Below are 48,220 nucleotides of genomic sequence, written 5' to 3'. Positions count from 1 at the left end.
GCGCAAGCCCCCCGACCCTGCCCCCCCAAAAAAACGCGGGGCGCCCTCCGCGACGAAGGGCGCCCCACATCTGTCGGTCAGACCAGTGCGACGACTACGCGTCGTAGTCCTGGTTGAACCGGTCGCGCATCTCCTGCTCCGTGTCGTCCATGTCCTGGCGACCACGGTCACGCGTCTGCTGGCCGTGCTGCTGAGCCTGGTGGCCGCGCTCCTGCGTCTGCTGGCCGCGCTGCTTGGCCTGGTCCTGGGCCTCGCGGATCTTCTGCTTGCCCTGGTCCTGCATCTTGCCGGCCTTGTCCTTCATACCCATGTGGGTTCACTCCTGTGGGAGGTGAGGGGATCGGCCCTCGGTGGGGCCTCGACCAGGTTCACACGGGCCGACTCCGCGCGCATTTCGATCAGTTACGGTGTGTAGCGCGCGCCTCCTCGTCGGCCGCCCCACCTGCGCCGACGAGCCCGGTGCGCATGCCCTGCAAGCGGGGTGCGAACCGCTTCATCTCGCGCTGCCCGACCGTCCCGATCAGCGCCGGCAGATATCCGCGCACGCCCTGCATCCCGCGCAGCCACCACTGCCCGTACACGTGCGCCGAGCGCCGTTCGATCCCGGCCACCATCCGGTCCACCGCCGGGCCCAGCGGGTACGTCTTGTTCGACGGCCACGGCAGCCGCTGCCGCAACTCCCGCATCACGTCGTCCTGGTCGGCGCCGCGCACCATGTCGGTGTCCGTCCAGGACAGGTACGCGACACCGACGCGCACGCCCCGGTGGCCGACCTCGGCGCGCAGACTGTGCGCGTACGCCTCCACCCCGGACTTGGACGCGCAGTACGCCGTCATCATCGGCGCCGGTGTGATCGCCGCCAGCGAGGCGACCTGGAGCAGGTAGCCGCGGCTCTCGGTGAGCACCGGCAGGAACGCCCGCGCCGTCACCGCCGAGCCGATCAGGTTGACCTCGATCACCCGCCGCCAGGCCACCGGATCCGAGTCGGCGAACGGACCGCCGTTCGCCACCCCGGCGTTGGCCACCACGATGTCGACCTTGCCGAACCGCTCCTTGACCTCGGCCGCGACCCGGCTCATCGCCTCGTGGTCGGTGACGTCGGCGTACCAGTGGGCGCTTTCGGTGTGCAGCCGCCCCGAGACCTCCTTGAGCGCGTCCTCCTCGAGGCCGACCAGCGCGATCCTCGCCCCGCGGGCGGACAGCTTGCGGGCGAGCAACTCGCCGACCCCGCGCGCCGCGCCGGTGACGACCGCGACCTGTCCTTCGAGACCGACCCTGCTCATGAGCCCTCCGTGATCCGCTCGGGCGCCGCGGCGCCGGTGTCCTCCGGGGTGACCGTCACGTACTGGGTGACGAGTTCCCGGATCCTTCCGTTGACCGCCTCCGGCGCCTCGACCGGCGTCATGTGGCCCATGCCGGGCAGCTCGGTGAGACCGAGGGAGTGCGGCAGCGCGGCGACCAGCGCGCGGGCGTGCGACGGCGGCGTGAGCCGGTCGGCGGTGCCGGTGACGACCGCCGTGGGCACGCCCAACTCGCGTACGCCGGCGTCCAGGTCGAGCCCCGCGAGGACCCCCGCCCAGGCGTGCCGCACGGAGCTGGGACAGGCGTGCACGATCCGCGCGCACGCCTCCACCATGTGCGGAGCGGAACCGGGGCCCATGGTCGCGTACTTGAGGACGCGCTTCGCGACAGGCGTGACCGGCCCCAGCGGAGCGCGCGAGCCCAGGACGCGCGCCGTGAGCCAGGTGCGTGCCGACCCGGCGCGCATCGGTATGACAAGGGCCTCCGCGATCAGCCGCGAACTGCCGGTGCTGCACAGCAGGACGGCGGCGGTGTGCTCCCGGAAGCGGGGGCGGGCGGCCGCCGCCATCACGGTCATGCCACCCATGGAGTGGCCGACGATCACGGCGCGTTCGCCGCGCGCGAGTGTCCCGGCCAGCACCGCCTCGAGGTCGTCCGCCAGCGCGCGGGTGGTGCACGCCGGGCTCGCGGGACTGCGCCCGTGGCCCCGCTGGTCATAGGCGACGACCCGGTGGTCGACGGCCAGTTCCCGGATCTGCGCGGCCCAGAAGGCGGTCGAGCAGGTCCAGCCGTGGGCGAGGACGACGGGCGGCGCGTCCTCGGGGCCGTGCACCTCGACGTGCAGGCGGGCGCCGTCGGCGGACACGACGGTGAGTTCCCGCGCGGGCACCGGCGGGGCATAGGGGCCGCCGGTCACATGGCCGAGCCGGCTCACGCGCCCACCTCCGCGCCGGACCTGGTGCCGTGCGCGGGGCCCGCGTCGTCCGGCCGGGGCGGGCGGATCACGTCGTACTCCCCGAGGTCCACCCGCTGGGTCGCGCGCCGGAACTCGGTCGTCGTACCGGGCCAGATGGTGGTGTTGCGGCCCTCCGCGTCCAGGTACCAGCTGGTGCAGCCGCCGGTGTTCCAGACGGTGCGCTTCATGCGCTCCTGGACCTTGTGGTTCCAGGCCGCCACCGCGCCGGGGCGCGCGTCGAGGGCCGCCCGGCCGCCGAGGACCGACAGCTGGCGCAGGTAGTCGGCCATGTAGTTCAGCTGGGACTCGATCATGAGGATCATGGAGGAGTTCCCGAGGCCGGTGTTGGGCCCGATGATCGTCATCCAGTTGGGGAACCCGGCGGCCGAGGCACCGCGCAGCGCCTGCATGCCGCCCTTCCAGGACTCCGCGAGGGTGTGCCCGTCGGCGCCGACGACCCGCTCCGCGATCGGCATGTCGGTGACGTGGAAGCCGGTGCCGAAGATGATCGCGTCGACCTCGGCGGTGCTGCCGTCGGCGGCGACCACCGTCGAACCGCGGACCTCGGCGAGCCCGCTCGCCACCACGTCCACGTTCTGCCGGGTGAGCGCCGGATAGTAGGTGCTGGACAGCAGGATCCGCTTGCAGCCGATCCGGTAGTCCGGGGTGAGCCTGGCCCGCAGCGCCGGGTCCTTGACGGACCGGTGCATGTTGCGCAGGGCGAGCTTCTCGACCAGGCCGAGTTCGTCCGGGTGCTTGGTGAACGCCTGGACCTGGAGTTCCCGGATGCCCCACAGGAACCCGCGGCGGGCCCGGGTGGTGAAGGGCAGCGCCCGGTGCAGCCCGCGCTCGGCGGTGCCGATGGCGCGGTCCATGCGGGGCATCACCCAGGGCGGGGTGCGCTGGAAGAGGGTGAGGTGCGCGACCTCCGGCTGGACGGCCGGCACGATCTGGATCGCGGAGGCGCCGGTGCCGACCATGGCGACCCGCTTGCCGCGCAGGTCGTAGTCGTGGTCCCAGCGGGCCGAGTGGAAGACCTTCCCAGGGAAGGAGTCCAGCCCCGGGATCCCGGGGATCTTCGGGTCGGACAGCGGCCCGGTGGCGGAGACCACGACGTCGGCGGAGAAGGTGCCGCCGGCCGTCTCGATGTCCCAGCGGAGCTGCTCCGGGTCCCAGGTCATCCGCGTCACCTCGGCGTCGAGGCGCAGGTGCGGGCGGAGCCCGAACACGTCCGTGACGTGCTCCAGATAGGCGCGGATGTGCTCCTGCCCGGAGAAGGTGCGCGGCCAGTCGGGGTTGGGCGCGAAGGAGAAGGAGTAGAGGTGGGACGGCACGTCGCAGGCGCACCCCGGATAGCTGTTGTCGCGCCAGGTGCCGCCGACGCCGCCGGCTCGTTCCAGGACGACGAAGTCGGTGATCCCCTCCCTGCGCAACCGCACGGCCGCGCCCAGTCCGCCGAACCCGGACCCGATCACCGCCACCCTGACATGTTCGTGCTGGGCCATCCCGGAGCCTCCACACCCTCGACCGCGATTACGCCAGTAATCACTGGCGCAGTCGCACTTTAGGGCAGCTCCGTACTGATGGGTAGGGGCTGGGCAGAGGAGGTTCACATCAGCGGCTCCGCCGCGGGTACCGGCGGTACAACATAGGCTGCGCCCGTGGCAGACGACGACGGACCGCGCGAGTACCGCATGGAGGAGCTGGCCAGAAGAGCCGGCATAACCGTGCGCACGCTGCGCTTCTACCGCGAACGCAAGCTGCTCGCCCCACCCCGCCGCGAGGGCCGTATCGCCTGGTACGACGAGCACCACCTGGCCCGGCTGCGCACGATCGCGGCGCTGCTGGAACGCGGCCACACCCTGAACGGCATCGCCGAACTGGCGGAGGCCCTGGACCACGGCCGGGACGTCGCCGAACTGCTCGGCGTCGACAACCCCACCGAGGAGGAGCCGGTCCGCCTCACCCCCGAGGAACTCGCCGCCCGCTTCGAGGGCGAGGTCACCCCGGAGAACCTCGCCGCCGCCATGGAACTCGGTTACCTCGGCACCGACGGCGACGACATCGTCCACATCAGCCGCCGCCTCCTGGACGCCTCCTCGGCGCTGGTCCGCGAGGGTTTCCCGCTGGCGGAGGTACTGGCGGCGGGCCGCAGCGTCCGCGAGCACGCCGACGCGCTCGCCGAACTCTTCGCCCAGCTCGTCCTGCGCCACGGCCCCGAGGAGGACCTGACCCGCCTGCGCCCCCTGGCCCGCAGCGTGGTGGAGGCAGAGGTGTCCCTGGCCCTGGACCGCCGCCTGCGCAAGCAGCCCGGGAACGACTGATCAGAGGTCGTACACGACGGTGACCGGCGCGTGGTCGGACCAGCGTTCGGCGTGCGTGGCCGCCCGCTCCACGAACCCCTTGACCGCCTTGCCTGCCAGCCCGGGCGTGGACATCTGATAGTCGATGCGCCAACCCGAGTCGTTCTCGAAGGCCCGGCCCCGGTAGGACCACCAGGTGTACGGGCCCTCCATGTCGGGGTGCAGGGCGCGTACGACGTCGACGTAGCCGCCGTCGGCCGGGTCCAGGACGTTGCCGAGCCAGGCGCGTTCCTCCGGCAGGAAGCCGGAGTTCCTGGTGTTGCCCCGCCAGTTCTTCAGGTCGGCCTGCTGGTGGGCGATGTTCCAGTCGCCGCAGACGACGACCTCGCGGCCGTCGGCGGCGGCCCGTTCGCGCAGGTCCTTGAGGTGGGCGAGGAACTCGGTCATGAACCGGACCTTCTCGTCCTGCCGCTCGGTGCCGACCTCGCCTGAGGGGAGGTAGAGGGAGGCGACGGTGACCCCGGGGAGGTCGGCCTCGACGTAGCGTCCGCTCGCGTCGAACTCGTCCGAGCCGAAACCGATCCGCACCCGGTCCGGCTCCCGCCGGGTGTACAGGGAGACGCCCGCACGCCCCTTGGCGGCCGCGGGGGCGTGCACGACGTGCCAGCCGCCGGGCGCCCGCACCTCCTCCGGGAGCTGCTGCGGTTCCGCGCGCACCTCCTGGAGGCAGAGGACATCCGCGGAGGTCCCCGCGAGCCACTCCACGAAGCCCTTCTTCGCGGCGGCCCGCAGTCCGTTCACGTTCACCGAGGTCACAGTCAGCACGCGGGAACGATACCGGCACACTGGACGGAGTCCCGACCGCCCATCGCGCCGCCCGAGCGGCCGCCTGCACGAATATACGATGCCTCACATGAATATACGCCGTGTTGCCTTCGACCACCCCGACGCCGTCAAGCTGAACGACGAGGTCCAGGCCGAGTACCACGTCCGCTACGGCGACGGCGGCGACGCCACAGCCCTTGACCCGTCCGACTTCGAACCGCCGAACGGGGTCTACCTGATCGCGTACGACGAGTCCGACCGCCCGGTGGCCACCGGCGGCTGGCGCAGCCAGGACGCGAACGGCGAGGGCAACGAGGACGGCGACGCCGAGCTCAAGCGGATGTTCGTGATCGAGCAGATGCGCGGCCGGGGCCTGGCCCGCCGGATCCTCACCGCCCTGGAGGACGACGCCCGCGCGGCCGGCCGGCTGCGCATGGTGCTGGAGACCGGCACCAAGCAGCCGGAGGCCATCGCCCTGTACACCTCCAGCGGCTACGCCCCGTGCACCAAGTTCGGCTACTACCGCCATCACGAGTCCAGCCGCTGCTACGCCAAGACCCTGCGCGCCGACCTGTAGCCCGCCCCACCCTCGCAGGCCCGCCGGCCGGCGGCCGGACTCGGCGGGCGGTGACCGCCCCTGCGAACTGGGCAGTTTCGTTTGGATCAGTTGGTTGTCCGGGTGTGCCGTTAACAGATGCGCAGGGGGCGCGGATCGAGCCGTTGCTCCCGGACCGGACACCGCGGCGTGGTGGTCGCCGGCGGGATCACCGGGAGGTGATCGACGCGATCGCCTTCGAGTTCCGGACCGGGACGCAGTGGGCCCACCTGCCGGAGAAGTACGGCTACTGGAGAGGTGTCTACAACCGGCTGCGGATGTGGGCCCTCGACGGCACCTGGCAGCGGGTCTTCACCACGCTGGAACAGTGGCGAGGGATCGCGACCCGCTACGAGAAGACCGCCACCATCTACCTGGCCGGACTTCACATCGCGGGCATCTTCCTCTGGTCAGCACGATGATCCGAACGAAAGCCCCTAGCTCCGTCCGGCCGGCCGGAGGTGGCTCTCGGCGAAGCTGCGCAGTTCGTCGCGGGTTCGTGCGGGGTCGGTCGTGGCTTCGGTGGCACGGCCTCTGGGGAGGTAACGGATGCCGGCGATCTCGCAGATCAGCGGTCCCACGCCGGTGTCGACCACCAGGGCCTCGCCGACCGGAGCGGGACCGCCGACGGTGCGGCGCTCACTGCCGCGGGATCGGGAGATCGGCTGGAGGAACATCGGCGCTGTCACCTCGCCGCCCTCCGGTCGGAACAGGACCAGCGCCATCTCGCCGGGATCCCGGCACAGACGGACGTAGCGCATGGGCTGCCATGCGCCCGTCTCGGCGTCCGAACGCGCGGCACGCAGTACCGGACCGCACAGGGCGGAGCGGTCGGTCGCGACCCAGCCGATCCGGGCGAGGGACGCGATGCCGACCGTACCGAACACGAGGAAGCGCCAGTACCCGAGGTGGGAGTAGTCCTCGAGGACGGCGGAGGCGGAGAACCCCAGGGAGTACCAGGCGCCGGTGCCGAGGACGGTGGTCAGCACCCAGATGCGCGGCGATACGGACGTGCTGCCGAAGCCGCGGCGCGGCGGGGTCACCCGGGGGCCCGGTCGATGGCGATCGCCGTGCCGGGCCGCGGCGGTGAGGCTCGCGTAGCTCAGGTCGTCATCGAGGCCGGGCCACCTGTCCTCGCCCGCCTCGCCGTCCGCGGCCGCCGGCGGGGGGATCGCCGGCCGGGCCCGGCGCGCCCGCCGGACGCGTCGGGCGCAGGCCAGCGGGTTGACCATCAACGCACCGCCCAGGCCGAGCAGGCCGAGGCCGCCTCCGAGCACGGCGACCACACTCAGGGCGGTACGCGTGTTCACGGCCTCACCCAGGAAGGGCCAGGGCAGGGCGGTGATCCGGATGCGGTCGCCGGAGCGGACGTCCGTCGTGTCGCAGTCCACAGCCGCCCGCTGGGCGCCGGCGTTCCAGCCGACGGTGCAGCTGTCGTCGTCCCGGTCCACCCGGACGACCTCGGCGGCGGTGTGCTTCCCGAGCAGCGCGACGTCCGCCGTGGCCAGGCCCACGAACAGGGACGCCGCGAGGGCGAGTACCGCCCATGGCGGTGTGGCCGGCAGCAGCAGCCGTCGGGTGGGCGCGGAAACCGGGCGGGTCTGTTCGCCCAGCCAGACGCCGAGGGTCCGGGCGTCGTGCGTGGCCGAGCGCAGCCGCAGCACCTGGCCTTCGGGGGTCCGGTAGCGCAGGTCGACCTTCTCGAAGGGGGGCCGGCCGTTGGTGGAGACTGTCGCGTCCAGGGCCTCGCCACCGCGGGGCAGGGCGGTGACGTACCCGGAACGGTCCAGGAAGACGGGCCCGTCGAGGCGTGGGTCGACCAGCAGTCGGCCCTTGTGGCCGTCAAGTCGGCAGCGGAAGTGCACGGGCCGGCCCGCTGCAAGGCCGCGCCGTCTCCTTGCCGCCGCCCACCGGGCCAGCCCGGCTATGACCATGGGGATCACGACGAGCCCCACAATGCTGGCGATCATCGGTTCCGTCGTCTCCTCCGCAGTGAGCGATCGGAGAAGCGTACGAGGGCTGCCGGGGGCCCTGGTGACCAGGTCCTCTCCAACGGAATCGCGGGCCCCGCGACGCACGGCGCGGCCGTCCACTGCGGTGCTGCATCGTCCAGGCGGGCCGGAGGGGGCCCCGGCCGAGTCACCACCCGGTGAGTCGCCGCCTGGTGATTTCACCGCCCGGCGATCTCACCACCAGGTGATTTCACCGTCCCGTGAGCGGAAGCGTGAAGGCTCCACGGTCGTGTCCGACGATCAGGTCGGGGCCCGTGGCGGCCAGACAGGTGGGCGCCAGGCCCAGGGCGATGTGCTGCACCGTGCCGGTCGCCGGTTCCCATACCCGCAGCCGCCCGAGACCGCTGCCGACGGCCAGCACGCGGCGCCCGTCGGGCAGCGCGGTGGCGGTCATGACCTGGAGGCCGGCGGTGCCCGTCGAGGCGGGCAGGGCGTCACCGGCCGGGTCACCGGTCGCCAGGTCCCACAGCCTGACCACGCCCTGGTCGTCTCCGGTGGCCAGCAGCGCACGGTCCGGTGCGGGCACGGCCGCCACGGCCGCCACCCGGTGTACGGCACCGCCGAGGGCTCGTCCGTTCAACTGCACGGCCACGCCCCGCGACCAGGGGTCGTCGACGGCCGGGTCCCACACGTGGACGCCGCCCCCGGTGTCCGCGGCGACGACGAGCGTATGGCCGGCGGAGACCGGGACGGCGGTGATCGACCGGATCGGGCTGCCGTAGGGGTTGAGGCGGCCGACGGCCTCACCGGTGGCCGGATCCCACGACCGGACCGCGCCCCGGGAGGTGGCGGTGACGAGCAGGGTCCGGCCGTCGGGGACGGTCGCGGCGCACATCCCGACCACCTCGCCGGGCGGGTTGCCGGCCGGTTCGCGGACCGGCCGCCCGGTGGCGGGGTCCCACAGGACGATCGTCCCCGTCTCGTCGCCGGTCGCCAGCAGGACGCGGCCGTCGGGCAGCGGGAGGGCCGTCATCGAGCGGACCCGGTCGGGACACCCGGGACGCCCCGGCAGCGGGTCGCGGACGAGCCCGCCGTCGGCCGGATCCCACAGGAACACCGCGCCCCCGGCACCGGCACCGGCACCGGCGACGAGCACGGGCTGACCGGGCCGGGCCAGGACCGTCAGCGAGTCGACGCCACGGATGGAGCCGGTACTGATGGAGTCGGCGTCGAAGGAGCCGGTACTGGTGGAGCCCGCGTCGAAGGAGCCGGCACTGGTGGAGCCCGCGTCGAAGGAGCCGGCACTGAAGGAGCCGGCACTGAAGGAGTCGGTACTGATGGACTCGGCAGTGGGGCCAGGCACGGGATCGGGCACGGGATCGGGTGCAGGGCCGGAGAACACCGTCAGGTGGGCCCAGGCTGTGCCGTCGGCCGTGAGCAGCGCCCTCCCCTCCCGCCGAAGGCGGGTAGGCAGCGCGCCCGTCGGACCGGCCGCCGCCGGTGTCGCCGTGGGAGCCGGACGGTCGGCGTCCGTCCGCTGCCCGGTCCCGTGGTCCCGCGGGTGCGCGCCGTCCGGGTGCTCTGCCAGGCCGTCGGCGATCGTCCAGGTCCGCTCGCAGTCCCAGCAGCTGAAGTACCCGGTGAGCAGCATCAGTTCGCGGGCCCGTCGGCGCCCCGCCTCCCGCGGGGTGCCCTTGGCCGCGACCACGGCGGCGACCAGGCACAGGGCGGCCCGGCCCGGCGTCGCGGGGTGCACTCCGGCCGCCGCGGTGTCGCGGGCCACCCGCAGGAAGGGCTCCCACCCCTCCCCCAGGTCCTCCTCGCGCAGCGCGGTGGCGACCGCACCCCACGGGTGCGTCCCGGGACGGTCCCGTGCGGGCTCGGGCAACCGCGGGGCGTCGAGGGGCGGACGCACCGGGTCCGTGAAGAAGTCGGGTATCTCGGTGTCGCTCTCGCACCCGGGGCAGCACAGCGAGAGGTATCCGTCCTGTGGCCGGAGGGACCACAGCGCCGTGGCGATGTGGTGACCGGCGAAGGCGAGGCAGGACAGCGCGAGGGAGGTGCGGTCCTCGGCGGGCGCGTCGGCGGCCAGGAGGCTTCGTACGGCGGCCTGTTCGGCCAGCGGGAGCGCGGCGTCGAACCCGGCCGCCAGATCGTCGGGGACGGGGGGCCGGTCCTCCGCGGTCACGATGATCCCCAGGTCCACCCAGAGATCCGCGGTCCGGTCCGGGGGCAGGGCCGCCGCCGCCTCGACGAGATGGGGCAGGGCGGCATAGGCGCCGTCGAGGACAGTTCCGTCGTCGACAAGGCCGCCGGCCAGGTCCTTCCAGGTCCGCGACCACGCGTCGCCGCTCCCGGTGGCATCTCCTGACGCCATGCCGGCCAGCAGCGCTCTCACCTCCTCGGCCGTCACGCCGTCGAGGTCACGCCAACGGGGGCTGTGCAAGGGCAGTTTGGGGATCATGGCGCGGCTCGCAATCGGCGGTGGTTCGGCGGGACGTCACAGACCATTACGGATCACCAGCTGATCGACGACAACTGCCGTGGAGCGGGGCACGATCCGTTCCACGGCCGGCGGTACGGCGTCCCAGCCGTCGAGGCCACGGCCTGTGCGGCGAGCCGGCGGGCGGCCGGCGAGGTCCATGGCCCGCGCCGCCGGCAGCGCCTCGGCCCGGTCGGTCAGGGCCAGGGGGAGAGGGAGGGGGAGGGGGAGGCCCACGTCCGGGTCGGCGGCTTCTCCGGCGCCGGGTCGCGCCGTCGCTCCGCTCGAACTCGCCCCGGAAACGACGAAGATCCCGACCGATCGTGAAGATCGGCGGGATCTCGTCAACCGCTCCCGAGTGAACTCGGGAACAGTTGTGCAGTGGACCTGAGGGGATTTGAACCCCTGGCCCCCTCGATGCGAACGAGGTGCGCTACCGGACTGCGCCACAGGCCCTTGCAACGAGTGAAACTCTAGCATCCCGTTCGGGGTGCTTGGAAATCCGTTCCCTGACTGGTCAGGACCGCGGCCCCGAGGGTCTCCCGGGACCGCCGCGGATCACTCGTTGGCCGCGCGCGGGCGCTCGCCGTCCTCGTACTGGTCGAAGAGCGGGGTGCGGCCGCGCTCCCGCGCCCGGCGGGCGGACGCCGCCCGGCGCGCGTCGGTACGGCCGTCGGCCTCGGCCGGCCGGTCGTCCTCGGTAGCGGGCTCCTGCGCCTCGGCCTCCGGCGCCGCCGGCCTCGACTCCTGCTCCGGTGCGACGGAGCTGGACCGCGCCGAGCTCCACGCGTCGGGCGCCCCGAGGTCCACGTCGGAGGTGGCGCGCGGCGCGACCGGCGCGGTCACGTACGTCGGCAGGGGCACCGGCACCGGGTCCCAGCTGTCGCCCTGTCCGGGCTTGCGCTGCCGCTCCCGCTGCTGGTCGACCCATTCGGCGTGGTCGGTCTGCTCCACCAGGGCGCGCCGGTCCGCGGCGAGCGCGGACAGCCCGGGGTCGGTCCCGGCCGCCGGGCCCTCGTCCGGTTCGTCGGCGGCCGCGCCGGGGTCGAGGGGTGCGCGCCGCCGCGGCTGCCGTTCACGCAACCGCTGTGCGGCGGCCTCGGCCTGACGCCGGTCCATCTGGTAGGCGAAGCGGCGCCGTTCCTGGGTGCGCAGGTAGGCGATGTACGTGCTGAGCATCACGGCGGGCACACCGGGCGCCCACAGGAAGGCCAGCCCGCCGACGGCGGCGACGATCGCGCCCAGCGTGAAGGCGACGAAGAGCAGCACGGTGGTGCGCCGACGGCGCGCGAGCGCCTTCGAGCGCTGGGCGCGTGCTGCCGCCGTCTGCGCCGAGGGTGCGCGTCGGGCCGCCGGAACCCGCTTGCGCGCGGAGTCCGGTGCGGAGGCGGATGCCTGGGCCGGTACGGAGGCGGATGCCTGGGCCGGTGCGGAGGCCGGTGCCTGGGCGGGTCCGGAGGCGGCCGTGCCGCTCCCCTGACGCGCCTGCGCGGACGGGGAGCCGGCCGTCGGCGCGGCCTGCCGGTCGCGGGCGGGTTCATGGTGCCCGGATGTCTCCGGCACCCTCTCCGGCTGGGCGTCCGCCCGGACCTGACGGCGGGTCGGGGGCATGGCGAAGGCCCGGACGTCCACCGAGTCGGTGACGGCGTCCGCTTCACCGGCGCCCTGCTCCCCCTCCGAGGCGGAGCGCGCCCTGAGGTCCCTGGCGTACCGACGCTCCATCCCCGCCCGTCCGGACAGCAGCCGGATGGCGGTGCTGAAGCGTTCCGTCGGACGGGCCTCGTTCAGCTCGTCCTGCCTACGGAGCCACATCGGCACCAAGTAGGCGGCCCAGGCCCCGACAATGACTGCGTAGATGAGGCCGCTGCTGCTCACGCCTCACACGGTAGAGGGGTTTGCGTGGGGCCATCTGCCAATTGCGCCGGTGTGTCGCACGATCCGGCTGATATTTCGAGCTTTTTTTGTGACCGATGCGATCAGCAGGCCGTCGGAGCTGAGAATTCATTGCCCCGAGACGGTCACCAACCGATCAATTTCGAACACGTATTCCATTTTCCGGGCTAGCCGGGATTCCCCGGGGTGTTCTGCGGATTCCGCGGCCCGTTCGGGCCGCCCGCCGTGCCCGGCGTCTTCGCGGACGCGCTCCGCGCACGTGCCCGCTGCCAGCGCGCGAGCAGCCCGTCGGGCACCTCCTCGGCGGTCAGGGCGAAGACGAGGTGGTCCCGCCAGGCTCCGTCGATGTGGAGATAACGCGGCCGCAGCCCCTCCTCGCGGAATCCGAGTTTCTCCACCACCCGGCGGCTGGGCCGGTTCTCGGGGCGAATGCAGACCTCGATGCGGTGCAGGCCGACGGCGCGGAAACAGTGGTCCACCACGAGCGCGACGGCGGTCGGCATCACCCCGCGGCCGGCCATCGACTGGTCGACCCAGTAACCGACGTGCCCCGAGCACATCGACCCCCAGGTGATCCCGGCGACCGTCAGCTGGCCCACCAGCCGCCCCTGGTACTCGATGACGAAGGGCAGCATGCGGCCCGCGTTCGCCTCGGAACGCAGGTGCCGGACCATCTGCCGGTAGGTCGGACGATGCGTGACCGGCCCGCTGGGCGTGGGCGGCGGAATGGTCGCCTCCCACGGGCGCAGCCAGTCCCGGTTGCGCCGGTTGACCTCGCGCCAGGCCCGCTGGTCGCGCAGTTTTATGGGCCGCAGGACGACATCGCCGTCCACCAGCACCACGGGCCAGGATGGGCTGTTCAGCTCGCACCCCCACTGCCGGTCCCGGGGTGGTCGCCGCCGCGGATCTGGTCGACGGCGTGTGCCAGCAGCGGCTCCAGGACGGCGAGACCGTCCCGCACCCCGCCGGTGGACCCCGGGAGGTTGACGATCAGTGTCCGGCCCGCCACTCCGGCCAGGCCCCGGGAGAGCGCGGCGGTGGGCACCTTCTCCCGGCCGAACGCCCGGACGGCCTCCGCGATGCCCGGGACCTCGTAGTCGATCACCGCGCGGGTCGCCTCGGGGGTGCGGTCGGTGGGCGAGACGCCGGTGCCGCCGGTGGTGACGACGACGTCGTAGCCGGCGTCGGCCGCCGCCCGCAGCTCGGCCCGCACGGGGTCCCCGTCGGGCACCACCCGCGGCCCGTCCACGGCGAACCCGAGGCTCGCGAGGCCGGCCGCGACCAGCGGACCGCCCCGGTCCTCGTAGACGCCGGCGGCGGCCCGGTTGGAGGCGGTCACGACCAGCGCCCGGTACGGCGCACGGCCGGCCGCCGGCGCGCCGGTCACGCCCGGCTCCAGTCGCCCGACTTGCCGCCCGTCTTCTCCTCCACGCGTACGTCCGTGATGACCGCTCCCTTGTCGACCGCCTTGACCATGTCGATCACGGTGAGAGCCGCGACGGAGACCGCCGTGAGGGCCTCCATCTCGACGCCCGTGCGGTCCGTCGTCTTCACGGTGGCCACGATCTCCACCGCGTCGTCCGCGACCGACAGATCCAGTTTCACACCGGAGACCGACAAGGGGTGGCACAGCGGGATCAGGTCGGGGGTGCGCTTGGCACCCATGATCCCGGCGATGCGCGCGGTGGCCAGGGCGTCGCCCTTGGGAACGCCCTCGCCGCGCAGCAGCTCGACCACGCGGGGCGAGACGAGGACACGTCCGCTCGCGCGGGCGGTGCGCGCGGTCACGTCCTTTCCGGACACGTCGACCATGCGGGCGGCGCCCGCGTCGTCGATGTGCGTCAGACGCTCTGGAACAGGGGGTCCGGGGGTCTCCCCCCGGAAGGGCTCAGTCATGCTGTGTGGCGCTCCCGGTCCGGGCCCGTCGCGGTGCGGCGCTCGGGCCTGCTGTGCGCGACACGGTACCGCCAAGCGGGCGCACTCCACCGGGCAGGACCGCCCGCGGGGGTACCGCCGGGCGGCCGCTAGCCGAGCAGGACGACCTCGACCTCGTCGCCCGGTTCCACGGCCGTCACGTCCTCGGGTACGACGATCAGCGCGTCGGCGCGGGCCAGGGCCGCGACCAGGTGCGAGCCGGCTCCGCCCACGGCGGTGACCTCGCCGTCGGCGTACGCGCCGCGCAGGAACTGCCTGCGCCCCGCCGGGGAGCTCAGCGCCCGGGCGCCGGTGAGCGTGGCCCTGGTGCGGGGCCGGTGGACGTCGGCCAGGCCCATCAGGGTGCGGATGACGGGTCGGACGAACAGCTCGAAGGAGACGTACGACGACACGGGGTTGCCGGGCAGCGCCAGCAGCGGGGTGTGGTCGGGACCGATGGAGCCGAAGCCCTGGGGTTTGCCGGGCTGCATGGCGAGCTTGCGGAAGTCGATGCCGCCGCCCGCCTCGTCCTCGTCGCCGACGTGTGCCAGCGCCTCCTTGACGACGTCGTACGCGCCCACGCTCACCCCGCCGGTGGTGACCAGGAGGTCGGCGCGGACCAGCTGGTCCTCGATGGTGGAGCGCAGCGTGTCGGCGTCGTCCACGACGGCGCCCACCCGGTAGGCGATGGCGCCCGCGTCCCGCGCGGCGGCGGTCAGGGCGAAGCTGTTGGAGTCGTAGATCTGGCCGGGGCCCAGCGCCTCGCCGGGCTGGACGAGTTCGCTGCCGGTGGACACGACGACCACGCGCGGGCGCGGGCGCACCCGCACCGTGCCGTGGCCGACCGCGGCGAGCAGGGCGATCTGCGGCGGGCCGAGGACGGTGCCCGCCTCCAGGGCGAGGTCGCCCGCCTTCACGTCGCTGCTGCGGGCGCGCACGTGCGCGCGTGCCTCGGCCGGCCGGTGCACGCGCACCTGCCCGCGGGCGCCCTCGGGCGCGAGGCTGCGTGCCCGCATCCCGGTGACCGGCCCCTCGCCGAGTCCGCCGTCGGTCCACTCCACGGGGACGACGGCCTCCGCACCGGGCGGCAGCGGGGCCCCGGTCATGATGCGGGCCGCCTGGCCGGGACCGACGGGGGTCAGCTCGGCCGCGCCCGCCGCGACGTCCCCGACGACCTCCAGGACGGCCGGGAACTCCTCGCTCGCGCCCGCCACGTCCGTGACCCGGACCGCGTACCCGTCCATGGAGCTGTTGTCGAACGGCGGCAGCGAGACCGGCACCGTGACGTCGTCGACCAGGACGCAGTCCTGGGCGTCGAGGAGTTGCAGCTCGATGGGTTCCAGGGGGCGGACGGTCGAGAGGATGTCCTCCAGGTGCTCGTCCACCGACCACAGGTGGTCCTGGCCGGCGGGGCGGGTCGCGGCGCTGCTCAACTCTGCTGCATCTCCTCGGCTACGTAACTGCGAAGCCAGGTCCGGAAGTCCGGTCCCAGGTCTTCACGTTCGCACGCGAGTCTGACAATGGCACGCAGGTAGTCGCCACGGTCTCCGGTGTCATAGCGGCGGCCCTTGAAGACGACGCCGTGCACCGGGCCGCCGGCCTTCCCCGCGGCGGAAGCCGCTGACGAATACGTCTGGGCGAGCTGCTGGAGGGCGTCGGTGAGCTGGATCTCGCCGCCGCGGCCCGGCTCGGTGCGCCGCAGTATGTCGAAGATGTGCGGGTCGAGGACGTACCGGCCGATGATCGCGTAGTTGGACGGGGCATCCGCCGCCTCGGGCTTCTCCACCAGACCGGTCACCCTGACGACATCGCCGTCGACGGTGGTCTCCACGGCGGCGCAGCCGTAGAGATGGATCTGCTCCGGGTCGACCTCCATGAGTGCGATCACGCTGCCGCCGTGCCGCTCCTGGACCTCGATCATGCGCTGGAGCAGCGGGTCGCGGGGGTCGATCAGGTCGTCGCCGAGGAGTACGGCGAAGGGCTCGTGGCCGACGTGCGGGGCCGCGCACAGCACGGCGTGGCCGAGGCCCCTGGGGTCACCCTGACGGACGTAGTGCATGGTGGCGAGGTCGCTGGACTCCTGCACCTTGGCGAGCCGGTGGGCGTCGCCCTTCTTCTGGAGGGCCGACTCCAGCTCGTAGTTGCGGTCGAAGTGGTCCTCCAGGGGACGCTTGTTGCGTCCGGTGATCATGAGGACGTCGTCGAGCCCCGCCGACACGGCCTCCTCGACCACGTACTGGATCGCCGGCTTGTCGACGACCGGCAGCATCTCCTTGGGAGTGGCCTTGGTGGCCGGCAGGAACCGGGTGCCGAGGCCTGCCGCGGGAATGACAGCCTTGCTGATCCTGGGGTGCGACTGAGTCATGTCCGCAACCTTATCCGGTGCCTTTGCGGAGAATCTGAGTCTCCGGTTAATTGGCACTCATATGACCTGATTAAGAAGGGTGCGGGAACGACCTGTGGAGCACAGTGAACCCGAGGCCGAGACTGACAAGCCAACATTGCGGCGGGAATTCCTCGGGGTGAGGAACAGGTTGACGACGGATGTCGCCAGGGAGGCGGCCGGCGCGCTGGCCCGGCACGCGCTGGAACTGCCCGCTCTGGCGGGGGCCCGCACGGTGGCGGCGTACGTCTCCGTGGGGAACGAGCCCGGCACCCTTCCCCTGCTGGACGCCCTGCTCACGCGGGGTGTGCGGGTCCTGCTCCCGGTACTGCTGCCGGACAACGACCTGGACTGGGGCGCCTACGCCGGTGAGGGCTCCCTCGCGCGCGTCCAACACGGCGGGAAGATGGCCCTTTTCGAACCCTCGGGTGAACGCCTCGGACCGGACGCCGTGCTCGGCGCGGACGCGGTGCTGCTGCCGGGTCTCGCGGTGGACGGGCGCGGGATGCGCCTGGGGCGCGGCGGCGGGTCGTACGACCGGGTGCTGGCCCGGCTGGCGGCCGCGGGGGCACACCCCGCGCTCGTGGTGCTGCTCTACGACACGGAGGTCGTCGGGCACCTGCCTGCCGAGGCGCACGACCGGCCCGTGCAGGCGGTCGTGACGCCGTCGGGGGTCCGCCGGTTCACGGACGCCTGAGCTCTCGCGCGGAACGGCCCGCCACGCGTGCGTGGCGGGCCGTTCCGGGGCGTGCGGTCAACGGGCGGGCGGGTTCACGGCTTGAGCACGAGGGTGTCGCTGGTGCTCTTGTCGACCGCCTTGTCCGAGAACGACCAGGGGAGCAGTTCCCCGGCGGCCCACTTGCCCGTCTGGTCGGTGTAGTGGGCGCTGAAGGCGTGCCCGGAGGCCCCGGTCAGGTTGATCCACTTGGACTTGTCGAGGTCGTCGAGGTTGACGACCATCCGCATGGACGGCACCCAGACGACGCCGTAGCCGCCGGCCGCGTTCCAGCCGGTCGCGTTGACCGTGGCCTCACCGCCGCTGAGCTTCCAGGGGCCGCGGTTGAGGACGTACTTGAGGAAGCCGGGGCCGTCGGTGCCCAGGGTCTGGTTCTTCAGGAACAGCCGGTGCAGCCGGCCCCAGCTCCAGGTGTCGATGTCCTTGCCGAGCTTGGCGGTCAGCTCCCAGCGGGCGTCGATCAGGGCCCGCCGGAACAGCTCGTCCATGGTGTCGGCCTTGGGCCGGGTGCCGGACGCGGGGGTCTTCCACCAGTCGCTGTCCGGCTTCTCCATGAGGTCGCGGACCACCTCGAACCAGCGGTCGCCGCCGTCCGGCTGGGCCTGGTCGGCGTCGCGCTCGCCGCACTCGCGCACCTTGGTGTCGTCGTCCACCGGACCGGTGCTGTCGATCTTGTCGACCCACAGGCACTGACCCTTGACCCGCAGCTCCTTGGGGAGCTTGTTACCGAAGGCGAGCTTGAGGATGTTGCGCCAGACCGCGTTGAAGTAGGCGGCGGCCGCGGAGTCGGAGTCCTGGGTGTAGTCCCAGCCCTCCAGGAGCTTCTGGGCCTCGCGCACGTCCTTGTCGTCGAGGTTGATCTTCAGCAGCTTGGGCACCAGCAGCTTGGCGATCTCACTGCTGTTGTCCAGCTGCATCTGGCGCATGTCGTCGGTGGAGATCTTGCCGCCGTCCTTGATCTTCGACTCGATCAGGTCGGTGATGCGCTGGCTGCGGGTGCCGTAGCCCCAGTCCGTGGTGAGCGTGTACGGGTACTTGTCCTTGTCGACGACGGCCTGGTTGGCGGTGACGATGTAGCCGCTCTTCGGGTTGTACTCGTAGGGCAGCTCGTCCTGCTTGATGTAGCCGGTCCACTTGTACTTGGGGTCCCAGCCCGGCGCCGGGATGGAGCCGTCGTCCGCCGAGGAGCGGGTGGGGATCCGGCCCGGCAGGGTGTAGCCGATGTTGTTCTTGGTGTCGGCGTAGACCAGGTTCTGCGAGGGCACGTCGAACTTCGCGGCCGCGTCGCGGAACTCGCTCCAGTCGGACGCCTTGTCGATGGCGAAGACGGCGTCCATGGTGGTGCCCGGGTCCAGGGCGGTCCAGCGCAGGGCGATGCCGTAGCCGTCGCCGCGGTCGGGTGCGGCGGTGTCGACGGAGGCCTTCTTGCCGACCTGGACCAGTTCGTCGTCACGGTCGGAGAGCAGGGGCCCGTTGTTGGTCTCGCGGACGACGATCTTCTTGGACGCGCCGCCGGCGACCTTGATGGTCTCCTCGCGCGAGGTGAACGGCCGGGTCTTGCCGTCGTACAGGTAGCCGTCGCCGGAGAGCTTCTCCAGGTAGAGGTCGGTGACGTCGACACCGGAGTTCGTCATGCCCCAGGCGATGTCCGCGTTGTGGCCGATGATCACACCGGGCATCCCGGCGAAGGTGTAGCCGGTGACGTCGTACTGGCACTTGCTGGAGACCGTGGTGCAGTGCAGGCCCATCTGGTACCAGACGGACGGCAGCGAGGCCGACAGGTGCGGGTCGTTGGCGAGCAGCGGCTTGCCCGTGATGGTGTACTCGCCCCCGACGACCCAGGAGTTGGAGCCGATGCCCTGGCCGTTCACGCCGACGGCCGTGGGGACGTCGTCCAGGACGTTGTAGAGGCCCGCCAGCTGGCTCGTGAGCGCCGAACCGGTGGACGATGAGGTCGAGGAGGAACCGGTGCCCGTGGCGGTCCCGGAGCCGCTCGTGGCGCCGCTCTGCTGGAACGTCCTGGTGAGCTCGTCGTACTGGCCCTCCTGGACGATCGCCTTGTTGCGGCTGTACGGGTAGTCCGGGTACAGGTCCTTGATCTGCTGCGGGCCGAGGCGGCTGGTCATCAGGGCGCGGTCGATCTCGTCCTGCATGTTGCCGCGCAGGTCCCAGGCCATCGCCTTCAGCCAGGAGACCGAGTCGACCGGGGTCCACTGCTGGGGCTTGTAGTCGTTGGTGAAGCCGAGGGCCGCGTACTCCAGGGAGATGTCCTTGCCGTCCTTGCCGGCGAGGTAGGCGTTGACCCCCTTGGAGTAGGCCTGGAGGTACTTCTTCGTGGAGTCCGACAGCTTGGTGTCGTACTCCTCCTTCGCGACCCGGTCCCAGCCCAGGGTGCGCAGGAACTCGTCGTTCTTCACCTGCCCCTTGCCGAACATCTCCGACAGGCGCCCGGCCGTCATGTGGCGGCGCACGTCCATCTCGTAGAACCGGTCCTGCGCCTGGACGTAGCCCTGCGCCATGAACAGGTCGGCGTCGGTGGAGGCGTAGATCTGCGGGATGCCGTTGCCGTCGCGCTTCACGGTGACGGGTCCGGAGAGCCCTTGGAGGGTGATCGAACCCTTGGTCTGCGGGAAGGAGGCGCGGACCGTGCTGATCGACCAGTAGGCCCCAAAGGCGATGCCTCCGATGACGGCCAGGACGAGCACCAGCACGATCAGGCGGGCTTTGCGCCCCTTCTTCCGGCCGGACTTGCCGGGCTTGTCACCCGATGTGGCGGTGGTGTTGGGGGGCATCGCTGTCCTTGCTGTCCTAACGCGAGCGGCAGGCGGGCTTGTGCATTTGACTGAGCGCTGGAGCAACCATAGGCGCAGGGCCCCGAGCCACTTGACGCGGAGTCGGGTACCGGCGCGCACGGGCGTTCGATCTTGCCTCGGTAAGCGTCAAGAAAGCGTCAAGAGTTAGGTAAGGTAACGAAGTACTTGGGTGCGGAGTACCGCAGCCTCGGTCCTGTGCACGTGCGCTCCGCGTCGCCCGCGCGTGAGCCAAGGAAGGGAACCGCCGCTGACCGTCCACCACCTCAACCAGCTCCTGCTCGTCTGCTCCCTGGTCCTGCTGGTCGCCGTCGCGGCCGTGCGGATCTCCTCGCGCAGCGGGCTCCCCAGCCTGCTCGTGTACCTGGGGATCGGCGTCCTCATGGGCCAGGACGGCATCGGGAACATCCACTTCAGCAACGCCGAGCTCACCCAGGTCATCGGGTACGCGGCCCTGGTCGTGATCCTCGCCGAGGGCGGCCTCGGCACGAAGTGGAAGGAGGTCGAACCCGTCCTGGCGTCCGCCACCATGCTGGCCCTGGTCGGGGTCGGGGTGAGCGTCGGCGTCACCGCCGCGGGCGCGCACTACCTGGTCGGGCTGGAGTGGCGGCAGGCGCTCATCATCGGGGCGGTGGTGTCCTCGACCGACGCGGCGGCGGTGTTCTCGGTACTCCGGCGCATCCCGCTGCCCGCGCGCGTGACGGGCACCCTGGAGGCCGAGTCCGGCTTCAACGACGCCCCGGTGGTCATCCTGGTCGTCGCCTTCTCCACCGCGGGACCGGTCGAGCACTGGTACGTCCTGCTGGGCGAGATAGCCACCGAACTGGCCATCGGCGCGGCCCTCGGCCTCGCGGTCGGCTGGCTGGGCTCCTGGGGCCTGCGGCACGTCGCGCTGCCCGCCTCCGGCCTCTACCCGATCGCCGTGATGGCCATCGCGGTCACCGCGTACGCCGCCGGCGCCCTGGCGCACGGCAGCGGCTTCCTCGCCGTCTACCTGGCCTCCATGGTGCTCGGCAACGCGAGACTGCCGCACTGGCCCGCCACCCGCGGGTTCGCCGAGGGGCTCGGCTGGATCGCCCAGATCGGCATGTTCGTCCTGCTCGGCCTGCTGGTCACGCCGCACGAACTCGGCGACGACTTCCTGCCCGCCCTGGTCATCGGACTGGTGCTCACCATGGTGGCGCGGCCGCTGAGCGTCGTCGTCAGCCTCGCGCCGTTCCGCGTGCCCTGGGGCGAGCAGACGCTGATGTCCTGGGCGGGCCTGCGCGGCGCCGTCCCCATCATCCTGGCGACGATCCCCATGGTGAACGGCGTCGACACCAGCCACCGCATCTTCAACATCGTCTTCGTCCTGGTCGTCGTCTACACGCTCGTCCAGGGGCCGACCCTGCCCTGGCTGGCCCGCAAGCTGCGGCTCGGCGAGGGCCCGGAAGCCGCCGACCTCGGCATCGAGTCCGCGCCCCTGGAGAGGCTGAGCGGGCATCTGCTGTCCGTCTCGATCCCCGAGGGCTCCCTGATGCACGGCGTCGAGGTCAACGAGCTGCGGCTGCCCGCCGGGGCCGCCGTCACCCTGGTCGTCCGCGAAGGAAAATCGTTTGTCCCGCTGCCCACGACGGTGCTGCGACGCGGCGACGAACTCCTCGTGGTCGCCACCGACCCGGTGCGGGACGCCGCGGAGCGCCGACTGCGCGCGGTCGGGCACGGCGGCAAGCTGGCCGGCTGGCTGGGCACGGACGTGCGTTAAGGGCGTGTTTCGGTACGTTCACACCCCCGCCAATGCCAGGCGAACGCACGGTGTGGTGCTCGTTTTCACAGGTGGACGGCGCCCCTCCCCTGTAGGATGCAAGCACCCTGATCGAACCAACTCTGCCTGACGCAGAGCTGGCGCGACCGTATGGCGGCCGGGATCGCTCTTCGCAGCGCGCGCCGGTATCTACCGCAGTTCCGCGCAAGAGGACAGCTCTCGGCGACGCCCCCCGTTCCGGAGGGGCCGCGCTACCAGGTGGCAGAAAGGCACGGGCCGTGGCATCCACGGTCACCACCGAGCCGTCGGACACCTCGGCGGCGCCGTCCCGCCCGGGTTACGGACAGCTCCTGCGCACCCGCGGCGCCTGGACGTTCCTGCTCCCCGGTTTCGCGGCGCGCCAGCCGTTCGCCATGCTCACCATCTCCATCGTGCTGCTCGTGCAGCACACCACCGGCTCCTACGGCGCCGCCGGCGCCGCGGCCGCGGTCACGGGCGTCTCCATGGCGCTGTTCGCCCCCTACAGCGGCCGGCTGGCCGACCGCTACGGGCAGCGCGCGGTCCTGCTCCCCGGCGTCCTCGTGCACACCCTGTCGGGCCTCGCCCTGACAGCGCTCGCGCTGGCACACGCGCCCCTGTGGGCGCTGTTCGCGGCGGCCGTGCCGACCGGCGCCTCGGTGCCGCAGGTCGGCCCCATGGTGCGGGCCCGCTGGGGCGTCAAGCTCCAGGACTCGCCCCTGATGTCCACCGCGGCGGCCTTCGAGTCGGTCACCGACGAGCTCACCTTCGTGTTCGGCCCGCTGCTCGCGACCGCCCTGTGCACCACCGTGGCCCCGGCCGCCGGCCTGGTCACCGAGGCCGCGCTGACACTGGTCGGCGGTCTGCTGTTCGCCGCCCGGAAGGGCACCCAGCCCCAGGTGACCGGCGGCGGCCACGCGCGCGTGCGGCACGTCTCCGCGCTGGGCGTCCCCGGCGTGCGCGTGCTGGTCGTGACCTTCCTCGGCATCGGCTCCGTCTTCGGCGGCATGCAGGTCTCCCTGGCGGCGTTCACCGAGTCGATCGGCGAGCCCGGCCTGAACGGCGTCCTGTACGGCACCTTCGCCGCGGGCAACATGCTGTCGGGCATCGTCTGCGGCGCGATCGCCTGGAAGGCCGCACCGCACCGGCGGCTGGTCGTCGGCTACGCGGCGCTCGCGCTGACCGCCTCGGCCCTGTGGACCTCCCACTCGGTGCTCGTACTGGCCGGTCTCGGACTGCTGGTCGGCGTGTGCATCGCGCCCGCCCTGATCACCGGCTACACGCTGGTCGACGGTCTGGTCCCGGCCGGCGCCCGCACCGAGGCGTTCACCTGGCTGACCGGCGCGGTGGCGCTCGGGCAGGCGGCCGCCGTCACGGTCGCCGGACAGCTGGAGGACCGGCTGTGGGGCGGCGCCGGATTCCTGGTGCCGATGGCCGGCACCCTGCTCGCCCTGGCGACCCTGCTGGGGCTGCGCTCACGGCTGGTCGCCCCGCCCCGGAACCGTACCGTCGCACGTGGCGTCGGTCACCGCGTGCCGATGACGGTGGACTGATCCTCAGGAATACGTCACTATGGACCGTCGTTAGCACTCATCGAGTGAGAGTGCCAGGAGGAAGACAGTGCCGACCTACCAGTACCAGTGCACCGAGTGCGGCGAGGGCCTCGAGGCGGTGCAGAAGTTCACCGACGACGCCCTGACCGAGTGCCCCAACTGCGGTGGCCGCCTGAAGAAGGTGTTCTCCGCCGTCGGCATCGTCTTCAAGGGCTCCGGCTTCTACCGCAACGACAGCCGCGGCTCCTCGTCGAGCAGCAGCCCCGCGGCGAAGTCGTCCGGCGCCGGGTCCTCCGCGCCGTCCGAGTCGAAGTCGTCGTCCTCGACGGGCTCCGGCTCGTCCGAGTCGAAGTCGTCGTCGTCCTCGGCGTCCTCCTCCGGTTCCGCGAGCACCTCCGCGGCCTGAGACAGCTCCTCGCGGACCCCGCCGTCGACCGACGGCGGGGTCCTCGGCGTTCCCGTGGGCGGGGTCCTCGGCGTTCCCGTGGGCGGTTAGGGTGCTGGGCATGGTGAACGCAGAGATCGGCGTGATCGGCGGTTCCGGCTTCTACTCGTTCCTCGACGACGTGACCGAGATCCGGGTCGACACCCCCTACGGGCCGCCCAGCGACTCCCTCTTCCTCGGCGAGATCGCCGGACGCCGGGTCGCCTTCCTGCCCCGGCACGGCCGCGGCCACCATCTGCCGCCGCACCGCATCAACTACCGCGCGAACCTGTGGGCGCTGCGCTCCGTCGGGGTGCGCCAGGTGCTCGGCCCGTGCGCGGTGGGCGGGCTGCGCCCCGAGTACGGTCCGGGCACGCTGCTCGTGCCGGACCAGCTGGTGGACCGTACGAAGTCACGGGACCAGTCGTACTTCGACGGGCTGCCGCTGCCCGACGGCGGGGTGCCGAACGTGGTGCACGTGTCCCTGGCCGACCCCTACTGCCCGGCCGGCCGGGCGGCCGCGCTGAAGGCGGCCCGGGGCCGGGACTGGGAGCCGGTGGACGGCGGCACGCTGGTCGTGATCGAGGGACCGCGCTTCTCGACCCGCGCCGAGTCGCTGTGGCACCAGGCGCAGGGCTGGGCCGTGGTGGGCATGACCGGCCACCCCGAGGCGGCGCTCGCCCGTGAACTGGAGCTCTGCTACACGTCGTTGACGCTGGTCACCGACCTGGACGCGGGTGCGGAGACCGGCGAGGGCGTCTCGCACGACGAGGTGTTGCGGGTGTTCGCGGCCAACGTGGACCGGCTGCGGGGCGTGCTGTTCGACGCGGTGGCCGCCCTGCCGGAGAACACGGCACGGGACTGCCTGTGCACGAACGCGCTCGGCGGAATGGACCCAGGCTTCCGCCTGCCGTGACGGCGCGGTTCCGGCTGGCGTGACGGCGCGGTTCCGACTGCCGTGAGGGTGCGCTCCCGGCAGCTGTGACGGTCCCGTTCCGGCTGGCGTGACGGCGCGGTCCCGCCTGCCGTGACGGAACGGCACGTTCGGGTGGGCGAGTTGTCCACAACCGGCCGGTAGCCCACCGGCTCCGACGCCTGTCGGCACGAGGCTCCATCGTGGCACTGCAAGCCGATCCCTCGTCGCAGGTGGTGCCGCCATGACCGTCCCTCCTTCCTTCTTCCCCGCCGTCCCGCCTTCCCTCTCCCCCACCGTCCCGCCGGCCCTTCGGGTGCCGCGGCCACTGGGCACGGACGCCCCCGCCACCTGCGAGGTCCCGGATTTCGAACCGGTGCGGGTGGGCGGCGGCCGGTACCGGCTGACGCGGGCGCTGCGGCACCGCGGCGGGGCACTCGCGGCGGCCTGCCTCGCGCTCACGGCGGCGGCGCTCGTCGCGGCCGGCCCCGGCGCCGCCCAGGACGCCCAGGACGCCCCGGACACCCCGCACGCCGAGCGGACCCGCGGTCATCCGGCCGCCCGGCCCGTACGACGCCACGCCCCGCCGGTGGACATGGTGACGGCGCCGGTGCGGATCGCCGACGCGGCCACCGTCCGGCTGCTGCGCCCCGGCGACCGGGTGGACGTCATCGCCGCCGGGGATCCCGCGACCGGCCGGGGCGCCGCGGTGATCGCGCGCGGGGTCCGGGTGACCGGGCTGCCGGAGCCGGCCGCGGGGGCCACGGAAAGCGGGGCGCTGGTCGTGCTCTCGGTCCCGCGCGGCACCGCGCCCCGCCTGGTCGGCGCGAGCACCACGGCACGGCTGGCGGTGACGTTGTGCTGAACAACCTGGGGAGATTTATGGGCCGAATCCTGTCAAGTCGCTCATTCGAGCGATCGGACAGGGCGGAATGGCGGCATGGTGTCGTAGGTTGCGGAAAGTTTTGGTCCACAGCCTGTGCACGCAAGGAGAGTCCCCGAGGTGAGCGCGAAGAAGGAACCGAGTGTCTGGCAGGGCTTCAAGGCCTTCCTGATGCGCGGCAACGTCGTCGATCTGGCAGTCGCGGTGGTCATCGGCGCCGCCTTCACGAACATCGTCAACTCGGTGGTGAAGGGGCTCATCAACCCCGTGGTGGGCGCGATCGGCACGAAGAACCTGGACAGCTACAGCTCGTGCCTGAAGCACCCGTGCACGCTGAACGCGGACGGCACGGTGAAGAGCGGCATCCAGATCATGTGGGGCTCGGTGCTGGGCGCCACGCTGTCCTTCGTGATCACCGCGGCGGTCGTGTACTTCCTGATGGTCCTGCCCATGGCCAAGTACCTGGCCCGGGTGGAGGCCCGCAGGAAGGCGCGCGAGGGCACGCACGAGGTGATCGAGGTGACCGAGCTGGAGGTGCTCAAGCAGATCCGCGACGAGCTGGTCGCGCAGCGGGGCATGGGCCGACAGGACCGCTGACCGGGGTCTCGCCGGGGCCGGCTCAGAGGTGGTGGGGCGGCTTCTCGTCGAGGAAGCGCCTGAGGTCGGCCGCGGAGTCGCCCGCCGGGCGCTCGCCCCAGCCGCGGTCCGTGTCGTCCGAGGACTGCCGGTCCAGCGGGTCGTCGAAGACCAGCGCGGCCTTCGGGTCACGCGGTTCGGATTCGGGCTCGGACTCGCGCCCGGACTCGGGCTGGGGGGCGCTGCTCATGCGTCAAGGGTACGGCCCGGCAGGGCGGGCGGGCCCGGCCGCGCCCGCCCCCGCGCGCGAGGCCGGTGACGATTTCTGCTGTGCTAGGGGGCATGACGTCCAGTTCCGCCCCGGCGCCCGCCTCCCCGGGCGCGCCCCAGCCCCGACGGCCGTTGCGCCGTCTCACCGCCCGCGGGCGCGAGGAGTCGCACCGCGTCTCCTCGCCGCTCGAACTCTTCTTCGACCTGTGTTTCGTGGTGGCCATCGCCCAGGCGGGCGCGGAGCTGGTGCACGCGGTCGTGTCGGGACACGCGGGCGAGGGCGTCCTGAACTACGCGATGCTGTTCTTCGCCATCTGGTGGGCCTGGATGAACTTCACCTGGTTCGCCTCGGCGTACGACAACGACGACGTGCTCTACCGGGTCGTCACCCTGGTCCAGATCGCCGGCGTACTGGTGCTGGCGGCGGGTGTCTCGCAGGCCTACGCGGACCACGACTTCATGGCGGTCTGGCTCGGCTACGTGATCATGCGGCTGGCGCTGGCCTCGCAGTGGCTGCGGGCCGCGCGGGAGGCCGAGGGGCCGGAGCGGACCATGGCGCTGCGGTACGCCGGCGGGGTGCTGCTGTGCCAGGTCGGCTGGGCCGGGCTCGTGGTGCTGCCACAGCACGCCCGGCCCTGGGTGTTCCTGGTGATGGCGATCGCCGAGCTGTGCGTGCCCGTGTACGCCGAGAAGGACCACAACACCTCCTGGCACCCGCACCACATCGCCGAGCGCTTCGGACTGTTCACGATCATCGTGCTCGGCGAGACGATCGCGGCGGCGACGGTCGCCGTGAAGTCGGCGGTGGCCGAGCACGACGCCCTGACCGAGCTGCTGCCGATCGCGGCGGGCGGTCTGCTGATCGTCTTCTCCGCGTGGTGGATCTACTTCGTGGTGCCGATCCACGGCCATCTGCGTTCCAACAGACAGTCGTTCCTGTGGGGTTACGGCCACTACCTGATCTTCGCGTCGGCGGCCTCGATCGGCGCGGGCCTGGAGGTGGCCGTGGAGGAGGCGGTCGGCAAGGCGCACCTCTCGGCACAGGCCGCGTCGGCGGCGGTGACCCTGCCCACCGCGCTGTACCTGCTGACGGTGTGGGCGCTGCACTCGCGGTACTTCAAGGTCGGTCTCGCCCAGCAGCTGGTGCTGCCGGTGACGGCACTGCTGGTGCTCTGCTGCACCTTCCTGGGCGCTTGGGCGGTGCCCGCGGCGGGCCTCGTGTCGGCGGCCGCGGTGGCCACGGGCACCGCTCTGACGGCGCGCACGGCCGGCCGCGAGCGCCGGGCGGGCGCCGTCACGGGCGCCTCCTGACCCCTCCGCCGGGGTGCCGGGCTGGGCCAGACTGGCCGTCATGACAGTTGACGCATTGACGGACGTGGCCGGACTGCGGGTGGGACACGCCACCCGCAGCGGCGAAGGCTGGCTCACCGGCACCACGGTCGTGCTCGCTCCGGAGGGCGGCGCGGTCGCCTCAGTGGACGTGCGCGGCGGTGGGCCGGGCACCAAGGAGACGGACGCGCTGGACCCGCGCAACGTGGTGCAGCGGGCGGAGGCGATCGTGCTCACGGGCGGCAGCGCGTACGGACTCGACGCGGCGTCCGGGGTGATGGCCTGGCTGGCGGAGCGGGGCCGCGGGGTGCGGGTGGGGCCGGACCCGGCGCACGTGGTGCCGGTGGTGCCCGCCGCCTGTGTCTTCGACCTGGGGCGGGGCGGGAACTTCGGGGCCCGGCCGGGCGCGGAGCTGGGGCGTGCGGCGGCCGAGGCGGCCGGGGCGAGCACACCGGGGGCCCCGGTCCCCGAGGGGTGCGTGGGGGCCGGTACCGGCGCCGTGGCCGGGGGTTTGAAGGGCGGGGTCGGCAGCGCGAGCGTCGTACTGGACTCCGGGATCACCGTGGGCGCGCTCGTGGTCGCCAACCCGGCCGGAGCGGTGGTGCAGCCGGAGACCGGTGCGCTGTACGGGGAGTTGTTCCAGGGGCGGGTGGAGTATCCCGCGCGGAGCGTGCACGAGGCCGCGCGCCGCCGCCTCGCGGAGGCCGCCGCCAGGAACGCGCCCCCGCTGCTCAACACCACGCTCGCGGTGGTCGCGACCGACGCCGGACTCTCCAAGGCACAGGCGCAGAAGCTGGCCGGGACGGCGCACGACGGGATCGCGCGGGCCGTCCGGCCGGTGCACCTGCTCAACGACGGGGACACCGTCTTCGCGCTGGCGACGGGCGCGCGTCCGCTCGACGAGCACCCGCTCGCCCTCAACGAGATCCTCGCGGCCGGCGCGGACCTGGTGACCCGAGCGATCGTGCGGGCCGTCCGGGCCGCCGTGCCGGCCGACGGACCGGGCGGGACGTGGCCCTCGTACGGCGAGTTGTACGGGGAGCCGTACGGGGCGCGCTGACTTCGAGGTGCGGGGCGGGCCCGGAACCTTGCGGGTTCCTGTCGATTGTCCTGGTTCTGTCACGTGATGGTGTCCGCGGCCGTTCGGGGGAACCCCGACCGGCCCCGCGGCCCTCTTTCTCCACGCACTGGAGCGGATCACGCACATCACACGAACCTGGAGCAGCCCGTGACGAGGCCGGACATTGCAGCGCGGCGCGTACTGGGGGCCTGTGCCGCCCTGATGGTCGGCGCCCTCACCCTCACCGCCTGCGGTGGCGACGCCAACGCCGACGACAAGAGCGGCGGCAGGAGCGGGGGCGGTCAGGACAGCGCCGCCAGGACCTCGGCCGCGAAGATCGCGATCTCGGCGAAGGACGGTTCGACCGGCGCGTCCATCAACACCACGGGCGTGCGGGTCAGCGGCGGCAGGCTGACCACCGTGAGGATGACCGTGGCGGGGTCGGGGCAGACCGTGGCCGGCAGCCTCTCGGCGGACGGCAGCACCTGGAAGCCGACGGATCAGCTGGAGCGCGGCACCAAGTACGAGATATCGGCGACCGCCAAGGACTCCAAGGGGCTCACGGCGGCGGCCAACTCCATCTTCACCACGGTCAATTCGGCGAACAGCTACATCGGCACGTACACGCCGGACAACGGGACGACGGTCGGCGTGGGGATGCCGGTGTCGTTCGACTTCGACAAGGTCATCACCGACAAGAAGGCCGTGCAGTCGCACATCACGGTCACCTCCAGCAGCGGCCAGCAGGTGGTGGGGCACTGGTTCGGGGCGCAGCGGCTGGACTTCCGGCCGCAGGACTACTGGAAGGCCGGCTCCAAGGTCACGATGAAGATCGACCTGGACGGGGTCGAGGGCGCGAACGGCGTCTACGGCGTGCAGAAGAAGACGGTGACCTTCACCGTCGGACGTTCGCAGGTCTCCACGGTGGACGCGAACACGCAGACCATGACCGTGATGCGGGACGGCAAGCTCCTCAAGTCGGTACCGGTGTCCACGGGCAGCCCCGAGCACACGACGTACAACGGGCAGATGGTGATCTCCGAGAAGTTCACCCAGACCCGGATGAACAGCCAGACCGTGGGTCTCGGCGGGGAGTACGACATCCCGGACGTCCCGCACGCCATGCGGCTGACGACGTCGGGGACGTTCATCCACGGCAACTACTGGTACAGCAGGAGCAACCCGCCGTTCGGGCACACGGGCACCAGCCACGGCTGCGTGGGCATGGCGGACGTGCAGGGCGCGCAGGGCGACACGACGGCCAAGTGGTTCTACGACAACTCGCTGATCGGGGACGTCGTGATCGTGAAGAACTCACCCGACAAGACCGTGCAGCCCGACAACGGGCTCAACGGATGGAACCTGTCGTGGAGCGAGTGGACCGCCGGAAGTGCCGCCTGACCGGCCGGTTTTGACGGATCGTCGGGCCGCGCGGGAACTTTTCGCGCGGCCCGCGCGTTTTCCCGGCGTACGTTTTCTCGGTTCCCGGACATGATGTCCGACCGAGGGGCTACGGTATGCACCCACAAGGTGACATGCAGCAACGCCGGGAGAAACCTTGAGCGTTCCGTACGAGACGGCAGCGTACGAACCAGCCGAGTCGCCCGAGTCTCCGGAGGAGCACCTCGCGCGACTCCTCGGTCGTGCCCTGAACTCCTTCGAGCTGCCGGACGAGGCCATAAGGCAGCTGGACTGCGCGCTGGCGCACGACAGTTCACTGCACTCCGCGCACCACAGCGCGGGCCTGCACCGGGAGACGTACCGGCACACCTGGCTGCTCGCCGACGGTTCGGCGGTCACCCTGTGGGAGCTCGTGCACAACACCGTGCCGGGCGGCGACCCGCAGCACGAGGTGTACGTCGACGAGGAGGAGCTGCGGGCCGCGACCCTGCGGCTGCCGTTACCGCCGGACACCCCGGACTTCGAGCTGCCGGTGCTGATGACGCTGGCGCCGGTCCCGGAGCCCCGGCACGTGTACCTGCCGGACGAGTCGGCGGACCACGCCCGCCGGCTGCTGCGCCGTGCGGAGAACGCGGACCGGCCGGGCACGGAGACGGCCCGGGTACTGACGACGGCGTTCGCGCACCAGATCACCCAGGCGTTCGGGCGGCCGGGGCGGATCGGCCGGACGGGCCTGAGTTTCTCGCTCTACGAGCACGCGTTCCTGCTGCGGGACGGCCAGGAGCTGTCGCTGTGGGAGGTCGAGCACACGGCGACGCCGGACGGCCGGCACATGTGCGAGGTGTACCCGACGGAGGACGCGGCCAGGGACGCGATGGAACGACGGGCGACCCACCGGGGCTAGGGCGCGTTCCGCGGCGCGCCCCGGGACCTCGGGCCCTCAGCGGCCGCCGAGGCGGCGGACCAGGCCCGCGAAGGCGTCCTGTTCCGCGGGGGTCAGTTCCACGACCTCACGGGAGGGGCTGGGCCTGAGCGGGTGCGGGAAGCCGGGGAAGGCGCTCGCGGCACGCCGGGCGATGGCCTCGCGGCGGTTGCGGCGCAGCAGACGCGACACGACGACCGCCCAGGCGACGGCCGCCAGGGTGAGCGCGGCCATGCCGATCAGCTGGTAGGTCGAGACGTGCTCAGGCATAGCCCCCAGTACACACCACGGTCCGGGACTTTGGCCCCGGACCGTGACGTATCTCGCAGGTGCCGTGAACAACTCACAGCGAATCAAAGGGACAAGAGGGGCGCGGGCCGCGCGGGCGCTCAGGCCGCGACCGGCTGCCTGTCCTCCTTCGCGGCGGCCGCCGCACCGGACGCCGAGCCGGCCGCCGAGGCCTGCCCGGCCGGCTTGCGCATGCCCTTCAGGACGACGACCAGGGCCGTGGTGACACAGACGCCGACGGCGATGGCGATCAGGTAGAGGAACGGGTTGCCGATCAGCGGGACCACGAAGATGCCGCCGTGCGGGGCGCGCAGGGTGGCCGCGAAGGCCATCGACAGGGCGCCGGTGATCGCGCCGCCGACCATCGAGGACGGGATCACGCGCAGCGGGTCGGCCGCCGCGAACGGGATGGCGCCCTCGGAGATGAACGAGGCACCCAGGACCCAGGCGGCCTTGCCGTTCTCCCGCTCGGTCTCGGTGAAGAGCTTGCCGCGCACGGTGGTCGCGAGGGCCATCGCCAGCGGCGGGACCATACCGGCCGCCATGACCGCCGCCATGATCTTCATCGCGGAGTCACTGGGGTTGGAGACGGCGATACCGGCGGTGGCGAAGGTGTAGGCGACCTTGTTGACCGGGCCGCCGAGGTCGAAGCACATCATCAGGCCGAGCAGGGCACCGAGCAGGATGGCGTTGGAGCCCGAGAGGCCGTTCAGCCAGTCGGTCATGCCCTTCTGCGCGGAGGCGATGGGCTTGCCGACCACGACGAACATCAGGAAGCCGACGATCGCCGAGGAGATCAGCGGGATCACCACCACCGGCATGATGCCGCGCAGCACCGCCGGGATGTTGATCTTCTGGATGCCCATCACCACACCACCGGCGAGCAGACCGGCGACCAGGCCGCCGAGGAAGCCCGCGTTGATGGTGGAGGCGATCATGCCGCCCACGAAACCGGGGACCAGACCCGGCCGGTCCGCCATGCCGTAGGCGATGTAGCCGGCCAGGACCGGGACCAGGAAGCCGAAGGCGACGGCGCCGATCTGGAACATCAGGGCGGCCCAGCTGTCCGTCTGGGTCCACACGAAGTGGGTCATCACGGACGGCGCCGACTTGATCTCGTAGCCGCCGATCGCGAAGCCGAGGGCGATCAGCAGACCGCCGGCCGCGACGAACGGGACCATGTAACTCACGCCGGACATCAGCCACTTGCGCAGCTTGGTGCCGTAACCCTCACCGGCCTCACCGGCACGCTCGACCGGCGTGCCCGGCGCGGAACCGGAGGTGACCTCGCCGCGGGCCGCCTTCGCGCGGACCTCGCCGATGAGTTCGGCGGGGCGGTTGATGCCCGCCTTCACACCGACGTCGACGGTCGCCTTGCCCGCGAAGCGCTCCTTCTCCCGGACGGGGACGTCGTGCGCGAAGATCACGCCGTCCGCCGCCGCGATGACCTCGGGGTCGAGCCGGGTGAAGCCGGCGGAGCCCTGCGTCTCGACGACGAGCTCCACGCCCGCGTCGCGGCCCGCGCTCTCCAGGGACTCGGCGGCCATGTAGGTGTGGGCGATACCGGTGGGGCAGGAGGTGACGGCGACGATACGGAAGGGACGCTCGGCGGAGCCGGGAGAGCCGGCGCCGGTACCCGTGTCGGTGCCGGTGTCGGTGCCCGTGCCCGTGCTGGTGCCGGTGCCTGTGCCGGTGTCGGTGTCGGCCGCTGCGGTGCCGGCGGAGGCCGCCACCGGCGCCGCAGCGGTGTCCTGGGGGGCGCCCGCGCCACTCGCGGTGGCGGCCGCGCTCGCGGCGGGGCTCTCGGCCGCCTCGGCGTCCGTCGCGGGTGCGGTCGCCTCGTCGCCCCGGATCAGCGCCGCCGCCGTCTCCGCGGCGTCCGCGGACCGCAGCGCGTCCGTGAACTCGCTGTTCATCAGCCGGCGAGCCAGCGACGAGAGGATCGTGAGGTGGGCGTCGTCGGCTCCGGCCGGGGCCGCGATCAGGAAGACCAGGTCGGCGGGGCCGTCGGGGGCGCCGAAGTCGATGCCGGCGGCGCTGCGCCCGAAGGCGAGCGTCGGCTCGGTGACGTGGGCGCTGCGGCAGTGCGGGATGCCGATGCCACCGTCGAGCCCGGTCGGCATCTGGGCCTCGCGGGCGGCCACGTCGGCGAGGAAGCCCTCCAGGTCGGTCACCCGGCCCAGGCTCACCATGCGCTCGGCGAGGGCGCGCGCCGCCGCTTCCTTGGTGTCGGCGGACAGGTCGAGATCGACCAGGTCCGCGGTGATCATGTCGCTCATCGCGGGCTCCTATGCACGCGTATCGCCCGGAGTGTGGGGTGGGCGGGGGTGGGGACGGGGGTGCCGTGGGGGGCTGGGTGGGAGACGGGACCGGGGAAGCCCCGCCTCCCGGGGACGGCGGGGCGGCTCAGGGTGCCCCGACGGCCCGTGGGCGCGGCGAGTAACGAGGGACCTCGCCGCTCCTGGACGGGTCGTCGGCGGGCGGCTGCGGGGCGGAGCGCGACGGTACGAGCGGCCGTAACGGCCGTAGCGGTCGTAACGGCCGTAGCGGTCGTAACGGCCGTAGCGGTCGTAACGGCCGTAGCGGTCGTAACGGCTGTAGCGGTCGTAGCGGCTGTAGCGGTCGTAGCGGCCGTATATGCGTTCATGACACCGGCTCCGTCAGTTCGCGGTCGACGGGGACGCGGTCGGTGACGGTCACCGCCGAGGGGTCCAGGTCGGCCGGGGTGGGCATCACGCTGCCGGGCAGCTGGACGGCGGCAGCGCCGTGGGCGACGGCGGAGGCGAGGGCCTTCGGGCCGCTGCCGCCGGCGATGAGGAAGCCGGCGAGGGAGGAGTCGCCGGCGCCCACGTTGCTGCGGACGGCGTCCACGCGGGCGCTCGCGAACCAGGCGCCGGTGTCCTCCACGAGGAGCTGGCCGTCGGCGCCCAGGCTGGCGAGCACGGCGCGGGCGCCCATGCCCCGCAGTTCCTCGGCCGCCTTCAGGGCGTCGCCTACGGTCGCCAGGGGGCGGCCGACGGCTTCCGCGAGTTCCTCGGCGTTCGGCTTCACCACGTCCGGGCACTCACGCAGCGCCTCGAGCAGCGCGCGCCCCGAGGTGTCCAGCGCGATCCGCGCTCCCCCGGCGTGCGCCCGGGCGACGACATCGGCGTACCAGGAGGGCGCGAGCCCGCGGGGCAGGCTGCCGCAGCAGGCGATCCAGTCGGCGTCGCGGGACTGCTCGCGCACGGTGTCGAGGAGGAGTTCCTGCTCCTCGGCTGAGAGTTCCGGACCGGGCGCGTTGATCTTGGTGAGCACCCCGTCGGACTCCGCGAGGGCGATGTTGGAGCGGGTGGCCCCGGCGACCGGGACCGGCGCGACCTCGATGCCCTGCGCGTCGAGCAGATCGGCGACCAGCGCCCCCGGCGCACCCCCCAGCGGCAGCACGGCGACCGTGCGCCGTCCGGCCGCGGCGACGGCACGGGAGACGTTCACGCCCTTGCCGCCGGGGTCCATGCGTTCGCCGGTGGCGCGGTTGACCTCGCCGCGCTCCAGGGCGGGGACCTCGTAGGTGCGGTCGAGGGAGGGGTTGGGGGTGACGGTGAGGATCATGCCCGTACCGCTCGTGCTGTTCGTGGTGCTCATGCTCGTACTACTTCCGTGCCGCCGCGCTCGATGGCGGCGGCGTCCTCGGGGGTCAGTCCGGTGTCCGTGATCAGCAGGTCCACGTCGCCCAGGGCGCCGAAGCGGGCGAAGTGTTCCTGGCCGTGCTTGGCGGAGTCGGCGAGCAGGACCACCCGGCGGGCGGCCGCAACGGCGGCCCGCTTGACCGCGGCCTCGGCGAGGTCGGGGGTGGTCAGGCCCTGCTCGGCGGAGAAGCCGTTGGCGGCGACGAAGAGGACGTCGGCGCGGATCTCGCCGTACGCGCGCAGCGCCCAGGCGTCCACGGCGGCGCGCGTACGGTGCCGTACGCGCCCTCCGACGAGGTGGAGCTGGATGCCCGGGTGGTCGGCGAGGCGGGCCGCGATCGGCAGGCTGTGGGTGACGACCGTGAGGTTCGCCTCCAGTGGGATGGCCGCGGCGAGCCGGGCGACCGTCGTGCCGGCGTCCAGGATCAGGGTGCCCTCGGTGGGCAGCTCCGGGACGGCGGCCTTGGCGATGCGGTCCTTCTCGTCGGCCGAGGTGGACTCGCGTTCGGCGAGGTCGGGCTCGAAGTCGAGGCGCCCGGCCGGTATGGCACCGCCGTGCACCCGGCGGACCAGGCCGGCGCGGTCGAGGGCTTTCAGGTCGCGGCGGATCGTCTCCTGCGTGACCTGGAACTCCTCGGCGAGCGACACGACGTCCACCCGGCCGCCGTCACGGGCGAGCCGGAGGATCTCCTGCTGCCGCTCCGGTGCGTACATGCCCCTGCGCCTCCGCTCCAGCGATGCGTCCACTCGATACGACGTCCACTCGATACGTCGTCCACTCGATACGACGTCCACTCGATGTCCGGCCGGGTCCGACTGTGTCCGATCCATGCCCGAACTTGTGGTTTCACTCGGAGGCTACGCCGGGATTTCCGGAAAGTAAACAGGTTCGGACCTCAAACGGGCACGATCGGACTTCCAGTCGTTTACGGACCCGCGCACGGCCGGCTCAGGACGCGTGCGACGAGGGGCCCGGCACCTCGCGGTGCGGGGCCCCTCGTCGGAGGTCGGACGGATGGTCAGTGGACGAGTGCGGCCTCCGACTCCGGCGACGGCTCCGGTTCGTCCACCGCGCCCGCCTCCAGGTGCCGCGCCGGGCGCTTCGGCAGGGCGAACATCAGCAGGAAGATCACGGCCAGCACGGCGGCCACCCAGAGCAGCGCGTGCTGGAAGGCGTGCGCGAAGGCCGGGCCGACCTGGGCCGGGGTCAGCCGGTCGCCGATGACACCGAAGAAGACGACCGAGACCAGGCCGAGCCCGAGCGCGTTGCCCATCTGCTGCACGGTGTTGATCAGGCCGGAGGCGGAACCGGCGTGCTCGCGCGGCACCTCCGACAGCACCGCGTCGGTCAGCGGGGCGACGATCAGGCCCATGCCCACCCCCATCACGACCAGGGGCAGCGCCATCTGCCAGGAGGTGATGGCGAGGCCGTAGCGGTGCGACTCCCAGATGTAGACCAGCACCCCGAGGGCCATCAGCAGGGCGCCGGCCTGGAGCACCCCGCGGCCGAACCGCGGGACCAGCTTCTGCACGGACATACCGGCGGCCACCGACACCGCGATGGAGAACGGCACTCCCGTGAGCCCGGCGTGCAGCGGGGTCCAGCCGAGGCCGATCTGCATGTACAGCGTCCAGACCAGGAAGAAGACACCGAGCGCGACACCGAAGACGGTCTGGACGGCGATGCCCGCGGCGAAGCTCTTCACGGTGAACAGGGACGTCTCGATGAGCGGGGAGCCGTCGGCGGCGGCCTTCCGGCGTTCGTACGCGACCAGGACGCCGAAGACGACGAGCGCGCCGGCCATCGACGCGTACCCCCACAGCGGCCAGCCCAGCTCGCGGCCGCGGGTCAGCGGGTAGAGCAGCATCAGCAGGCCGAGGGTGACCAGGGCGACGCCGACGAGGTCCAGTTTCAGGGCGCGCGGAGCCCTGGATTCGCCGATGTAACGGCGGCCCAGGAGCAGCGCCGCGATGCCCACCGGGAGGTTGATCAGGAAGATCGGGCGCCATTCGAGTCCGAACAGGTTCCACTCGGTGAGCAGGGCGCCGAGCAGCGGGCCGGAGACCGCGCCCAGCCCGACGATCGCACCGAACAGGCCGAACACCTTGCCGCGTTCGTGGGCGGGGAAGGTGGCGTGCACGATCGACAGGACCTGCGGGACCATCATCGCCGCCATGGCGCCCTGCAAGATGCGGGCGGCGACCAGCATCCCGGGGTCGGCGGCGAAGCCGCACAGGGCCGAGGCGAGGGTGAAGCCCGCGACGCCGACGAGGAACAGTCGTTTACGGCCGTGAATGTCTCCGAGACGACCGCCGGTGATCAGGCCGGCCGCGAAGGCGAGGGCGTAACCGGCGGTTATCCACTGGATCTGGCTGAAGGAGGCACCGGCGTCCCGCTGGATGGAGGGGATCGCGATGTTGACGATCGTGACGTCGACGAGGTCCATGAAGGCGGCGGTCATGACGATGGCCAGGGCCAGCCAGCGGGTCCGGTCCGGCGGGGGTTCGGGGAGCGCCGTGGGGGCGGGTGCGTGCCGTCGGGTGCCGGTCGCGTGTGGCTGGTCGCGCAGTTCCCCACGCCCCTGCGGGGCGCTGGTGTCCGTGGAAGTCATGTCAGCACCGTAGTCGTGCATTAGGCCAGATCCTGTCCTACTGGTACGGCATCCTCGTCCGCATGACGACGGACACTCCGGCCCGGCTCCTCCAGTTGCTGTCCCTGCTCCAGACGCCCCGTGAATGGCCCGGCGGTGAGCTGGCCGACCGGCTCGGGGTGTCCCGGCGTACCGTGCGGCGCGACATCGACCGGCTCCGGGAGCTGGGGTATCCCGTGGAGGCCAGCATGGGGTCCGACGGCGGGTACCGGCTGGTGGCCGGCAAGGCGATGCCGCCGCTGCTCCTCGACGACGAGGAGGCGGTGGCCATCGCGGTCGGGCTGCGGGCCGGTGCCGGGCACGCCGTGGCCGGGGTGGACGAGGCGTCGGTGCGGGCGCTGGCGAAGCTGGAGCAGGTGCTGCCGGCCCGGCTGCGGCACCGGGTGTCCACGCTCCAGGCCGCGACCACCCCGCTGACCATCGGTGACGGGGCGAGCATCGCGCCGGAGACGCTGACCGTGATGGCCTCGGCGGTCGCGGGGCGGGAGCGGCTGCGGTTCGGCTACCGGGCGGCGGACGGCAGCGAGACCCGGCGGCAGGCCGAGCCGTACCGGCTGGTGTCGACCGGACGGCGCTGGTACCTCGTGGCGTACGACCTGGACCGCGCCGACTGGCGGACGTTCCGGGTCGACCGGGTGAGCGAGCCGTTCGCGACCGGGGCGCGGTTCACCCCGCGCGAGCTGCCGACCGGGAGCGCGGCGGAGTTCCTGCGGCGGTCGATCCAACGGCAGCAGGAGACGTACGAGTTCGTGGTCGCCTTCGCGGGGTCGGTGGAGGAGGTGTCGGCCCGGCTGCCGGCGTGGCTGGGGACGCCGGTGAGCGAAGGGGACGGCGGCCGGTGTGTCGTCCGGGGGGCCACCGGGGATCCGGTGGAGTGGCTGGCGGTGCGGCTGGTGATGGCGCGGTGCGAGTTCACGGTACGGGAGCCACCGGAACTGGTCTCGTGCGTGCGGGAGTTGGGAGGCCGACTGAGCCGGGCCGGCGAGGGGCGTGAGCCAGGCCGGCGAGGGGACGTGACCCAGGCCGGCGAGGAGGCGTGAGCCGGGGGCGGGTGCGCCCTGGGGAGGGGTGGTTGCGCAGAGGGTGGCGCCCCGGCGGGGGTGGTTGCGCAGAGGGTGGCGCCCCGGCGGGGGTGGTTGCGCCGGGGTGGCGCCCCGGGGGCGGTGCCGGGAACGGGGGTGGGGTGGTGGGCCGGACGTGGGGTGAGGCGTCGTCAGTCCTTGCCGTCCTCCCAGTCGAACCGTCGCAGCGCCTCCAGGTTGCGCAGCGCGAGCGCGCCGGGGCCCCGCTCCCCCGACGGCGGTGCCGTGCCCGCCGCCCAGGACTGCACCGCCACCCGTACCGCCGCGCCGGCCACCGCCGCCGTGAAGCGGAGCCGGGGGGTCGGAGCGACGTCGTCCTTCGCGTTCGAGGTGCGCTCCGCCAGGATCGCGGCCAGCAGGTCCTCCGCGGACTGGCACACCTCCGCCCACACCTTCCGCAGCGCCGGGCTGGTCTCGGCCAGGTGGATCAGGGTGCGGACCCACTCCCAGGAGGCCGCCGAGACACCGGCGCCCGGGGTGAGCGTGTGGTGCACGGCGTGTTCGAGGGCCTCGGGTACGGAGAGGGCCGCCGGCGCGGACCGCACCGCCTCCGCCCAGCGCCGGGCGCCCGCCGCGTAGAGCGGGGCGACGGCCTCCTCCTTGGTCGCGAAGTAACGGTAGAACGTGCGCGGGGCGATGCCCGCGGCCTGCGCGATGTCCTCGGCGCGGGTGGCCCGCAGACCGTGCCTTACGAAGAGGCCCGCGGCGGCCCGGGCGATCTCCATCCGGGTCTCGGCCTTGCGCCGCTCCGTCAGGGAGGCGGCGGGAGGGTACTGCTCAGGGGCGTTGCCAGTGGTGCCGGTGGTGCCGGTGGTGCGGGGGGTGCTCACCTCGGCAGGCTATGCCGCTGTGGCAGAATCTGCCATCCGGTGGTTCACCCCGTGGTTCAGGTACGGGGTGGGCCACCGTTCCGTCATGCCGGGGAGAATCCACGCCCGGCGGACCCGCGGAACACATGGAACCGGGCTCCGGCGCCCGGGGGGGATGGGCGCCAGAGCCCGGCTCTGGGAAAGTCCCGGCGCCGGGGGGGGGATGTTGCGTCGGGACGTGGCTCAATGGGGTTCTTCAGAGGTCGTCGAGGGCCGTCGAAGAGGTGGTTGGAGAGGCGGTCGGGCAGTGACGCGGTCTGCCGGAACGATTCGCCCCGGTGCAGAATGGTTGTTCCCTGCGCACGGGTCCTGAAGCGGCGGTACCGCGCCATGTTTGCGCCGTCTTTCGCCACCCGGCGCACGCGGCGAGGGTGAGTGGAACGTCGCGCGCCCCCAGGCGCGCGAGCCCCACGTCCACGCATTCCCCTCGTCTCCCCCTCACCGCCGCACTTCCTTACGCCGCCGGTTCGAACCCGGTGGAACGGGCCAGCTTCTTCAGCTCCAGCAGGGCGTGCTTCTCGATCTGGCGGATCCGCTCACGGGTCAGCCCGTGCTCCTTGCCGACCTCCGTCAGCGTGCGCTCCCGGCCGTCCTCGATGCCGTACCGCATCTTGATGATCGACGCCGTGCGCTGGTCCAGACGGCCGATCAGGTCGTCCAGCTCCTCACTGCGCAGCAGGGTCAGGACGGACTGCTCGGGGCTGACCGCCGACGTGTCCTCCAGGAGGTCACCGAACTGGGTGTCGCCCTCGTCGTCCACCGACATGTTCAGCGAGACCGGGTCACGGGCCCAGTCGAGGACGTCGGTGACGCGCTCCGGCGTGGAGCCGAGCTCGGCGGCGATCTCGGCGGGCTCCGGGTCGCGCCCGTTCTCCCGGTTGAACTCGCGCTGGACACGGCGGATCCGGCCGAGCTCCTCCACCAGGTGGACGGGGAGCCGGATGGTCCGGGACTGGTCCGCGATGGAACGGGTGATCGCCTGACGGATCCACCAGGTGGCGTACGTGGAGAACTTGAAGCCCTTGCGGTAGTCGAACTTCTCGACGGCGCGCACCAGGCCGGCGTTGCCCTCCTGGATCAGGTCGAGCAGGGGCAGACCGCTGCGCGGGTAGCGTCGGGCGACAGCCACGACCAGGCGGAGGTTGGAGCGGATGAAGATGTCCTTCGCACGCTCACCTTCGGCGACGAGCGCCTCCAGCTCCTCGCGGGTGGCGTCCGACGCGGACTCCTCCTCGCCGTCGAGGACCTGCCGCGCGAACACTCCCGCTTCCACGGCCTGGGACAGCTCGACCTCCTTGGCCGCGTCGAGCAGCGGTGTGCGCGCGATCTCGTCGAGGTACATGCCGACCAGGTCACGGTCGGCGATCTCGCCGGTGTGGCTGCGGACGCCACGGGCGCGAACACTGCTTGCCGAGTCGGCCGCCTCGCCAGTGGCGGTCTTACGACGGGCGACGGCACGGGTTGCCATGCGTGCTCCCTTGCGATGGTGGGCGGGCGGGGTGGTCCTGTCGGTCCTTCAGCTGCCGGGTCCTCGACTCGACGCCCTGGGGAACTCCACTCCTGGAACTCCTCGGACTCTCGCCGAGTGCCCTGCATCTGATGGAAACAACGACTGGAATCCGGACAGAATTCCCACGCCGCCCCCCGATTTTTCTGATCATGCAGTATCCTGCGCGACCACGTGAGGAGTCGGGATGTCGTCGGAACGTACAGAGGTGCAGGTCAGGCCGGGGAACGAGGGGGACCTCGAAGCCCTCACCGAGATCTACAACCACTACGTCCATGAGACGCCCATCACATTCGACACGGTGGTCTTCACTCCGGAAGAGCGTCGTCCGTGGCTGCTCTCCCACCCGGAAGACGGCCCGTACCGCCTGATGGTTGCCGTGGCGGCGGACTCACAGGAGATTCTCGGGTACGCCACATCCAGCCCCTACCGCGCGAAACCGGCCTACGGGACCTCGGTGGAGACGACGGTGTACCTGGCCCCCGAGGCCGGCCGGCGCGGTATCGGCACGCTCCTCTACACGGCCCTCTTCGAGGCGCTCGCGGGCGAGGACCTGCACCGCGCCTACGCGGGCGTCGCGCAGCCGAACGAGGCGTCCACCCGGCTGCACGAGCGCTTCGGCTTCCGGTACGTCGGCACGTACCGCGAGGTGGGCCGCAAGTTCGGCCGCTACTGGGACGTGGCCTGGTACGAGAAGGATCTCTGACCGGGCGCTCCCGCCCCGCTCACCCGAACTGCACGGACCTCTTCGCCATTCCCAGCCAGAACCCGTCGATCACCGACTTCTGCGCATCCAGTTCGCCGCCCGCCTCCGCCGCGCCCATGGTGACGAAGAGCGGGGCGAAGTGCTCGGTGCGCGGGTGGGCGTAGCGGCCGGCGGGGGCCTTGTCGAGGAAGTCGAGCAGGGCGTCCCAGTCGCGGTTCTCCAGGGCCCGGTGACCCCAGTCGTCGAACTCGGAGGACCAGGTCGGCACACCGCCGCCGGTGTGGCGCAGGGCGGCGAGGTTGTGGGTGAAGAAGCCGGAGCCGACGATCAGCACGCCCTCGTCGCGCAGCGGGGCGAGCCGGCGGCCGATCTCCATCAGCCGCACCGGGTCGAGGGTGGGCATGGAGATCTGGAGGACGGGAATGTCGGCGGCCGGGAACATCTCCACCAGGGGTACGTAGGCGCCGTGGTCCAGGCCGCGGTCCGGGATGTCCTGCACGGGGGTGCCGGGGGCGCGCAGCAGCTTGCGCACGCTCTCGGCCAGCTCCGGCGCGCCGGGGGCCTCGTACCGCACCTGGTAGTAGTGCTCGGGGAAGCCCCAGAAGTCGTAGACGAGCGGGACGGTCCGTACGGCGCCGAGGGCGAGCGGGGCCTCCTCCCAGTGCGCGGAGACCATCAGGATCGCCTTCGGGCGGGGCAGGCCGGCGCTCCAGGCGGCCAGTTCGCCCGGCCAGACGGGGTCGTCGGCGAGCGGCGGCGCGCCGTGGCTCAGATAGAGGGCGGGCATGCGCTCACGGGAAGCGGCGGATCGCTCCGGGGCGGCGGCGGACATGACGGCGGCTCCCTCCGGGCCGTTCCTCGACCCGATGTAACCCAATGTGACCGATGGCTGATACAACTTGATGTTTTAACTCTCAAGCTTTCCGTCCGACACCTTACGCCGGACTTGTTTAATCTTCAAGGAGAGGCCTCGTACAGTGGGATGCATGAATACGGCATCCGCATCCGCCACCACCCGCCAGCAGCGCTGGCTCACCACCGACGAACAGCGCGTCTGGCGCGCGTACCTGCACGCCTCGACCTTGCTGGAGGACCATCTGGACCGTCAGCTCCAGCGGGACGCGGGGATGCCGCACATCTACTACGGACTGCTCGTCGGGCTCGCCGAGGCGCCCGGCCGGCGACTGCGGATGACCGAGCTGGCGATGAACGCGAAGATCACCCGCTCCCGGCTCTCGCACGCCGTCGCCCGCCTGGAGAAGAACGGCTGGGTACGACGGGAGGACTGCCCCTCCGACAAGCGCGGCCAGTTCGCCGTCCTCACCGACGAGGGCGTCGAGGTGCTGCGGCGCACCGCGCCCGGCCATGTGGCCGCCGTACGGCAGGCGCTGTTCGAGCGGCTGACCCCGGAACAGCAGCAGGCCTTCGGCGAGATCATGCAGATCGTCGCCGAAGGCCTACAGCCGAGCGATGCGGGCGCGGACCTGCCCTGGCTCCGCTGAGCCGGAACAGGTCCGGTGAGAGCCGGAACAGGTCCGGTGAGCCGGAACAGGCCCGGTGAGCCGGAACAGGCCCGGTGAGCCGGAACAGGCCCGGTGAGCCGGAACAGGCCCGGTGAGCCGGAACAGGTCCGCGTACGGGTACCCCGCGGTGGGTCGCTCAGCGGCTCAGTGGGCGACCACCGGAACCGCCAGCTCGTCCTCCGCGCCCTCGCCGGAGGTGACCGCGGTCGTCTCGGGCTTGCCGGCGTTGACGAAGGTCACCACGACCACCGCGGCCAGCACCAGCATGCCCACGGCGACCCAGATCGCGTTGGCGTAGCCGTGCACCGCACCCTCCATCTGGACCAGCTGCTGCTGCGACTTGGAGGTCGCGGTGGCGATGTGGTCCTTGATGTACGACGTCGTCGCGGAGGCGGCGATGGTGTTCAGCAGGGCCGTGCCGATGGCGCCGCCCACCTGCTGCGAGGTGTTGACCATCGCGGAGGCGACACCGGCGTCGCGGGGCTCGACACCGAGCGTGGCCAGGGACATGGCCGGCATGAACGCCGTACCCATGCCGAGACCGAGCAGCAGCATCGCCGGAAGGATGGTCGAGGCGTACGAGGAGCCGATCTCCATCTGCGTCATGACCAGCATGCCGGCCGCGGCGACCAGGAAGCCGGGACCCATCAGCGCCCGGGCCGGGACCCGGGTCATCAGCCGGGTGCCGATCTGGGTGGAGCCGATCATCATGCCCGCGATCATGGGCAGGAAGGCGAAGCCGGTCTTGATCGGCGAGAAGCCCTTGATGACCTGGAGGTAGTAGGTCAGGAAGAGGAAGGTGCCGAACATCGCGATGATCGCGATACCGAGCGAGAGGTAGATACCGCCGCGGTTGCGGTCGAGGACGACGCGCAGCGGCAGCAGCGGGGCCTTGACCCGGGCCTCGGTGACCACGAACGCGATCAGCAGCACCGCGGAGGCGACGAACAGGCCCACGGTGGTGGCGTCGCCCCAGCCGTCGGACTCGGCGCGGGTGAAGCCGTAGACCAGGGAGACCAGGCCGAGGGTGGAGAGCAGTACGCCGGGGATGTCCAGCGGGTTGCGGTTGCGGCCGCCCTCCGGCTCCCGGATGACGAAGTACGCGCCGAGCGCGGCGACGATGGCGAACGGGATGTTCACGAAGAACGTCCAGCGCCAGTCCAGGTACTCGGTGAGCACACCGCCGAGGATGAAGCCGACGGCGCCGCCGCCACCGGCGATCGCGCCGTAGATGCCGAACGCCTTGGCACGCTCCTTGGCGTCCGTGAACATCACGGCGAGCAGGGAGAGCGCGGCCGGGGCGAGCATGGCGCCGAAGACGCCCTGGAGGGCGCGGGCGCCGAACATCATGGCACCGGAGGTCGCGGCGCCACCGAGGGCGGAGGCGGCGGCGAAGCCGGTCAGGCCTATGACGAAGGCCCGCTTGCGACCCCACAGGTCGGCGATCCGGCCGCCGAAGAGGAGCAGACCGCCGAAGGCGAGGGCGTAGGCCGTGACGACCCACTGCCGGTTGCCGTCGGAGATGCCCAGGTCGGTCTGGGCGGAGGGCAGCGCGATGTTCACGATGGTGGCGTCGAGGACGACCATCAGCTGGGCGAGCGCGATGAAGACGAGCGCTTTCCAGCGGTTGGCGTCACCGGACGATGCCGGTGCGCCGGGAGCCTTGGCGGCTGTTGCAGACATGGGGGTACCCACTTCGTGACTTCGTGACGGAAAGTCGGGAGTTCGTGACGGAATTCGGCAGGATGAACCGGTGTGCGAGTCGTGGTGCGAGACGGCGTGCGAGAGGTGTCAGACGTGTCAGACGTGTGAGATACGGGACCGGTCGACGGCTCCGGACTCATCGGTGGACGGATCGCCCGGTTGACCGGTGGGCCGATCGCCCGGTTGGTCGGTGAGCGGATCGCCCAGTTGATCGGTCGGTCGGCCGGTGGGCCGGTCGGTCGGTGGATCCGTGAGCTGGCCGGTGGTTCGCGGGAGGGTCAGGACTGGCGCAGGTCCTCCATGGTCACGGCCGTGCCCGGCAGGGCGGAGCGGGCCGGGGCCCGCAGTCCGTCCAGGAACAGTTGCAGATAACGGTGGACGAAGCGGTCGTTGGTCAGGCAGCCCGTGCCGGCCGGGGGCCGGCTGAGCTGGGCCACCGCGATCATCACGTCACCGACGCCCACGTCCGGACGGAGCTGTCCGGCCGCCTTGGCGCGGTCCATGATCTGCGCGATGAGCCGCTCACACCGCTCGCGCGCCGCTTTCAGGTCCGGGTGGTTCTTGTCGAAGGTGCTGGAGACCATCGGGCACAGCGCGCTGACCCGCTCGTCGGCGGAGGTGTGCACGAACCGCTCCAGCGCCTCGAAGGCGTCCCCGGTCTCCGCGAGCGCCAGCTCGGCCGCCTCCGACGTCCGGTCCATCACGGAGCAGACGACCTCACGGACGAGCGCGTCGCGGTCGGGGAAGTTGCGGTAGAGAGTGGCGTTGCCGACCCCGGCCCGGCGGGCGATCTCGTCGAGCGGCACATCCGGGCCGAACTCGGTGAACATCTCGCGGGCGGCGGTGACGATCCGCTCCCGGTTGCGCAGGGCGTCGGCACGGGGCCTGGGTGCCTTGCGCACGGCGGGGGTGGCGGTCGCGGTCTGCACGGCGCACTCCTGGTCTGGTCGGTCTTGGTGATCCGGTGTCTTGGTGATCGCGTCTTCGTGATCGCGCTTCATGGTCGTGTCTTCGTGATCCGGGGACTGGGTCCCCGTTTCGCTCTGACACAGGTCTAAACGGGGAGAGGGTCCCCGGTTATTTCCCCACCCTCCCCCAATTTTGTGTGACCTGAATCACACTCGCATGCCCGGGAAATCCCACGATCGGCCTCTTCAGCGCGCGTCCTCCGCCCCCTCGACACAGGGTGATCGAAAGGGTGCAGCCTGACACCGGCGGCTGCCGTGGCGCGAAAGGTCCATGCATGCAGCCGCACCCCGGTCGCCGTACACCCGTGAGCCGCCGCACCTCCGCGCACCGGCGCGGCCCCGCCCACCGCCGGGTTCCGTCGGGCCGCCGGATATCCGCGGGGACAACGGGGGGAGGGGGAACAGCGGGGGGCACGGGGACCATGGGCGCCGCGGGGGGCACGGGGACCATGGGGGCCCTGGGGGCCGCGGGGGGCCGTATACGCCCCCGCCGTGCGGTCTGCCTCGCCGCCGTCACCGCGCTGATCCTCGCGGTCGGCACGTCGGCGGGTTCCGGGCACCTCACGGCGGCACCCACCCCGGCCGGCGCCGGCCCGATCGCGCTGGCCCGCTCGGCCGCGTACGGCCCCTGCCTGATCAGCGGCGGCCACCACGTCCAGATGACCGAGGGCATACCCACACCGGGCGGCTACTCCCGATCCACCGGCACCGTGCACGCCCTGACCCTGATGGTCGACTTCTCCGACGCGCCCGGCCAGGGCAACGCGCTCGACCGCTACCGCGAGTTCTTCCCGCAGACCCAGGAATGGTTCCGGACCGCCTCCTACGGCAAGCTCGACTACCAGCCGGCCGCCCCGATCGACCACTGGCTGCGGATGCCCAAGCCGTTCGCCGCGTACGGCATAGAGCGCGGCGCCCCCTTCGACCCCGGCTACCGGCAGCTGGTCCAGGACATCGTGGCCGCCGCCGACCCGGACGTGGACTTCCGGTCGTACGACCTCCTGAACGTGCTGGTCACCCCGAACGCCGGCCCGTCCGCCCTGGACACGGTCCTGTCGGTGACCTTCGCGGGCAACGCCGACGCCCCGGTCGCCGACGGCGTACCGGTCGCCAACGCCTCCTTCGTCTACTCCCGCCAGGACGACGGTTCCGGCTCCTACGCCCGCACCGGCTACCGGGTCCTCCCGCACGAGAACGGCCACGTCTTCGGCCTGCCCGATCTCTACACCCAGGAGGGCGGGGGCGCGGTGGGGCACTGGGACATCATGAGCGAGGACTGGGGGGCCGACAACGACCTGCTCGCCTGGCACAAGTGGAAGCTGGGATGGCTGGACGCCGACCAGGTCAGCTGTGCGGCGAAGCGCGGCACCACCGACCTCACCCTCACGCCGCTCTCCCGGGCGGGCGGCCGCAAACTGGTCTTCGTCCCCGTCGACGGCCGCACCGGCTACGCCCTCGAGGTGCGCACCAAGGGCGGCAACGACGAGGAGGTCTGCCGCCCCGGCGTCCTCGTCTACAAGGTCGACGCGAACGTCGACACCGGGCGCGGCCCGATCAAGGTCTACGACGCCCACCGCGACAGCGGCGGCTGCACCCGCAGCCCCAACGTCCAGGCGGAACTCTCCGACGCCCCGTTCGGCCCGGGCGAGACCCTGAAGGACCCGGGCCACGGAATCGAGATCCGGGTGCTGGGTGTGGACGGGGACGGGGCGTACCGGGTGCGGGTGAGCCGGGCGTGAGGACGGGGCGCCCATCGCTCTCTCGCGGTCTACGGTAGGCGTGCCCTGATCGCCGTACCGGAGAACCGATGCCCGCCGCCGTTCCCCAGCCCGCCTCCTCCCCCGCCTCCCCCGCCTCCCCCGCCTCTCCCACACCGCACGAGCCGCCGGTCGAACCACGGCCCGGAGCATCGGCCGGACCACGGACCGGAGCGTCGGCAGAACCACGGACCGGGGCGTCGGCAGAACCACGGCCCGGAGTGTCGGCCGAACCACGGACCCGGGCGTCGGTC

The 48,220-nt window shown here is 72.1% G+C and carries 44 protein-coding genes and 1 tRNA gene; 18 read left to right on the top strand and 27 right to left on the bottom strand.

Going from position 1 to position 48,220, the window contains the following annotated elements; genetic code table 11:
* Nucleotides 1–94 precede the first annotated feature (94 nt).
* The 4 genes from AAW13_RS07335 to AAW13_RS07320 form a co-directional block, all read right to left on the bottom strand.
* Complete coding sequence (locus tag AAW13_RS07335) at nucleotides 95–310, bottom strand: hypothetical protein (RefSeq protein ID WP_046732939.1); 216 nt, start codon at nucleotides 308–310, stop codon at nucleotides 95–97.
* A gap of 88 nt (nucleotides 311–398) precedes the next feature.
* Nucleotides 399–1,283, bottom strand: coding sequence for an SDR family oxidoreductase (locus tag AAW13_RS07330; RefSeq protein WP_046732940.1), 885 nt, complete (start codon nucleotides 1,281–1,283; stop codon nucleotides 399–401).
* Entirely contained in the window at nucleotides 1,280–2,236 is a 957-nt protein-coding gene (locus AAW13_RS07325) for an alpha/beta fold hydrolase (RefSeq protein ID WP_046732941.1), read from the bottom strand. Before AAW13_RS07325 ends, AAW13_RS07330 begins: the two co-directional genes overlap by 4 nt.
* The gene (locus AAW13_RS07320) at nucleotides 2,233–3,762 is read right to left on the bottom strand and encodes a flavin-containing monooxygenase (RefSeq protein ID WP_046732942.1); all 1,530 of its coding nucleotides are present in this window, start codon (nucleotides 3,760–3,762) and stop codon (nucleotides 2,233–2,235) included. The genes AAW13_RS07325 and AAW13_RS07320 overlap by 4 nt, the downstream gene beginning before the upstream one ends.
* A gap of 189 nt (nucleotides 3,763–3,951) precedes the next feature.
* Here AAW13_RS07320 and AAW13_RS07315 point away from each other — a divergent pair, with 189 nt between their 5' ends.
* On the top strand, nucleotides 3,952–4,581 hold the full coding sequence (locus AAW13_RS07315) for a MerR family transcriptional regulator (protein ID WP_046732943.1): 630 nt from the start codon (nucleotides 3,952–3,954) through the stop codon (nucleotides 4,579–4,581).
* Here the strand turns inward: AAW13_RS07315 and AAW13_RS07310 are convergent, their stop codons facing one another.
* On the bottom strand, nucleotides 4,582–5,385 hold the full coding sequence (locus AAW13_RS07310; protein ID WP_046732944.1) for an exodeoxyribonuclease III: 804 nt from the start codon (nucleotides 5,383–5,385) through the stop codon (nucleotides 4,582–4,584). It abuts the gene before it with no gap.
* 88 nt (nucleotides 5,386–5,473) lie between these two features.
* On the opposite strand from AAW13_RS07310, the gene AAW13_RS07305 reads away from it, so the two are divergent.
* Nucleotides 5,474–5,962, top strand: coding sequence for a GNAT family N-acetyltransferase (locus AAW13_RS07305; RefSeq protein ID WP_107483261.1), 489 nt, complete (start codon nucleotides 5,474–5,476; stop codon nucleotides 5,960–5,962).
* Nucleotides 5,887–6,402, top strand: coding sequence for a transposase (locus tag AAW13_RS44740; RefSeq protein ID WP_107483260.1), 516 nt, complete (start codon nucleotides 5,887–5,889; stop codon nucleotides 6,400–6,402). The genes AAW13_RS07305 and AAW13_RS44740 overlap by 76 nt, the downstream gene beginning before the upstream one ends.
* A 15-nt stretch (nucleotides 6,403–6,417) precedes the next feature.
* Here the strand turns inward: AAW13_RS44740 and AAW13_RS07295 are convergent, their stop codons facing one another.
* The 10 genes from AAW13_RS07295 to galU all read right to left on the bottom strand — a co-directional run bounded on the left by AAW13_RS07295 (nucleotide 6,418) and on the right by galU (nucleotide 16,586).
* On the bottom strand, nucleotides 6,418–7,950 hold the full coding sequence (locus AAW13_RS07295; protein ID WP_143144984.1) for a hypothetical protein: 1,533 nt from the start codon (nucleotides 7,948–7,950) through the stop codon (nucleotides 6,418–6,420).
* A 232-nt stretch (nucleotides 7,951–8,182) separates the two neighbouring features.
* Nucleotides 8,183–10,396, bottom strand: coding sequence for a WD40 repeat domain-containing protein (locus tag AAW13_RS07290; protein WP_063777096.1), 2,214 nt, complete (start codon nucleotides 10,394–10,396; stop codon nucleotides 8,183–8,185).
* A gap of 36 nt (nucleotides 10,397–10,432) precedes the next feature.
* Nucleotides 10,433–10,651 carry a hypothetical protein gene (locus tag AAW13_RS07285; protein ID WP_046732947.1) on the bottom strand — a complete coding sequence of 73 codons (219 nt, stop codon included), beginning with the start codon at nucleotides 10,649–10,651 and terminating at the stop codon, nucleotides 10,433–10,435.
* A 145-nt stretch (nucleotides 10,652–10,796) separates the two neighbouring features.
* A tRNA-Ala gene (locus AAW13_RS07280) sits at nucleotides 10,797–10,870 on the bottom strand.
* 102 nt (nucleotides 10,871–10,972) lie between these two features.
* Nucleotides 10,973–12,289 (bottom strand): divisome protein SepX/GlpR, encoded by a 1,317-nt coding sequence (gene sepX / locus AAW13_RS07275; RefSeq protein WP_046732948.1) that lies wholly within the window; start codon nucleotides 12,287–12,289, stop codon nucleotides 10,973–10,975.
* Between the two features lie 185 nt (nucleotides 12,290–12,474).
* Entirely contained in the window at nucleotides 12,475–13,149 is a 675-nt protein-coding gene (locus AAW13_RS07270) for a GNAT family N-acetyltransferase (protein WP_046732949.1), read from the bottom strand.
* Nucleotides 13,150–13,166: 17 nt separating this feature from the next.
* Nucleotides 13,167–13,694 carry a MogA/MoaB family molybdenum cofactor biosynthesis protein gene (locus AAW13_RS07265; RefSeq protein ID WP_046732950.1) on the bottom strand — a complete coding sequence of 176 codons (528 nt, stop codon included), beginning with the start codon at nucleotides 13,692–13,694 and terminating at the stop codon, nucleotides 13,167–13,169.
* A complete protein-coding gene (gene moaC / locus AAW13_RS07260) occupies nucleotides 13,691–14,203 on the bottom strand; it encodes a cyclic pyranopterin monophosphate synthase MoaC (RefSeq protein ID WP_046732951.1) in 513 nt (170 codons plus the stop codon). The genes AAW13_RS07265 and moaC overlap by 4 nt, the downstream gene beginning before the upstream one ends.
* 128 nt (nucleotides 14,204–14,331) lie before the next feature.
* Entirely contained in the window at nucleotides 14,332–15,654 is a 1,323-nt protein-coding gene (gene glp / locus AAW13_RS07255; RefSeq protein WP_046732952.1) for a molybdotransferase-like divisome protein Glp, read from the bottom strand.
* Nucleotides 15,651–16,586, bottom strand: a complete 936-nt coding sequence (gene galU, locus AAW13_RS07250) for a UTP--glucose-1-phosphate uridylyltransferase GalU (protein WP_046732953.1) — start codon at nucleotides 16,584–16,586, stop codon at nucleotides 15,651–15,653. Before galU ends, glp begins: the two co-directional genes overlap by 4 nt.
* Before the next feature lie 169 nt (nucleotides 16,587–16,755).
* Here galU and AAW13_RS07245 point away from each other — a divergent pair, with 169 nt between their 5' ends.
* On the top strand, nucleotides 16,756–17,301 hold the full coding sequence (locus AAW13_RS07245) for a 5-formyltetrahydrofolate cyclo-ligase (protein ID WP_046732954.1): 546 nt from the start codon (nucleotides 16,756–16,758) through the stop codon (nucleotides 17,299–17,301).
* Between the two features lie 74 nt (nucleotides 17,302–17,375).
* On the opposite strand, the gene AAW13_RS07240 is transcribed toward AAW13_RS07245, so the two are convergent.
* Nucleotides 17,376–20,132, bottom strand: a complete 2,757-nt coding sequence (locus tag AAW13_RS07240; RefSeq protein ID WP_046732955.1) for a penicillin acylase family protein — start codon at nucleotides 20,130–20,132, stop codon at nucleotides 17,376–17,378.
* 244 nt (nucleotides 20,133–20,376) lie between these two features.
* Between AAW13_RS07240 and AAW13_RS07235 the strand changes: the two genes are divergently transcribed.
* The 6 genes from AAW13_RS07235 to mscL all read left to right on the top strand — a co-directional run bounded on the left by AAW13_RS07235 (nucleotide 20,377) and on the right by mscL (nucleotide 26,282).
* Nucleotides 20,377–21,894 carry a potassium/proton antiporter gene (locus tag AAW13_RS07235; protein ID WP_107483259.1) on the top strand — a complete coding sequence of 506 codons (1,518 nt, stop codon included), beginning with the start codon at nucleotides 20,377–20,379 and terminating at the stop codon, nucleotides 21,892–21,894.
* A gap of 278 nt (nucleotides 21,895–22,172) precedes the next feature.
* Nucleotides 22,173–23,465 carry an MFS transporter gene (locus tag AAW13_RS07225; RefSeq protein WP_046732956.1) on the top strand — a complete coding sequence of 431 codons (1,293 nt, stop codon included), beginning with the start codon at nucleotides 22,173–22,175 and terminating at the stop codon, nucleotides 23,463–23,465.
* Nucleotides 23,466–23,532: 67 nt separating this feature from the next.
* Nucleotides 23,533–23,871, top strand: coding sequence for an FmdB family zinc ribbon protein (locus AAW13_RS07220; protein ID WP_046732957.1), 339 nt, complete (start codon nucleotides 23,533–23,535; stop codon nucleotides 23,869–23,871).
* Between the two features lie 100 nt (nucleotides 23,872–23,971).
* Entirely contained in the window at nucleotides 23,972–24,805 is an 834-nt protein-coding gene (locus tag AAW13_RS07215; RefSeq protein WP_046732958.1) for an S-methyl-5'-thioadenosine phosphorylase, read from the top strand.
* Between the two features lie 241 nt (nucleotides 24,806–25,046).
* Nucleotides 25,047–25,667: a CpaB family protein gene (locus AAW13_RS07210; protein WP_046732959.1), complete on the top strand. Its 621-nt coding sequence runs from the start codon at nucleotides 25,047–25,049 to the stop codon at nucleotides 25,665–25,667.
* 138 nt (nucleotides 25,668–25,805) lie between these two features.
* Nucleotides 25,806–26,282, top strand: a complete 477-nt coding sequence (gene mscL, locus AAW13_RS07205; RefSeq protein ID WP_046732960.1) for a large conductance mechanosensitive channel protein MscL — start codon at nucleotides 25,806–25,808, stop codon at nucleotides 26,280–26,282.
* Between the two features lie 22 nt (nucleotides 26,283–26,304).
* Here the strand turns inward: mscL and AAW13_RS07200 are convergent, their stop codons facing one another.
* Complete coding sequence (locus tag AAW13_RS07200; protein WP_046732961.1) at nucleotides 26,305–26,511, bottom strand: hypothetical protein; 207 nt, start codon at nucleotides 26,509–26,511, stop codon at nucleotides 26,305–26,307.
* Between the two features lie 92 nt (nucleotides 26,512–26,603).
* On the opposite strand from AAW13_RS07200, the gene AAW13_RS07195 reads away from it, so the two are divergent.
* From AAW13_RS07195 to AAW13_RS07180, 4 genes are all read left to right on the top strand, one after another.
* Entirely contained in the window at nucleotides 26,604–27,842 is a 1,239-nt protein-coding gene (locus tag AAW13_RS07195; protein ID WP_046732962.1) for a low temperature requirement protein A, read from the top strand.
* A gap of 40 nt (nucleotides 27,843–27,882) precedes the next feature.
* Entirely contained in the window at nucleotides 27,883–28,920 is a 1,038-nt protein-coding gene (locus AAW13_RS07190; protein ID WP_046732980.1) for a P1 family peptidase, read from the top strand.
* A gap of 168 nt (nucleotides 28,921–29,088) precedes the next feature.
* On the top strand, nucleotides 29,089–30,321 hold the full coding sequence (locus AAW13_RS07185; RefSeq protein ID WP_071659462.1) for a L,D-transpeptidase family protein: 1,233 nt from the start codon (nucleotides 29,089–29,091) through the stop codon (nucleotides 30,319–30,321).
* Between the two features lie 157 nt (nucleotides 30,322–30,478).
* Complete coding sequence (locus tag AAW13_RS07180) at nucleotides 30,479–31,225, top strand: DUF6227 family protein (RefSeq protein WP_046732964.1); 747 nt, start codon at nucleotides 30,479–30,481, stop codon at nucleotides 31,223–31,225.
* 36 nt (nucleotides 31,226–31,261) lie between these two features.
* Here AAW13_RS07180 and AAW13_RS07175 read toward each other — a convergent pair whose 3' ends face one another.
* The 5 genes from AAW13_RS07175 to AAW13_RS07155 form a co-directional block, all read right to left on the bottom strand.
* Nucleotides 31,262–31,513, bottom strand: a complete 252-nt coding sequence (locus AAW13_RS07175) for a hypothetical protein (protein ID WP_046732965.1) — start codon at nucleotides 31,511–31,513, stop codon at nucleotides 31,262–31,264.
* Nucleotides 31,514–31,632: 119 nt separating this feature from the next.
* A complete protein-coding gene (locus tag AAW13_RS07170; RefSeq protein WP_046732966.1) occupies nucleotides 31,633–33,810 on the bottom strand; it encodes a PTS fructose transporter subunit IIABC in 2,178 nt (725 codons plus the stop codon).
* Nucleotides 33,811–34,174: 364 nt separating this feature from the next.
* Nucleotides 34,175–35,122 carry a 1-phosphofructokinase gene (gene pfkB / locus AAW13_RS07165; RefSeq protein ID WP_046732981.1) on the bottom strand — a complete coding sequence of 316 codons (948 nt, stop codon included), beginning with the start codon at nucleotides 35,120–35,122 and terminating at the stop codon, nucleotides 34,175–34,177.
* Nucleotides 35,123–35,151: 29 nt separating this feature from the next.
* On the bottom strand, nucleotides 35,152–35,913 hold the full coding sequence (locus AAW13_RS07160) for a DeoR/GlpR family DNA-binding transcription regulator (protein ID WP_046732967.1): 762 nt from the start codon (nucleotides 35,911–35,913) through the stop codon (nucleotides 35,152–35,154).
* Between the two features lie 305 nt (nucleotides 35,914–36,218).
* Nucleotides 36,219–37,811, bottom strand: a complete 1,593-nt coding sequence (locus tag AAW13_RS07155; protein WP_420855440.1) for an MFS transporter — start codon at nucleotides 37,809–37,811, stop codon at nucleotides 36,219–36,221.
* Between the two features lie 62 nt (nucleotides 37,812–37,873).
* On the opposite strand from AAW13_RS07155, the gene AAW13_RS07150 reads away from it, so the two are divergent.
* Complete coding sequence (locus AAW13_RS07150; RefSeq protein ID WP_046732969.1) at nucleotides 37,874–38,890, top strand: helix-turn-helix transcriptional regulator; 1,017 nt, start codon at nucleotides 37,874–37,876, stop codon at nucleotides 38,888–38,890.
* Nucleotides 38,891–39,063: 173 nt separating this feature from the next.
* Here the strand turns inward: AAW13_RS07150 and AAW13_RS07145 are convergent, their stop codons facing one another.
* Together AAW13_RS07145 and AAW13_RS07140 are read right to left on the bottom strand one after the other, a co-directional pair.
* Complete coding sequence (locus AAW13_RS07145; protein ID WP_046732982.1) at nucleotides 39,064–39,657, bottom strand: TetR/AcrR family transcriptional regulator; 594 nt, start codon at nucleotides 39,655–39,657, stop codon at nucleotides 39,064–39,066.
* A 598-nt stretch (nucleotides 39,658–40,255) separates the two neighbouring features.
* Entirely contained in the window at nucleotides 40,256–41,269 is a 1,014-nt protein-coding gene (locus AAW13_RS07140) for a sigma-70 family RNA polymerase sigma factor (RefSeq protein ID WP_046732970.1), read from the bottom strand.
* A 226-nt stretch (nucleotides 41,270–41,495) separates the two neighbouring features.
* Between AAW13_RS07140 and AAW13_RS07135 the strand changes: the two genes are divergently transcribed.
* The gene (locus AAW13_RS07135; protein ID WP_046732971.1) at nucleotides 41,496–42,014 is read left to right on the top strand and encodes a GNAT family N-acetyltransferase; all 519 of its coding nucleotides are present in this window, start codon (nucleotides 41,496–41,498) and stop codon (nucleotides 42,012–42,014) included.
* A 19-nt stretch (nucleotides 42,015–42,033) separates the two neighbouring features.
* Here AAW13_RS07135 and AAW13_RS07130 read toward each other — a convergent pair whose 3' ends face one another.
* The gene (locus AAW13_RS07130; RefSeq protein ID WP_240528553.1) at nucleotides 42,034–42,846 is read right to left on the bottom strand and encodes a dioxygenase family protein; all 813 of its coding nucleotides are present in this window, start codon (nucleotides 42,844–42,846) and stop codon (nucleotides 42,034–42,036) included.
* 154 nt (nucleotides 42,847–43,000) lie between these two features.
* Between AAW13_RS07130 and AAW13_RS07125 the strand changes: the two genes are divergently transcribed.
* On the top strand, nucleotides 43,001–43,516 hold the full coding sequence (locus tag AAW13_RS07125) for a MarR family winged helix-turn-helix transcriptional regulator (RefSeq protein ID WP_046732972.1): 516 nt from the start codon (nucleotides 43,001–43,003) through the stop codon (nucleotides 43,514–43,516).
* A gap of 165 nt (nucleotides 43,517–43,681) precedes the next feature.
* On the opposite strand, the gene AAW13_RS07120 is transcribed toward AAW13_RS07125, so the two are convergent.
* Together AAW13_RS07120 and AAW13_RS07115 are read right to left on the bottom strand one after the other, a co-directional pair.
* The gene (locus AAW13_RS07120; protein ID WP_046732973.1) at nucleotides 43,682–45,220 is read right to left on the bottom strand and encodes an MFS transporter; all 1,539 of its coding nucleotides are present in this window, start codon (nucleotides 45,218–45,220) and stop codon (nucleotides 43,682–43,684) included.
* Nucleotides 45,221–45,519: 299 nt separating this feature from the next.
* Nucleotides 45,520–46,170 (bottom strand): TetR/AcrR family transcriptional regulator, encoded by a 651-nt coding sequence (locus AAW13_RS07115; RefSeq protein WP_046732974.1) that lies wholly within the window; start codon nucleotides 46,168–46,170, stop codon nucleotides 45,520–45,522.
* Nucleotides 46,171–46,658: 488 nt separating this feature from the next.
* Here AAW13_RS07115 and AAW13_RS07110 point away from each other — a divergent pair, with 488 nt between their 5' ends.
* A complete protein-coding gene (locus tag AAW13_RS07110) occupies nucleotides 46,659–47,948 on the top strand; it encodes a M6 family metalloprotease domain-containing protein (RefSeq protein ID WP_046732984.1) in 1,290 nt (429 codons plus the stop codon).
* Nucleotides 47,949–48,220 lie beyond the last annotated feature (272 nt).

This window comes from Streptomyces humi, from assembly GCF_001005085.2.
GTDB classification, from domain to species: Bacteria; Actinomycetota; Actinomycetes; order Streptomycetales; family Streptomycetaceae; genus Streptomyces; species Streptomyces humi.
Note: the sequence above shows the minus strand (reverse complement) of the source record. Positions and strands in the feature narration are given on the sequence as shown.

Bases quoted from the DNA above. Each gene is read 5' to 3' on its own strand.
- AAW13_RS07335 (WP_046732939.1), bottom strand. From the start codon at position 310: ATGGGTATGAAGGACAAGGCCGGCAAGATGCAGGACCAGGGCAAGCAG.
- AAW13_RS07330 (WP_046732940.1), bottom strand. From the start codon at position 1,283: ATGAGCAGGGTCGGTCTCGAAGGACAGGTCGCGGTCGTCACCGGCGCG.
- AAW13_RS07320 (WP_046732942.1), bottom strand. From the start codon at position 3,762: ATGGCCCAGCACGAACATGTCAGGGTGGCGGTGATCGGGTCCGGGTTC.
- AAW13_RS07315 (WP_046732943.1), top strand. From the start codon at position 3,952: ATGGAGGAGCTGGCCAGAAGAGCCGGCATAACCGTGCGCACGCTGCGC.
- AAW13_RS07305 (WP_107483261.1), top strand. From the start codon at position 5,474: ATGAATATACGCCGTGTTGCCTTCGACCACCCCGACGCCGTCAAGCTG.
- AAW13_RS07295 (WP_143144984.1), bottom strand. From the start codon at position 7,950: ATGATCGCCAGCATTGTGGGGCTCGTCGTGATCCCCATGGTCATAGCC.
- AAW13_RS07290 (WP_063777096.1), bottom strand. From the start codon at position 10,396: ATGATCCCCAAACTGCCCTTGCACAGCCCCCGTTGGCGTGACCTCGAC.
- moaC (WP_046732951.1), bottom strand. From the start codon at position 14,203: ATGACTGAGCCCTTCCGGGGGGAGACCCCCGGACCCCCTGTTCCAGAG.
- galU (WP_046732953.1), bottom strand. From the start codon at position 16,586: ATGACTCAGTCGCACCCCAGGATCAGCAAGGCTGTCATTCCCGCGGCA.
- AAW13_RS07240 (WP_046732955.1), bottom strand. From the start codon at position 20,132: ATGCCCCCCAACACCACCGCCACATCGGGTGACAAGCCCGGCAAGTCC.
- AAW13_RS07215 (WP_046732958.1), top strand. From the start codon at position 23,972: ATGGTGAACGCAGAGATCGGCGTGATCGGCGGTTCCGGCTTCTACTCG.
- AAW13_RS07210 (WP_046732959.1), top strand. From the start codon at position 25,047: ATGACCGTCCCTCCTTCCTTCTTCCCCGCCGTCCCGCCTTCCCTCTCC.
- AAW13_RS07200 (WP_046732961.1), bottom strand. From the start codon at position 26,511: ATGAGCAGCGCCCCCCAGCCCGAGTCCGGGCGCGAGTCCGAGCCCGAA.
- AAW13_RS07195 (WP_046732962.1), top strand. From the start codon at position 26,604: ATGACGTCCAGTTCCGCCCCGGCGCCCGCCTCCCCGGGCGCGCCCCAG.
- AAW13_RS07190 (WP_046732980.1), top strand. From the start codon at position 27,883: ATGACAGTTGACGCATTGACGGACGTGGCCGGACTGCGGGTGGGACAC.
- AAW13_RS07175 (WP_046732965.1), bottom strand. From the start codon at position 31,513: ATGCCTGAGCACGTCTCGACCTACCAGCTGATCGGCATGGCCGCGCTC.
- AAW13_RS07170 (WP_046732966.1), bottom strand. From the start codon at position 33,810: ATGAGCGACATGATCACCGCGGACCTGGTCGATCTCGACCTGTCCGCC.
- pfkB (WP_046732981.1), bottom strand. From the start codon at position 35,122: ATGATCCTCACCGTCACCCCCAACCCCTCCCTCGACCGCACCTACGAG.
- AAW13_RS07160 (WP_046732967.1), bottom strand. From the start codon at position 35,913: ATGTACGCACCGGAGCGGCAGCAGGAGATCCTCCGGCTCGCCCGTGAC.
- AAW13_RS07155 (WP_420855440.1), bottom strand. From the start codon at position 37,811: ATGACTTCCACGGACACCAGCGCCCCGCAGGGGCGTGGGGAACTGCGC.
- AAW13_RS07150 (WP_046732969.1), top strand. From the start codon at position 37,874: ATGACGACGGACACTCCGGCCCGGCTCCTCCAGTTGCTGTCCCTGCTC.
- AAW13_RS07145 (WP_046732982.1), bottom strand. From the start codon at position 39,657: ATGGAGATCGCCCGGGCCGCCGCGGGCCTCTTCGTAAGGCACGGTCTG.
- AAW13_RS07140 (WP_046732970.1), bottom strand. From the start codon at position 41,269: ATGGCAACCCGTGCCGTCGCCCGTCGTAAGACCGCCACTGGCGAGGCG.
- AAW13_RS07135 (WP_046732971.1), top strand. From the start codon at position 41,496: ATGTCGTCGGAACGTACAGAGGTGCAGGTCAGGCCGGGGAACGAGGGG.
- AAW13_RS07130 (WP_240528553.1), bottom strand. From the start codon at position 42,846: ATGTCCGCCGCCGCCCCGGAGCGATCCGCCGCTTCCCGTGAGCGCATG.
- AAW13_RS07125 (WP_046732972.1), top strand. From the start codon at position 43,001: ATGAATACGGCATCCGCATCCGCCACCACCCGCCAGCAGCGCTGGCTC.
- AAW13_RS07120 (WP_046732973.1), bottom strand. From the start codon at position 45,220: ATGTCTGCAACAGCCGCCAAGGCTCCCGGCGCACCGGCATCGTCCGGT.
- AAW13_RS07110 (WP_046732984.1), top strand. From the start codon at position 46,659: ATGGGGGCCCTGGGGGCCGCGGGGGGCCGTATACGCCCCCGCCGTGCG.